Source organism: Shewanella sp. SM71, assembly GCF_025653905.1.
Classification (GTDB): domain Bacteria; phylum Pseudomonadota; class Gammaproteobacteria; order Enterobacterales; family Shewanellaceae; genus Shewanella; species Shewanella oncorhynchi.
The window spans coordinates 57,672-112,545 of record NZ_JAKKRW010000008.1; the positions used below are offsets into that span (position 1 = coordinate 57,672).

The following is a 54,874-nucleotide window of genomic DNA, read 5'->3' on the forward strand; positions in this document are numbered from 1 at the left end:
CTGTCACTTGAGCCCGATAACAGGGTGTCACCTGCAGCGTTGCTAATGGTGACATAAAAGGTGTCATAAATTGGGCTGTCGGTGGCGAGCGCAAAGCTGACGGTATTGGCTGAGGAAGTCGATTCCTCAATCAGACAGTCATAATGCACAGTGAAGTCACCACGGGCATCAAGGAACTTAGTGACTGCGCCAGTATGGTAATCAAGCTGTGCCAAACGCACACCACCGCTGACAAAGTTGCCGCTAGATGTTTCTGTCATGCTGACACTGCCATGGGCAGTATTTAAAAATGTCAGCACCATTTTAGTGGTACCGAGTGATATCTTTTTAAAATCAGGGAATGTGGTGGCACTGCTATATAAGCCATATTTTGCAGCGGAGACGTATTCAATTGTCAGCGTGTCTAAACCAGGTATAAGGCTAGAGGTATTCGCTGTGATAGTTGTGCCTGTGACGCTGATATTCCAATAGGAAAAGTTTGAGGCCGTCAGGCGCGGCTTAAAACCCAGTACCTCATTAACAAAGTCATTATTTAAAATATCAGATACTTCAAAAATATAGGTAAATTGACCATAGATATAAGGCTGTGAAACGTTATTTTTGATAACGGTACTTGGCACATCACCACTGCCGCCCTCAACAATACTTTTACCTGTCAGTGGATTAATCGTTTTTACTTTTGGCAGCAATTCCGTTTGAGTCGATTCAACAGCTAAAGTATTGGTTGCTGAGGCGGCAGTAAGTTTGGTTACGCCATGATATTTAATCCCGTCATTATCACTGGTGTAGCGTAACTTAGTGCAGCCCGACTCACCGTTGATTGTTATATCGTAGTTAGGTGTGATAAACGGAATGGCAGGTTTAAACTTCACTATGCCTGTGGGACCACCAGTAACCGTTTCTTGAATTTGGCAGAAATGCTCAAACCGTGGGTAAAGTGCACTTTCGGCGCCAGGATACTCAACAGAAATAACAACGGTTTGTCCCTGCAGTAATGTGACGTTCGACCAATACTCAGTACCATTAAATAGATAACTAGATTGCAGATACGACTTAGGAAAGGAATCTTGCCCTTCCAGAAAACCAATTAAGCGATTGCGGATCAACTGGCCAGCACGAACGGATGATTCCAGAATCTCAACCATATCGGTCATGCGGTCGGCATCATCAAGCGTAGCGGCCTCGGCAATCAATAAACTGACTAGATTATCGGTTGGCTTTTGGCTCATGAACACATGACCATCGAGCAAAATTGATGTGTCAGGGGTATCGAGTGCAGGGTAACACTTCACAATATCAACCGCTGATTGCGCGTGATCTATGTCTGAAATGGCGCGAAATAGTTCGTTTAGCTTGCCAGACTCCACCGCCAGCTTGGTACGTTGTCCACCCGCATCATCGCTTGAGCCCAATTGCTCGGGTTTGAATACTTTTAAATCTGCGCGAGAGATTGCCATAGATAGCCTATAAAGTCATAAACTTAAGAACCACGTTAGTGAGCTTTTCAAACCCGCCAACTTCGTCAAATAAATCCTCACCCGTTATAGGCGAGCCTGCAGTGTTATCCCAAACCACGTTGTAACTGGTGCCTTCATAGGCCAACGTGAAGGCGGTTAACGTGATGGCGGCATGGGCTTTTAATTGTTCAAACTCAGTGCGCAGCATCCATCCAGATTTGGTGCCTAACTCCATGGCAATACCCGCTGGGATAATGGTTTGCTGCACCAATGGTGCGCCGTTTAAGGCGCGCTTCATGTTGGCCGCAACGCGGGGCGTGTTGTCGCGGTTTAGCCACAGCAAATCCACCGCGATATCGTTCTCATCGATGGTTGTCATAAGGACCTTTGATTAAATGGGGCGAATAACAGGATTGGCTAACCGCCAACAGATTGCAGACGTTTGATCTCGTTCATCAATTCAGTGACGAGGCTGCGCTTCATTTGAGCGTTAAAGGTGCTATTGCCAACCTGCAGTTGCAGCACTTGCATATCTGAAGTGTTAGCCACAGATTGCGTGCTGGTTTGGGTATTGGCTTGCGTGTTAACGGTAGCGGTTGCTTGATTTTGAGCGGTAGTTTTAGCAGCCGCGGCACTGGCTTCGGCTTGCTTCTTCGCCTCGGCAGCGCTTTGCTTATCGGTTGCTTGCTGGGCCTGCAGGGCCTTACGTTCTAAGTCTTGTGCCTGCTTAAGATCACTAAGACTTTTTTGCAGTTTATTGATGAGCTGACTATCACCGTATGCTTGAGCTGTGGTGATTAAATCGTTCACTTCCTTTAGCTCACTAGCAAACTTACGCTCAGCAATATCCTTCTGGTTGCCCAAAGCGGTATCGAGCCGGTCTTGAATATCCATTGTGGTTTTATTAATTTCATCAGCCAATTCTCTAAAGCGTGAACGGGCTTCATCGATCGCTTTGTTGAGCGGAACAAGCTGATTGTCAGAAAGCCTTACAACAGAGTTATTAGCGAGATCAGCAAGTTCACCTAGCTCTTGCAAGCTGAGTGAGCCGCTCTCGATTTGAGTGACCCAATCACGCATCCGAATGGCATTATTGATTTCACGTCGTTCGCGTTTTTGATCAGCACCCGCAATTTGATTATCCAATTGCGCTAACCTTTCGGTCATTGCTTGGATAGTGGCATTTGAGTAATCGTATTCGGTATTCAGCGAAACAATCACATCACGAGTGGCGGCAGCACTTCCCCTAAAGTCATCAATCGTACTTAATTGTTCCGCGATAACTTTAGCATTTTCAATACCAGCGGCAGTATTATCCTTAGTGGCCTTAGTGTTTTCCTTCGTTGCCTCGGTATTTTCATCTGTCTTTTTACTGCTTTCACCCACCACTTTATTGACTTCACTCAACGTCCCTTTGAGTATTTGTGATTGAGCATCGTACTCTTGCTTAGTTAATAAACCCGCCCTGAAATTTCGATCCAATGCTTCAAGCTGCGCTTCATAGTCACGCTGCAATATCAACAGTTCAACATAGGTCGCGTTCTCTATCTTGGATAGCTCAACAGACTCGCGCTTCAGATCAGCAAGGTTGGCTTCTTCCTTTGCCAACTTAGCTTTTATAAGGGTGAGTTCAGCCGTGGCTTTGTTCTCATCTTTTAAGGCGGCTTCAAGATCACGAACCTCTTTCTCGGTCCTTAATATTTTTTCTTGCAAGTCTAACTGGGCATCAGACAACAACCCTGTCGCAGCAATGGATTTGTTCGACTGATCAACGGCTTTAGTGTGTGATGCAGCTAACTCTTGCAGTGATATATTGAGTTCTTTTTCAGTCAGCAAACCCTTTTCGTACTGAGTTTGTAACTCTTTACGCTTACTGATAAATGCAGATGTTAATTCCGTTTGCGTGAGGGTTTTAGTATTACTGTTATCAACAGCTATGCTGTAATTATTGACCGATGCATAAAGCAGCGCAGTCATGTTATTCAATGTTTCAGTTGAAAGAATCCCTTTCTCGTGTAACTGATTTAACTCAGCTTGACGAGCCATAGCCTCCTTCACTGTGATGGAATACTGGCCTGTGGATATGTTTATCTCGGACTGACTAGCGGCAAGCGCACTCGCAGCATCAGCACCTTGCTTATCTGCCTCGGCTTTTTTCTTACTCGCCTCAGCAGCTTTGTTTTTAAACTCGGCCTCAAGTTCAAGCTCACGATTGGCAAGTACAATAGCTGAAGTTAAGTCACGGTATATTTTTTCAGAATCAGCATTATATTTATTACCATCAATGATATTTTTTAAACTAGCTTGCTGCTCTGTACTTAATTTATTAATTGCACCTTTATATTTATCTGATGCATCTAGCAGTTTTTCATACGCAATTGAAGATTCACCCGCCATACGGGCAGCAGCATTAGCCATATCCTTATAATTATTTTCAAGATTTTGCTCAAGCTCCCTCATCTTTATTTGAAGCTTATCGATGAATGTGGTGTCTACTTTTAAACCGAAAAATTCAGCAGCTTTATTTTTAAGCTTTGTAAAATCCAATGCTGCTTGCTGCGCACTAAGCGTTATGAAGCTAAGCGGTAAAGCCAGTGAATTAACACCGAGCTTTATTCTATCGAATGCTTTTTCAAATAGGCCTACCTTGTCGTCAGAGAACGTCTCGACAAAATCATTGGCTGCCTTCGCGAGCTCCACAAAACCGCTAACTAATTCTGGTAGTCTTTCTACCAAATTAACAACATCCTCCCGCACCTTATCGATGGCATCACCTGCACCACGAATTGCAAGATCAGTATCATACGAAAACGCTTGCCCAATATCGGTAGTTAAGGTGTGGAATTTGTTAGATAGACGACCTAATGCTGACTCTTGTGTTGCATAAGCTTTAATCGCTTCCTTCATGTGGTAATCGCCAGCGGCATAGGCTTTATTACTTAGCTCTAATGCAACTTTTAGACGATCTGTACCATCCGCTAATACACTGAGTACACCTGTCGCCTCAGTGCCATCAATGCCCATCGATTTAAGGGCATCAGAGACTAATCCGCCTTCGGCCTTAACCTTTTGTAACCCTTCAAGGAATTTAACTAACACCTTTTCAGGCGCATCACCAAGATCTTGTTCAATTTGCTTGGCAGTTAACCCCGTGATCTTCATTAAGGTTTCAAGTGAGTCACCACCCTTTTTACTGGCGCTATTAATCTCAGCACCAAGGCGTTGTATTGCCGTGCGCGAACGTTCTGCAGGCTGGCCTAATTCGGCTAAGGTCGCACCAAAGGCCGCTGCTGCCGCACTGCCTAAGTTAATCTCGCGGGTGCCAGAGACTAATTCTTTAGTCATTTGTACGATATCGGCTTCGGTCACGGCAAAATCGTTACCGAGCGCCACCACTGAAGACGATAAATTTTGAATTTGCGGAATGCCTTCATTGGTCATCCCTAGAATGCGCGCCAACATAGTGGCCGCTTCGTCACCGGCTAAGTTCGTCGATAACCCCAACGCATCGGCAGCCGCAACTAAATTAAGAATATCCTCTGTGGACTTAGTACCCAATTGCCCAGCCACTTCGGCCATGCGTAGCAATTCATTGGTACTGGTTGGAGTAACCTTTTCGCCAAGCTCCTTAAGCTCAGCGGCCATTTTCACCACAGTTTCACGGGCGTTACCTGTGGTTTTTTCCACCTTGGTAATAGCGGCCTCTAACTCACCGTAGTTTTCAACGCCACTTTTAACCGCGGTCACGGCTTGCTGAGCGGTAAGTAATGCCGCATAAGCCTTAGCTAAGGTTTGCACCGCTTTGGTGGTTAATGCCGTTTGAGTGTTAGCGGCTACTGCCACTGTTTTATTGTTTTGCAGCAAGGCATTATGCACAGTTAGCTTTTCATTCACGCCTTTAAGTGCTTGTTCTGCTGCCGCTTGCTTTAGTTTTAACTCTTTACTGGCATCGCCAAGGCGTTCCATATCCACGCCAGCTTTTTGCAACACGGCTTGCTGCTTACCGAGCTCTTGCTTATTGCGATTGACAGAGGTGCCAAGTTGAGTCAGTTCACTACTGGCAGTTTTCACCTTAAGTGCGTAGTCAGCCTTTTTACGGCTGGCCTCATCAACAGCGGTGTTTAATTGATTAAGGCCGCGGCGCTCCTGTTCGAGTTCTTGGCTAAGCTTTTCAGCGCTAGCAGCCGTACTGCGTTGTGTGGTTTCAAGCTGTTGTAAATCAGCCTTAGCCTTTGACAGTGCCTGCGCTTGGGCTGCCGTGGCCTGTGCGCCTTTGCCTTGGGTAGCGCTTAGGCGCTCAACTTCCGCGCGGGTAGCCGCCACTTGGCTATCATATTGCGCCAACTGAGCAGCCGTTTGTTGATACTCAGTTTCAACTTTAGCGGTAGAAGCCGCCGCTTCACGCTGGGCGGTTTCAAGGGTTTTTACCTCAGTCGCCGCTTGTTTTTGCTCGCGCTTTAATTGATCAAGGGCAACGCTGTTGTCGCTAAATGCTTGTTCGTTGCGACTAATAGAATCAGTTAGCTCGTCAATGGCACGGATGGCTTCTTGTTGTTGTTTTAAATCATCCAATTGCTCATTGAGTCTTTCGCTTTCGCGCCCCAACTCTTGTAATGCCTGTTCAGACTTTTTGGCCTCAGCAGAAAACAGATCCTTACCTTGGATGGTTAGATTGACTTCTTGATCATTAAAGCTCATTGGTTGGCCTCATATAAATGCAGCAAAACGGCTGTGATCGAAAACACTCGACCACAGCAAAATAGGTTGTAAACTCATGGGAATTGGATGGGTTGCGTCAGCCCATTTTTTTGGCTAACGTGAAAAATCAATACGTTATCTTGTTTATGTGTCAGGTTAAGTACATGCGCGCATTTTTGCGCTTATGCTCAAAATCAGTTAACTGATAAGTAAATTGACAAATGCGCCTAGGCGGGGCGATACTATTCGGGCATTGGCAAAATCCAATGCCGGGATTAGACCCCCGCAGTTAACCAAGGCGCAATCATGTCGCCAGCCTAGTGCTGGTTTTTTATTGCGTGACTCGGCGCACCACTTCTATGGTGAGCTGGGTGAGGCCGCCATTTGGCGGGCCGCGTCCTTGGTGCGGTAGGTCTAACCTTGCTCAGCTCATCACCAATTCAGTTTAGACCCTGACGGTGATGATTACTCTCGAACCAAGGAGTGTCACCCATGAACCTACAACAGTCTAAAAACTACCCTGCACAACTGGTTTTTATTAACGGCCAACAAACCATTACCAACTCACTGATCGTTGCCGATTATTTTGGCAAACGGCACAGCCATGTTTTGCGCAAAATTGACGAGATCATTGTCGAAGCTCCCAGTGAATTTACGTCAGCCCATTTTTGGGCTAACGTGCAAAATCAACAAGTTGGCACTGCAACACGCGATTTAAAGTGTTACCACCTGACCAAAGACGGCTTTATGTTTTTGGTGATGGGCTTTACAGGTACTAAAGCCGCGCAATTGAAGATCAACTTTATTAATGCCTTTAACGAAGCCCAAGCCAGATTAAGCCGTACTCAAAGCCCGTTTGAACGCCAACGCATGCTGTTTACATGGGACGGCGGTAAAATCGTGTCGTCTATGCCGTTAGATGATGATCACTTTGTCACCAAGCGCGAAAAGTTGGTTAACTATATTCGCGAACCACGGTTTTTATCGCTTGAGCAGTTAATCGAGATCCAACAAGCCGCAGGTGAGCAGATCGCCCAAATCGCGCTGATTGGTCGCCAAAGTGCTAAGTTAGTTAGACAATCCTGAGTTGAAAGGCAACTATCCGGAATTTCCGGATAGTTGCTCATTCTTATTGCTAGCTTGGATTAAGCGGCGCTACGGACGAAGAACTTCGACTTGCCAGTCGCAACAATAGAGCTATTAGCCAATACCGCACCTTCAATATCGAAGCTGCCGTAGTCAGTGCCGACCAGATCTAAACCTGAGGTTGGCGTTGGCTTCCATTTATAAAACTTCAACATCCAAGGTTTGCCGGTTGAGTCGTTAATACCGTCAATCACTACGCTAACGGTTTTACCTGACTCCGTTAATGCCTGCAACGCATTACCCGCTTGGCTGGTGTAGCCAATGGTTAATGCTTGGCCTGCGGTAATAGCGCCAGTCGATAACGCGCGGATACCCGCGGCACTGACAACATAATCTTCATCAAGCACATAGGTAGTCGTGCCCGCTTCATTTTTAACAACGGGGGCGATACTGGTATCAATCATTTTTGCGGTTTGCGCTAAGCCATCGAGCACAGCGATAATTTCTTCATCTGCAACGGGTGTTGCAGTTAATACATCAATCTTACCGCGCATAGCTAGCGCTAAGTTTTCGTTGTTAAAGTCATAAAAGGTGGCGCTTAATTTTACCGCTTTAATCAGCGTGACTTCGTCGGCATAGCCACCACCGCCACGGTAGTTGGGTAGGGATTTGGTTTCTTGCTCAATCGCGAGCTTTACGCCGCTCACGTTGCCACAATCACGGCCATCGATATAGACGATCGCTGAGCCGATATAACTTTCGGTTACGATTTCACTCATAGTGAGTCTCCAAATTTAACGGTATTAACAAGGGATAGGGTGATAACCGCTAGGCCATGTTTTTCATGGGCTTCGGGCATGATGTACTTGCAGGGTTCTAGCTCTTTAAAGGAGATCACCGAGGGCAACCAGCTGAGCTTTTCGACATTGCGCTCATCTTTGTAAAACGCGCTGCGAATGGCGCGAACAAGGTTAATAAGATCAGCGGTGGGTGTTGGGGTTTTATCCACCGTGATACCCGCCACCACTTGCAGCACCAGATCATCACGATATGAATTGATCCCGTTTATGGCTTTAAAATCGTCGGTAAACGGCTGCAGAAAGATAAATTGTTTATCCTTAGCCACACCTTGGGCGTAAAAACCTTCGCGCACGGTCGCGCCTTCAACCGTTTTTAAACGGTCGATGATTGCTTGGATCATGGGCATTCCTTACGATTTCTAGGCTAAGTGCCGCTGTACTGGCCGTAACGTTCACGCAGAAAACGGATAACGGGCGGTTCAATCTCTTTTTGTATTGACCTAAAACTACCTGCGACTGACGGACCGTACATGGATTTATTGCCCGCTTCTTTGGCTTGTTTAAATGTGCGCCACTTTTGACCGGGGAAGCGCTGATACATCAAGAAATTTCCGTTTTTACCAATGAAGGTAAAAGTACCTTTAAACCAATGCGGTTCATTGCGTATTGGGTTGATCATGTGCCCGTCAGAACGTGACGCAACGCGCCTACCTGTACGGGTTAATGGCCGCGCAAACCGAGTTAAGGTACTCGGCCGAAATCTTGCGGTAACATGACCTTTTAGGTTGCGTGGGTCGATACTGTAGGTAAACAGATTTTCTACATAGCTTTTTGATACGTATCCATATTTATTAAAGATGGCGTCAATAGCTGTTTGTTTACCAAACTGCACCGTATCAATAATGGCTTTGGTGATCGCAGGTGCTTGGGCGGCACGGATGCGGTTCAGCTCCTTTGTTACCGCCTCCATGCCTTCAATCTTTATCCGCGCCATGAGCTAGTCCTCAATCGTGATATAAATAAACGCCACGCAAACGCTATCCATGCTCACGCGCTGGGTCAGCCGCCCTTGTTGGCCGTTGGGGATAAACGCCCCACTGTCATCAATACTGCCTAGGGCAAAGGTATCATCCACATTGACCGCGCCCTCACTGAGTAAGAACTCAGCGCGGGTGACGATATCAGGAATGTATTCTGTTATTGATGAAAGATCGGTGCGGTTATCATCTAAGCTCACTAGGCGAACAAATGGCGCGGTGCCATCCACTGGGGTAAATTGGCACGGGTCAGCTAAGCGCTGAAACACCCGTGCCATTTTACCGTTCACACGGTCGGCAAAGTTTTTGCCCACGTTAGGCATTGATCTTCACCCAAACCGTGGTGGATGGGTTGCCCGCCGCCACCCATGCTTTACCGACTTTGGTATTGTCGGTGGCGGTGGTGGTGAGTTCGTTAGCCGTATCGTCCCAATACAGATCAACACCTTGGGCTACCACATCGGTGGACTTTTTAGGCAGTTCAAATACGCCTTCGGTGAGTGCTTCGCCTTGTGTATTTGCGGCAATAGCGGCAATAGCTACCACTAACAACATACCGAGCAATACGGCTTCACCGCTGGCAACTGCGGCGGTGGGAGTAAAGCTGATGGTCTTGCCATCTTTAATGTAATTTTTCATGGGGTTTCCTTGAGATAAAGAAGGGACCAGACTCTAGAATCTAGAATCTAGAATCTATAAGGGCGCCGCCCGTTCTAGCAGCGAAGCGCCCTGCTTTATTAATTCACGCCGGTTGATTTCGCCAAGCCGCGGTAATCAAGCGGAGCAACGCCAGCATCGATACGCACCTTAGTGGCCACACCGTCAATGGTGAAACCTTGTTGCTGTTCGATGTAAGGCGTGTCGATACCATCGAGGTACGCGACCTCAATCGTGTCGCGGCCTTTACCTGCGGCCAAGAACCATTGCACTGCGCTGCTATCGTCTAAGCGTGGCTCGGCGATCACTTCGGCAAAGTTTTGGATGGGGTTAGCAATACCCGCGTTAACATCGGCGCCTTTGACTGAACTGGACTTGATGATCTGGTTCATGGTGGTTTCAAGCGCGACTGGGCACAACACAAATTCAGGGCGAATATTGAGACTGCGATTACCCGATTTTTGCTTACGCATTAACATGCGGTTGGCATCAAGTGCAGCGACACTAGGTACGCCTGCACCTAAGTTGCCGTGATCAGCGTGGAATAATGCTTTACCATCGCTCATTTTCGGGTTTTGCGTTAATACGGCATACACTAAGTCGCCAATAGTGCCTTTAGCGGCAAAGCCCATCTTCATTGGGATATCAGTCAACATGCTCATATCATCGTTGATAATGGCTTGGCGTGTAATGCTGAACAACTCGCCATAGGTTGCCAGCGCGATTTGTTGCGCGTGGTCGCCCACAGTGACGTATTTATATTCAGCACCTTCACGCACTTGTCGCAGGCTATTAAAGTCGCCAAGGCCAACACGCTGGGCGATCTTAAAGTCACCTAACTGGCCTTTCTTGGTCCAGCGCTCAAATGTTTCTTCGGCGGTTTCCCAGCCCATTAATACAGACTTGTTCGCCACATCTAACAGGATGTTGCCAAAGTCGCTTGAACTGTGAGTAAAGGCTAAGCCTACCATTTGCATTGGGTTCATGCTGGCGATACCAATGCCACGGTCTACTAACGACGCACGCGCCAGTTCGCGAAGGTTATAGCTGGAATAACCATTATCGGCTTCGACTTTGGCGTGGCCTGAACGTGCCATTAAATGTGCGCGAATCGAGTCGCCAACGATATTGCCGTTACCTGAGTGGATAATAGTACGGTTTGGCATGGTAGCTGCTGGCGTGGTGTTTTCGCCAAGCTTAGCCAAGATCATGTCCTTGGCTTTATCGGCATCAATGGTCGCATCAGCGATACACTGATTTTTTAACTCTGCAAGTTGCGGGAATGCCGCAAACGCCGTGTTAATGCCATTCATGCGCGCAGTGTTTAACGCAATCGCCGCCGCTTGAATAGTCGCGGCGTCGGGTTGGGCTGCTGGCGCAGGTTGATTTGAGGGAGCAGGAACCTGAGCACTTGGCGCAGGAGCGGGTTGTGGTGCTGGTGCAGTCGAAGGAATGTTTCCCTTGGGTGCAAACAGGTTTTTTAGATGTTCAGGCATATTGGTAAAATCCTTAAGACGTTTTGAATTAAGTGATGCCGCCATTTGCAGCGGATCGGTTAGTGTGTTGGCAAAACCTTTTTCCACTGCTTCGCGGCCTGTTAACCATGTTTCATCGGCTAATAAGGCGTGAAGTTCATCTTCGGGTAAGCCTGTTTTTTGTTGATAAGCCCCGACTAAGTTACCTTCCACTTTGTCGAGTAAATCGGCGTATTTGCGCATATCATCCGCATCACCGAGGGTTCCGCCCCAAGGTTTATGGATCATCATCATGGCGTTTTCAGGAATGATGATTTCATCAAAGGCCATGGCAATCACACTAGCCATCGAAGCAGCAAGGCCATCGATGTAGCAAACCTTGTGCGCAGGATGGCCCTTGATCATGTTGTAAATCGCCATGCCTTCGAATACATCGCCGCCAGGCGAATGAATACGGGCAGTAATGGTGCCCACTTTGCCTAGCGCTTGCAGATCACGGGCAAACTGTTTGGCTGTAATACCCCAGCCGCCAATCTCGTCGTAAATCATCAACTCGGCATTGCCGTTTTGCGCCTTGAGGCTATACCAGCTTTTGCTTGGGTGAGACTCGTTGTTAATCTGGCTCAGCGTTGCGGCGGGCGCGGTCAGCGCTCCGCTTGGCAGCATTGCGCTTAGCGCTGCTGCCGCTATTGCTATCTTGGTTTTCTTCACTGGTTTGTTCTCCAAGTGTCGGGTCGGGGTCATTGGCCGTGACCATTTGGTTTTCGCGGTTGTATTCCACCTCGCGTTTACGCTGGCGTTTCACTTCCGCAGGATTACGGCCACGGGCTCGCGCCCACTCGGCCTCGGTAGCAGCGTTGCCGGCTATCATCATTTCCCAGCCTTCGGCCTCTTTGCGTGGGTCAATCCATGGCATGGTGGGGCCGTAGTACACGGCATCAAACAAGGTGCGGATGTCGAGATCAGGCGGCAACACTAATGGGTCCTGCTTGTTGAGCATTTCCATTTTTAAGAAGTTGCGGAACACAGGCCGCGACCAGCCAGCACAAAACCATTGCTGCATAATGCGGTTGGATTCGTCTTGCTCAACTAGCTCTTGGCGCTGGCTTGAATAACTGCCTTTGTAGTCGCGGGCAATGCTGGAATAACTGCCACGGCTACCCGCTGCAACGGCCTTCATTTGGCCGTTGCGAAATTCCACCATATGGACGTTGGGTCTATTACTCTCAATCATCCCAACATCTTCACCGGGCTTGAGATCATCGAAGGTCATGCCTGGGGCGATAGGGATTTCGCGGCTTGACGATTCACCACTTTGGTCTGGTTGAAACATGCTGGCATCGCCACGCTTGATGTAAAACGCCAGCGCAGCGGCAATCCGTGCAGCCACGCGCTCGGATTCTTCATAGTCTTTAATGTCGGCTAGGCGGGTTAAAATGCCGTGGAATATCGACACGCCGCGCAGCTGGTGCAAACGTTTGAACAAGCCCAAGTGCATCATGCTCGATGCGGGTACCGCTTTGGTTTTGTAACGAAAGCCGACTTGATCCGCTGGGTGATCGAGCAATACGTGATAGTTAACCACTTGGCCCCAGCCGTTCACCTCAAGCCCTTGGCGTACCCGCTTTGCGGGTTCGTTTAACTCGTAGGGGATAAAGTCGGCCTCTAACGCTTCAATGCTGTATTGAGTGCCCTGCTCGTTTGGGTGGCCAAACTTAGGCACTTTACCCATAACATGCTGTCCGAACACATCACCATCACGCAGGGCGCTACGGAGCACTAAGCGCTCAAGCTCAGGGCGACTATAGCGGCCAGTAACATCACATTTAAGTGACCATGCACCGAAACGGCGTTGAATATCGTTGGCTAATTCATCAATGATTTCACCGCTCATGCTGCGCGGCTGGGGTTCAACCACAATCCCCTGGGCACCGATAACCCTTTCTTCCATCCGGTCGAGAATGCCGATACTGAGGTCGTGGTTTTCGTCTAACCAACGGGCTTGTTCGCGCAGGCTTTTACCCGCAGCAAATACCGCTTGGTTTGCCCCGCGACTTTCCTTTTTAGCGCGATGCGTGCGGCTTGGGCTGGCGGCTTCATACCCTTTCAGGTTGCGGTAGCTCATCGCGGCCGCTTCACGCTGTAATGCTAAACGCGGGGCAAATATCGCCAGCGCATCATTGATAATGCTCATGTGTTGCTCCGACTTATATTTTTAGAAGTGCCCTATTAATGCGGCCTTAGTTATTGTTGAAACTGGCGTACTTAACCCCACCCTGTGGCCGACTAAAGCCATTTAAACGGCGCTCCCATTCAAGCCGACCTTGACGGATTTCGCCTAGGTCCTCTGTGGTCATCGTCTTGCCGTTGATCGTGGTTTGCTTGCCTGCCAACACATCAAGCTCAGCCTGAAAGTACGCATCGATCATCTGTTGGCATTGGGTTTTGGTCATGCTGTTATCCTTGGCTTTATTGGCATTAACTACAGCCAACCGCCAGAACTGCCACCACCGCCACCGTTTAGGTAAGCAGCATTCGCATTGGCCTGTTTTGCGGCTTTGGGTTTAGGTTCTTTGGGTTGGTCGCTTGATATGGCGATCGGGGTAACTTTTGAAAGCTTGTCGAGGTTGATGCCGAATTTCTCTATCGCGATATACAGCGCGGCCAAGGCGTAAACAAAACAATCTAGTGCCTCGTTGCGGCGCTTGCCTGCAGACCATTTATAGATAACGCGCCCTTTGTCGCGCACTGGCACCTTGCGTTCACTGGTGAGCTGTTGCAGTTCAACGTCATCACATACCGCTTCGTTTAGCGGGAAGTGAATCGCACCAGGCTTGCGCACATCAACATCAGGGGCAATTCGCAACATCGACATCAACAACTCTTTGGCGTTGTCAGTACCGACCTCCGTTAAGTAAACGCCTTTGGCGGTTCGCTTACGGGGGAAATTGGCGATCGGCTTGCCGTAAACGTTGGCGCCTTTAAGCGGGATCACCCGCATTAGCCCAAGCTTTTTACTCATGGCATAAACGTCATCGGTGTAGTGACCACCAGAGTCCCAACCAGCGACGCCGATATTCAGCACAACGCCATCGGCACGGGCATAACTTTTGGCGATACGCTCGGCCACTTTGTCTTTTAATACTTGGCTTGCTGGGTCGCCATATAAAATAAAGCGGTCGATTAATGCCGCCTCTTTACCTGCGCCCCAACCCCAAATGCGGCCCTCATAACGGTCGTCTTGGGTGTCGATACCTGCCGTTAAATACACCACCCAGTTAGGCACTTTGCCACTCGGGTACATTTCGCGACGCTTAGCTAAATCTTCCCACTCTAAGCGCTCGCCGTTGTCGTTATCCCACGGTTGGCCTAACTTAGTGTTGACGAAGGTTTGCAGCTTTTCTTTATCGCCTTTGGCTTTAAAGAACTCAGTAACCAGTTTCGCCCAGCTGTTGAGCGAGTTATAGGCCGACCAGATATGAATCGAGATATTGGGCGGCGTGGTGATGTCGTTTCCGTCGGCATCATAAAAGTCTAAAAAGTCTTTAGTGCGGATGCCAGTGTTTTCGCATATCCAAACTGCGCTTGGATGCAGCTCCATATCGTCAAGCTGATTGTTTTCGATACAGCAACCACAGTGCTCACACAGATAATAGGCTGTGCTTGGATCGTGCTCGCCCTTGGCATTTTTATGCCACTTAATCCCAAAGGCTTCTTCAGGGCCACCCCACTTTAAATCCTGCAGTTCGTCACAGTGTGGGCAAGGCAAGCTGAACTTAAAATAGTGCGGTGATTCGCTGCAGGCTTTTTCAATCTGGCAGGTACCGAGCACTTTAGGCGTTGAACCGCGAATCGACTTAGGAAACATCGACAGTTCGATACGAGTATCACCGAGCGATGTGGCGTTACCTTCGTGCTCGATGGATTCATCAAAACCCGCTAACTCATCGTAGATCACATCATCAGTGGATATTTCGCGATAGTTAGCCGCAGCGGTACCTCCACGCACCATCAGCGTTTTGCCATTGGTGAAAATCTTATCTTCTAGCGTGCTGTCTTTATGCTTACGGCCCATCCAAGGTGCAAGCGCGCGCCAAACAGGGATGTCACGAATCGCCGTTTCAACGTGCTTTTTCATGAAGGTTTTGGCTTGACCATCACGAGGTTGATAGATCAACACGTTGCGCTTTTTGTGCTCAATCTTGTAAGCAGCGTTAGCCATCAGCATTTTGGTGTAACCGACACGCGCTGACTTCATTAAGTTAAGCGTGCTGATTTGGTCGTTACCCATGGCATTAAGAATGCCAATTTGAAACGGTAAACTTTCCCACTTGCCCTCGGTGTAAGAGGACTCAGACGACATGTAAAAGTGCTCGTCGGCGTATTGTGAACAGGTGAGCATGGGTGGGCGATAGAACGAACGCAGCCCAGCAGACACGGCGGCTTTCAGATTTTTAATCTGCGCTGCCGATATACTCATCTAATAAACCCTCTATGCCCTCCGCAAGATCGGCGGCGGTGTTTTGGCTTTTAATCACCTCCGCTTTGATAGCGTCGATTGTGCGTTCTGGAATGTCGGGGAATTTTCGTTTTACCCGTATATGTATTTGATCAAGCACTGGGGCAATTTGCGCAGCAATGCGATTTAGCACAAAGGTAGCAAAACTAACTTCGACCACTTCTTTGAGGTCTTTTTCGTTTTTAATCTCCTGCCCAACTGCTTGGGCTCGGATTAAGCGCCAGCGTTCGTAGTCCATATCTGGCTTATCGGGATCATCTTCATCGGGTTTAGTGATGGTTTTTTTGCGCTCGTTGGCAAGTCTGTTACCCACCACATCGGCCATTTTGTATAAACACACGCGACCGCGCTTGCTGTGCACTGGCACGTCCCACTTATCAAACGCTTGAGTGCTGATCTCAAGGCTTTTGCATAAGTCGGTTTTACTCAGTAGAACAGGCTCGGGTGGTGATGGTTGAATGCGGGCCATTAGGATGCTCCACTTGTTTTAGCAGGGCGGCTTTCAGTTGCATGTCGGCGGCGTGAAGTTCTTGTTTGCGCTTTTCGTCTTTTAGTTCTTGGCGACACTCGCGGCGACGACGGGATTCTTGATAAGCCATGTTCCCCAAATACGTGAGGAAGGCGAGCAATACGCCAACGAGGATCGCCACATCATTCATAGTAAAAGCACCTCCCAATGTGCTCATTAGTGACGATATATACGCGCTGAACGTGAGCCCTTTTTGGGTGGCAACATCATTAATGTATGGATTGTTCATGCTGTTTTTCCGTTCGCCATGTTTCGATGTTATGCAAATCGGTATCGCATTTGGTGATCACGGCTAAGAGTTGAATGATGCAATCGGGCAGATCGGCATTAGCATCTGAACTACATTCGGCTGGCAGGCACTGGCTCATTAATGATTGCGGCGGTAGTACATATTGGGTCTGCTTGGTGACTACGGTGCGCGCAATAGGCGGCGTGCTTGAGCAGCCGCTTAACATCATCAGGCACAGCAGTATTAGCCCAACTTCGGGTTTGTTCATTGGCTGAGGTCCTTAGTTTTTTAATGGCTTCTCGCTGATCAGCAAGTTGGCGATCAATCTCGGCCTTGGCTTTAGCGGCTTTGTCATTGAGTGCTAAGGCAAAGGCGTGATCCTTAGCAAGCCTGTCACGCTCGATGGCCTGCGCTTGCAGTTCATCGGTTACAGCCGTTAGATCATCTTGCAGCATTCGCTGGTTAACGGCGGCCGTTTCAATCTGCGAGTTTTTTAACGCGAGATCAGCTTTAACGGCGGTAAGGCTAAGGCCAAGTAGCGTTATCACTATGATGAGCGCTGCGATTAAATACAGGTGCAGCGAGCCAGTGGCATTAATGATTTTGTTCCACATATAAATCCTTTAAGCAGATTTTACGTTCTTCTTTGCGGCGTTCGACTAAGCCAGGCAGCTTGATGTCAGCGGCATAGACAAAACCATTACAGCCGTGTTTACCGCATGCATCGGTGAGCTGGTGACAAGCGGCCACCCTTTCTCCGCGCAGTAACAGCTTGCGCAAGGTGGAGGTTTGAAAGTTACCCGCACCAAAGTTGTAAATCAGACTGAGGTAAGCAGCGTGTTCACCTTCAGTAAGTTGCACCGGATACGTTAGCCGCCGCAGCTGGCGATCAGCTTTGCCTAAATCCTTGGCGTACATTTCAATGCATTGCTGCTCGCTAAAAAACTGGTTGAGCTCAAGCTCAGGACCAGTGTGCCCAAAGCAAGCGGTAATAATATCCACAGGATCAAGATAGGTGTGCAAAATGGGCTCGCCGTTCGGCGCTTCGGCGGGAGCAATCAAATTAGCCCCCGCCAGCGCGACAGCAGAAGAAAGCCCCAGTGCCATGAGCTTTTGCTTTAATGACATGGGTCAGTCTCCTTTAAAATGAGGTTAGCCTTAGCGCGGCCAACGGTTAGGTCAACGGTGAGGTAGCCGCCTCTAACAGCTGATGTTTTTAGTGTCTTTCAACGTCCGTAGCGGCAATGTCGAACACCACGGCAACACATACCCACCACGACCACCATTGCAGCGGCCGCTTTTTTTCAGCAGGGGTTGGCTAGAATTTATTGATTATTCATCGGTTCATTAAGCCAAACCCAGTCGTTAGCTAACATATCTGTTTGTGATGCTAGCCAACCAACAACCATTGTTCCATCAGAGGCTTTCATATCAATATGACCAGCAATGGTAACAGGAGCTTCAAACCCACACTTGTCATAAAAACTATTAGGCTCTAGGTTTTCAACTATCCTTCCAGGAGTAAGAATTAACCACATGCCTTTTCCGTTCCATCCTTTACGCGCAACGCGATAGCCTTTCTTTAAAAGCTCAAGCGCTTCACCAAAGGTAAGCTTTTCTGTATCAAGTGATGTTTGATTCATTGTAGAAGTCCTCGTAACTTAAAATAAAAAGCTCAAGCCAATGCTAGAGTCTGTAAACCTTATTAATTCATGCGCTACTGATGCACTAACGGGGCGCGAACCCGACCTGCGTCATGCCGTTATCTTTTCAAGATCGGCCACCTTTCGCTGACTGCGTTGCAATGCGAACTCTCTTTTGCGGTTACACCTGTGAGAAATCAGGCGGCTTAGTAATGGTCCTCGCCATTACCACGCAAACCAATCAGCGCTACTTCATGATCAATCCCCTCTTGAAAGACAATCTCTAAGCTCAGTTTTTTAGCTAACGCATACTCCGCTTTGGCACCGTCAGAACTAGCCCAGTTGTCGAGCAAATAGATTCGGTCGCAACACATCAACATCGGCAAACAAATCGACATGTATTCGGGCTCGGTTAAACCTTCAGGCAAAGTTGCTGGATTTAACACCACATGCCCAAGCGCCCGTTGAACATCGGCAGCCAAATGAAACTCAGGGCGATTGCGATCAATCAACCCAGACATAGGGCCAGCGATATAAACCTTTTTGCGCAAAGAGACACGAGCCATAAATACACCAAATAAAAAGGGCTCCAAACGGAGCCCTTTGAGCGGGAGAGAGTGCGACCTAGAAACGAAGCTTTACCAAGCGTATACAAATGTACTCGATTTTAAGGGCCTTGAAAGCGCCAAAAGTGTCGCTAAAAGCGACAAAAGTGTCGCTGACAAATTTGTAAAGGTGTGATAAGTGAAAACTTAATCACATGACTTTTATTGGTTTACTTATCACTTAACTGATTTGAGTGATAAAAGCATTTAGCCTGAATTTATATTTTACTTATCACTTAACTGATTTAGCTATTTACAGCGGTAGGCAACACGAACCATGAGAACCATATTCCCAACGCCAAGAAAATGGTCATCACGTAAAAATTCAGATAAGGGGAAACTGGATGATCTGAAGATCAAAAAACGATCTGACAAAGTTGTTATATTCGGTGGCAAAAATGACGATCAAAAATCACTAAACACTAACTTAATAAAATTAATATAAATCAAAATGATAGGTTAATATTTTGTTGCTTAAAATTCTTTGTGTTTTAGGTGGCTCATAAAACAACAACCAACCACCCCAAAATTCTCATATGTAGTGAAGCACTGCGCGTCACTGCCCCCGCAGTGAAGGCGCCCGGAAGGACCCGCGATGATAACAGGTCGCATCTAGCCGCGATGGCAATCGTTATCACTTGGGATGAGTCACAGCCAACCGCTCGACGAGGCTGATGGTTTACAAGCAAACAGCTCATCGCGATAGTACTTGAGTTCTACTATCGACTCTCGAATATCAGCAAGAGCTTCATGCTGATACTGCTTAGCCTCAACAGCCTTACGCTCTACCTCAGGCGCCCAAGCTCTGGCTGCGAGCCCTAGAGCCGATATGTCTAACTGTCTGTAATGCATATACTCATGAAGCTCAGGCATTTGGCACATGATAAACGAACGATCAAACATGATTGAGTTACCCGCAAACACCACACCAGTCTTAGCTTTGCGATCATGCTTAGGTATTCCTAGTGCTTTCAGGTGTTCGATAACCATCTGCTCAGCCTGTACTAAGGATACTGATGAGGCACGAACAGCATCTAATAACCCACTCTTGGTATGCACATCAAGCGCCCACTCATGTGACCTTGCAATGCTCTCATCGTCTTGATGTATAACAATGTGCAGTGCTTCACCTACTTGGTTTAACTCAGTGTCAGTCACGATGAAAGCCACCTCAAAGATAGGGTAATACTCCATGCCAAGCTGCCCATTGTCTAAGCGGCCGTTAAGCCCACCCGTTTCGAGATCACCAAATATAAAATACATGCTCATCTTACTAACCTCTGCTCACTAAATATTTATCTAAAAGAAGCCTTTGAACTTGAGCTAACTTACTGTCAAAGTCATCGATTTTTATTGATAGACAGCGGCTATTCTCCGATCCTGTTGGCACTCCTAAATCTAACCAAGCCTTTCTAGCATCATTGAATAAAGAGACCACCTTGTGCTTATCAGCAATTGAGAATGTTAGTTCGTGATACAACCACATTAATTTTTTATTCTCGACTAGCTCGCGAATGCGTTTAAGCATTTGCTGCTTGCCAATTTTACATGTAATTTGATGACGTTCTGCAATATGAATATCAACGGCAAACTTCATGAAATCATTGTCATTGTTAATGACTCCATAAGTACCACCAACATATCGTTCCAAAACACCGCTAGCAGTTTTCTTTATCTGCAACTGCCATATTTTTTGCATCAAATCATCATCATTTATCTTCAACATACTCACCTCACTTTGCTAATTGGATTTCTGCTCGTCTAAGCCAGTAGATATAAGACTTCTTGCTGTCGAACCCCATCAATGCCCACTGGCCTTTGCACACGTAACAGGTGCGGATTGCGCGCTTGCAGTCACTGGATAACACATTGATGATTAAATCAAACTGTGCCACATGCTTAGGTACATCAGGCTCATGAACAACTGAACAGCCATACACTTGGACCTCACCGAACTTATCGCAGGCACTACGAGTGGCGAAGCCCTTACCGAGTTCTTGGAACGCCCAATAACGCCCCCAGGCATTGAGCCCAGCACGAAGGGCTTTCATGTTAATAACCTGCTCTTGCGCATCACATACTCGCATTAGCCACCTCCGTGATCTGGTCTATCGATAAATGAAATACATCATCCACAATTGAGCGAAGGTGGTTATAAGGCACGTTACTCTTGCCATTCTCCCAACGCTGATACGTTCGGCGGCTTATCCCGTAAAACTCAGCCACCTCATCCTGAGAAAGCCCCTTAATCGCCCTACCTGTTTTTAGAATTTGTGAAGCTGGATGACTCATAAAACCACCTTAATTTGTGCCATTGCATACTCTTGTAAGGCTGATGCAACGATCATCACAGCCACCCACTCACACCAAGGGTTTGAACACTCCCAACATCCACAGGCGATCTAGGGATTATCTCGGGCGCAACCTCACTAAAACCGAGCGAAATTAAATGAGCGTGATATGCATCAAGCGCACTCAACATGCCCTTATCCAACGTCGAATGAACATAGGTACGCAAAAGCACAGGCAGGGCATGATTAAGCAACCGCTCACCGACCATAGTATCGACACCCATATCCTGAATAATCGTGCGGCAAAGCTTACGCAGATCATGCGAGGTAAACTCCTTAAACCGAATCGTCTCACTCCAATAATGCGCAGTGCGCTGGCTAATAGCGCCAACATCACCCGCAAACAAAAACGCCCGCTTACCCACATTTTTAAGCTGCCACTGCAAATAATGCTGGATCAGCGCCTTAGCCGTAGGCGTTAACGGTAGCCGGTGCTCTTGGCGGTTCTTGGCGTTCGCCGCAGGAATAAACCAATACTCACCCGCAAAATGCTCCCATCGTGCCAAACGGGTTTCACCAATGCGGGTACCGAACATCAGCATCAGCATAAACAGCATCGCAACAGGCATCAGCGCATCACGCAAAGCGATAAACAACGGGCCTAAGTCAGACTCCATCAAGCGCGTATCAGGCTTAGGTGATATGGTTAAACTCATCGTCACTCGATACCCCATCAACGGATTAAGTAATAACAACCTAAAATCAGCAGCCAAACTCAAGGCCCGCTTAAGCACATTCACACACAAACGAATGTAATGCGGGGCATAACCCTCATTCAGCATCACCTTCACCAACGCACTATCGACCAGCAAAAACGACAACTCAGCCAAGGCCAGATCACCCAATTTAGGCAGCAGCTGCTTACTCATAATCGACTTACAGTTATCGCGCCAGCTCTGGCTTAAGGTCGTATTACCCTCCAAATGATTGCGATACCAAACCAGCAAATCAGTCACAGTCGCAAACTCACCGCGCAACACATCAGCGCCCGCACTGCGCTTAGCCAACATCACAGGTAAATCCGCTAAAAACGTCTTAATGCACATACTCGGCCACACGCCTTGCTTCTTCCAAACCGTTTTATCGCCCTCATTGATCACCAAATGCACACTCGCCTTAGACCTATCAGCCGTTGCCCGTAAACGCAGCTCAGGAAACTGTGGATCACGAAAATCCCGCGTCAAACCGCCACGTAACCAACGGCGCAGCGATGCCTCGTTCAACTTACCCACCTCAACCCCGCTCGCTGGCTTAACCATAATCACGCCTCCAACCGATATTCAAACGTATGCCTAGTGCCGTCACGCAGCCGCTTACAGCGCTTATCCAGCGGCATATCCCTAAAACGCGCACTTAACGCAGTTTCGCTATCAAACTTACCAAAGCGGGTTAAACACTCCTGCTGGATTTCAAACAAGGTCCAATAACGATTACCCGTGATGATCTTCTGCAACCGTTGCAACTGAGTTAATGGTTTAGTTGACATAATTAAGCCCCCTTGCCGCGAAAACTCGGCCAATCAAACTTAACGGCCACAGTAGCCGCATCAAGCAGACGCTCATAAGCCCGCTCACCCAACACCTTTTGCAACTCAGCAGTATCCAGATTAGTGATAAACCCTGTCGATTTAAGGCCGTATAAGCGCTTATCGATGATCCGCGTTAACCACAGCATTTCGTCAACACTGCCGCGCTGTAATCCAATCTCATCGATGATCAACAGCTCAGGCCGCATAAATTCAGCAATCAAACGTTCCTCACTCAGTGAACGGTCGTTATAGCTCTCACGTACCCGAGCAAATAAATCCATCACACTCAACAACACAACAGAGTGATGCCTTGCCATCAACGCATTGGCGATCGCCGCAGCCAAATGGTTTTTCCCCGTGCCAGGCGTACCGATAAACAAAAAACCCTTACCCACCGCCGACAACTCAACAAACTTCTCCACAAACCGCTTAGCAACATCAAGCGCCTTACGCTGATCAGCACGTTCAACCTTATAATTTTCAAAGGAACAACTTAAAAAATGCGCATTTAGGCCACTCTTGCCAAACAAAGCGTTATTCAAACGACTACGATGCTCATTCGACTTAATAACCTCATCACGGCGTTGTAACTCGCGGATTTTTTGACGATGAACCTCAGGCGGATCAGGCTGAATATGCTTAGGTGCCCCTAATCTTTTTAATAACTTACTCACTTCGCTGCTCATATCCATCATCGTCACAGCTCCGTATTAAAAAAGTCGCCAATCGAATCAAAACGTCCGCCAGTCTCACTGTGCACCGCAATACCCAAATGCGCACAGGCAGCCTTAGGCAACGGTGTTAGCCAATGGCGTTCGCGGATAAACTTGGTAATACCCAACACAAACTGGCCGTTAGCACTAAAGCCCCAACTCGGTTCAACAGCCGCAGCGTTCTTCAGCCACTCAACCGCCAACACACAATCTTGGTCAGTCAGCTTTTCAGACTTCCACGCTTTCCACGCAGCAGCATCCGAACCGCCTTTGCGGTGGGCTGGATATGCTTTGAAAAACGCATTGAAAACCGACTTAGCACTCGTTGTAGGACAAGAGTCTTTTAAAGGATCAATGATAGATTCAAGATTGATAGATTCTGGGTGAACCTGATTCACTAGGGGTAGTGAATCAGGTTCACTAGCTGGTGAATTTGATTCACTAGGGGGTAGTGAACTAGATTCACCCGATGAACTTAATTCACTCACTGTTTTTAACTGTGGAAAGCTAAAATTAATATGAAAAATATTAGTCGAATTGCCCTTTTCTCCTGCGCGATACTCACGCCGTAAAAATCCATCTTCCTCAAGCTTTTTGACATGAGCCATCACACTGCGACGAGTGATTTCACACTGTTCAGCAATAGATTTATAACTCGGCCAGCACTCGCCCTGATCATTCGCGTTATCCGCCAATTTAATCAGCACCAGCTTACGCAGTGGATTACCTACCTTGGCCTTCATCGCCTTAACCATCAATTCCATGCTCATAAGCCACCACCAAGCATAAAATTGACGAAATCCCCATGTATACGTAACATGTAATCGCCTCTCTTTAGGTATTAAGCCCGCATCCGGTCGCCAAACTTTAGCGGGCTTTCTTAAACTTCAACCTTCGAACTATCAAACCGATAACCCGCAGCGAACATACGCGCAGCAACACCCTCAGCACTCGTAGTCGGTGCCGAACGAATCACATTAGCCATCAATGCAATCTCTTGATTACGCTCAATGCGTTCAAACTCAGCATCTTCTTCAGGTGTATGAGGAATATCAGCACACTTATCAGTTAACTGATTTAACGCATTCCAATTAGGGAACTTTGGTTTAGCACCCACATCAGGAATAGCGGCTTTATCACTCGCGCACTTATCAGTTAACTGATTTGATTTAACCGTTACATGAATAACAGGATCGTGTGCTTTCATCGTTTAGTTCTCCGCTGTTCACGTTCAAAATCATCACGGCAATCGGCATCACAAAACACCACACCATCAACCGGAGCCTCACACCAATGGCACACGCCAGTAACGGCTCTAGGCGCAGGCAAATCACGCTTAGCCAATGCAATATTCAAATGCAAATCGGCCAGCTTATTCGCATCATCAACGTTATCCGACATCAGCCCACCTGCTCGCTTTTGCGCAACTCAATAGAAGATGATTTATCAGCACAACCAGAACGCGCCAAAAACGGATGAGCCAACTCAAGCGCAGCAATACTGCCATTAGTCGTCGCAGCAGACTCTTTAAGCTCGCGATGTGCCTTCAGCAAATCCTCACGTTTTGGAGCATCAGCCAAATGGATTACCGCAATTTGTGCCTCGGAGTTTTCTTTTGTCAGCTGCGCCGCCATATCAGCCACATGCAACACATGCCCATCAGTTACCTGATCAGCAATCACAGTCACACCAGCACAGCCAAACACATCATTCAAATACTGCACCCGCAAATGTTCAGGTAACGCCGCCACTAACGCCTGTTCAACATGAAACAAGCGCTCAGCTTGTGGATGTTGCCCTTCATACTGCCCCAACCAACGGAACAGCTTTTGCGCATTAACCCGGGCATCGTTGTGCACATCTTGAGTGCGCGCAAAGCTAATGCCCTCAGCTGCCAGCACTTCACTAAGCCCAAGGCGATCAACCGCCTCAACAACATCCATCGCCAGCGCAAAGCGCGTCATTTTTGGTAACTCTAAAACCCGATGGATCGTCTTCATCAACAAACTCAAACGTCCAATGTTCATATGTGAATTGGTTTTCATGCTAATAACCCTCTGTTTGCTAATCTAAGCCTAAGCACTAGGCCGCTTGGATGGGATGAGTCAACTGCAACGCAGTCGCCTTAAGCTGACCATCCGTTAAACGCTCAATTTGAAAAGCGCGAAGCTCAGGAACGTCATCACCCCATTGGCTAATAGCTGACTTAGATACGTTCAACGCTTTCGCCAGTTTTAACTTGTTACCAAAGTGCGAAATTGCATCTTTCGTTTTCATCAATTAACTCCGACAAGTGACTTTAGTTGAGGTTAAGAAAACTCAACCATTTTGTCAACAAAAGAAAAGGTAACTTAACCAATGTTAAGTTAAGATAGCTTTACTATGATGAATGAACGCATGAAACAAAGACGCAAAGAGCTAGGTTTAACTCAGCCTGCTGTTGCGAAATCAATTGGCTTAACTAAAGCTACGGTTTCACTTTGGGAATCAGGATCAACTTCCCCTAAAGGTGAGAATTTGCACGCCTTAGCTAAGGTGCTTAATTGCACGCCTGAATATCTTCTTTATGGGGAAACAGCAAAAAAACCTGAGTCAAATGCTGAATGGGCGGGTGGATTTGAAACATGGGACAGTAGTACCCCCTTAGGTGATGATGAAGTGGAGATACCCTTTTACATGGAGGTAGAACTTGCCGCAGGTGCAGGAATAGCAGAAGCAGGTGAATACTTTGGCCCCAAGCTACGGTTTGCCAAATCAACCCTTAGGGGGCAAGGAGTCAGCGCACCTGATGCCGTATGCGTAAAAGTGGCAGGCAACAGCATGGAACCCGTATTACCCCACGGTTCAACCGTTGGAGTAGACACCTCTAAAGTTGATATTATCGACGGCAAAATGTACGCCATTAACCACGACGGCATGTTGCGCGTAAAAATGCTTTATAAATTACCAGGTGGCGGCATTCGCCTACGCAGCTACAACACCGAAGAATGGAAAGATGAAAATATCAGTTTTGAACAACTGAAAAACATCAAGATCATCGGTAAAGTATTTTGGTATTCAGTGTTAATTTAAATGGAAAAATAATGGATTATAGAAGCCTACTTCGCCAAAGCATTCTTAGTAAATATGCAATTTCAGGTTTAGTTATATATGCTATATGGGTTTGTTTTTGGCTGATGTATGCCAACATTTTGCTACCAGATGTAGAGTTTCTTGATACACACTTCCCAAGCAGGTTAAAACCGTCAGACTTTTCTGTTTCATACGCTGCTTCAGCCTTCGATAGTTTAGTTTTTTTTGGTCTTGTAGGTTCTGTATTAACACTTTTGACCACGCGTAGTCCGAAAGATGAGAAGCTGTCTACTAAAGTAGACTACATTTTCCCTGGTTCTGATTCGGACGATAAATTAAGTGGTTACCTTCAAAAATGTATCTCGTCATTAGCATGCATGAGCCCTTTAACAAACCGTACAATCACATTCCAGCATCACCATCTCTTCCATAATGAAGAAAAATTCGCTATAAAAATGTACACAAAAACCAATGCATTAATAAAAAATATTCATAATAATCATGAATATGTTCTTGATGATGCAATTTTCAAGGCTCAAGCTGATCTGATTGATGGCATAGATGTTTTAGGTGAAATTCATGATTTGGCGATCATCAAAAAGTTCAGTGGTTTGGAGCTGCCAGACAAAGAGCAGATATTGAAAGGTTCACATACCTTAACTAACGATGCAAATGAGTTTGAACAGCGCTACCGAATGCAATTAATGCCTAATGAAACTATCCAATTTATGACCAGTGGTTGGATGTGGCAATGCAGTGACAATGTGATGACTTATACAGCAGCAAGATACACAAAAAAACAGCAATTAGATTTTTTTAATGAGCTTAATTTTGATCTTAAACTTGAAATATCATCCCCTGAGAAAGGTGCCGTTGACATCACCATCCATCCAGGAGAAAAAGCAACTGAGATCTTTGATGCACTAATGCCAGGTGGAAAGATTACAGTTAAAATTAAAACTAGTTATGTTGACATCACTGCCGGTGATAACCTAAACTAAAATTAGTTTCAAAAGCCACATTTACCACTTCTACATGGAACGTTAGAAAGGAGGACTATATGTTTAAAGGCGATTACACAGGACCATAGAGGTCTTTTTTTGTCACTATCATTTATTAAATAAAACCCGCTTATGCGGGTTTTTATTTATCTATTCATTTCATCTAATCCTGCCAATTAACCACTTTACCATCACGAACATAAGCATAGCGGTGGCCATACATTCCAACCCTGAATATCCATTGTTCAGGGCTATATGCTGAACGATTGATATCTTGAGGGCTTCCCCAGCTTTGCCTTAGTGCCTCAACGCTCATGCCAACTTCAACCTTGCCAGCCTTGATCAATGTATTTTCCCAATCACTGAATTGGCTTTCATCATAAGCGCGCGGATCAACTTTTTGATGATCATTCTTAATCACCACATCAACGGATGACTGTTCAACACCATCAGGACAAGGCATGTCCTGCATCACTAGCTTACCCTCGATTTCACACTTAAAAATCTCAGCAAAAGCAGATTGAGACAAAGAAAGCACAGCAAAAACCGACAACGTGAGCATAAAAAATATTCTGCCAAAAAAGACCATAAACCCTCCTTAGTTCAACATCTTAATTTATATCACCCCTTGCTGTAAAAATCACCAAATCAAAAATAATCAAAAATAAGTCAAGTTTTTTAAACTTTATCACTTGACCATTTAGTCAAGTTATCTTAACTTTATACCTGTACCCACTACCTAGGAACAGGGAAATGATTCTATCAAAAGTTCAAACATCACCTAAGCAACGCACCGAGTTTCGTCTACTGGTTGCTATTCGCTTTGCTTGCCTCATGGCAATCGCCAAGGGCCACACCAACCCAATGGATTGTCCCCGGGTGCAAGCGCGCTGCGCTGAGTTAGCTAAGCACTTTGCTTACAGCCACCCCAGCCCAACGTTTTACAGCCAATACATCGGCCACGCTGGCGAACTCGGCCCCAGCTTTTGCTTGCGCTTCACCGAACCCAATCAAGGCCTGTACGGCACTGTGATGGTTTGGATCAATGAAACCGCCCCAACCAACGTGCACCAACTCAGTTTGAGCAGAGCATAAATGAACGCGGCCATGGAACATTGCAACAAGCAAATCGCTGAATGTGAACAGTTGCGCAGCATCTATCCACAAGAAACCGCCGTCTTAAATCGACTGATCAACGGCTGGCAGCGCACTCAACAACAACTGCAACAGCGAGCACTAAAGCAAGCAGCAGAGCAAGCCACAGCGGAGCAAATAGCATGAACACAGCATTTTTACTCATGGCCCAGTTCAACAAAGTCATCGTGCCACTGGATCAAATCAGTAAGGAATACTTTGCCCTTGAGCCACGCACCGCCCAGAACTACGCCAAAGCAGGCCGTTTGCCCGTCCCTGCATTTCGTGGCGGCGAAGGTAACAAAGCCCCTTGGCTAGTCAACGTCAACGACCTTGCCGCCTACCTCGACAAGCAACGCGACGCAGCAGCAAAAGACCAAGTAAACAACCGCGCAGCGTAAGCAGCGAACAAAAAGAGGGAGTTCACCATGTTCTTCGTATACGGCGTGTCCATGACCATAGCTAAAAAAGAAGCGGCTAAAAAGTGCAGCCTATACGAAGGCGTACACCCAAACCGTCGCGAACTCAGCCCAGCGGAATACCAAGCCAAGCTGGATGAAATGACAAAGGCCAAGTTTGAAAAAATGATGCCACAAAAGCTGTCGCACTCGCTCTCAACGCCTTCGCTTTGCGCGCAATACATTGAGCTAGCAAAAAAACAGGACCAATGCCGTGGACTGCACGTTCGTTACCGCAAACCCACGGGCAAGGTTAACCCCAAGACCAAAAAAGAGATTATCAGCTGGGTGGTCTACAACGGCGAAATAGCCGCGTAACGCAACCCTAAGTGCAGTAAAAACAGAGCAGAGAGCAGCCATGAAAATCATATTCAACAACAAATATTTAGCCATGTTAGCCGCATTTGTAGCCAAGCAAGATGTGCGCTATTACCTCAACGGCTTTCACGTAAAACCGCACCCTGAAAAGGGCGTTATCCTCACCGCCACCGACGGCCATACACTCGTCACCATTCACGATGCTGATGGCATTAGCGACGGCGAATACATCTTCCCAATCAGCAAAGCACTGTTGTCAGCGGCAAATGGAAAGCAAGTTCCATCACACAGAATGCCGACTAAAAACGTGGTGATCATCGACGGCATCGCCATGGTAACGGGGATTAGTGACATTCAAGATTGGTTAAATGACTTTGACGATATCAATGAGCACGCCGTTAGAGATTTAGTTACATACCTAGAGTTTATCAACCCAATAGACGCCCAATATCCTAATGCTGGTCGCTTATTCGAGCGCCTTAATAAACCTAAGTCTGTTAGTCAAATTGCCATAAATCCTGAGCTTTTTAGCCGTCTAACAAAGCTAAAACACAACCAGTTAGCCGGTGCCAATCTTTGTTTTTATGGTTCTGACTCTGCAGCTGTAGCAGTCATGGGTGCCCAACGTGAAATCGTTGTCATGATGATGCCAATGCGTACCGATCCAGCAGACCGCAGCAAACCACCAGAGTTTGTTCATCATTGCGGCCGTCAGCAACCCGCAAAATCGAAACCATCAAACAACACACCAACCACCGCCGCAGAACAACCAAGCGCCGCGTAAGCACGTTATTCACGAAAGAAGGAATAGAGCATGTCACAACGTATCGAATGCAGTCGCCGCACCTGCCGCTGGACTGGTACAAAATCACAGTTAGAAGAAGTGTATGCAACAAATGGATTATATAACTGCGTTTGCCCTAAATGCGGCTGCGACTCTTATTACCAATTACCAGAGCCGATCATCACCGAGCGCGTAGAACACGCTAACGCCCTCATAAAAGTGATATCCGAGCATGGCCGTAAATTTTTCGACCATAAAGGCGCTTTAGCAACGCTTGAGCTGGATAAAAACGGCAAGGTTTGGGTGGTTGATGAGTATACCAAAGCGCGAATTTACACCCATTCAAGTGGTCGTTGGAGCGGGTTCCACCACGGAGGAACACTGCGTGACTTAGTGTCTCTCATGCGTGACTACATCACCAAAGGTACTTTGATTCACATCGACTGGATAGCGCCTACCCGCCGCAACCCTGATAACGGTGACATTTGGGGATATGGCAAAGAAGCCGCTGCCGCTGTTCGTGCTGCAGCTGCACAACTGCCAATCATCAAGCAAGGAGAGCAAGCATGATCCCATTATTCTACCTGTGCGACTCGCGCTCTAACGTTGGCAGTACTTGCCTGTTTTGGGCTCAAGATGGTTGCGGATATACCAGCGACTTAAACAAGGCCCATGTTTACACGCTTGAAGAAGCGCAGCGCAAATTCAACAGCCGTCACACAGACGTTCCGCTAGAAAAAACGCTGGTTGATGAACTTGCACGCAGCAGGGTTGATTGCCAATACCTGCCAGCAGATGGCGAAAAAGCCGGATGTGGTGAATACGTTATCTCGCCAAAAGGCAAGTGGGACGGTAACGATGTTTATTGGTTAACTTTTGATTTTTTGAGTGTTAACTACAAAGGCGCAGCGGTATTCAGTTACCGCAACGCCATTGCACGTATCGATGAACTTGGCATTGATGCAAACATCTACGCCAAGGCTGATATCGATGCCATCGCTCGCCGTACTTTTCAAGCCGCCAACGTCAACGAACGCCGCATGATCACCGCTGCAGGCATTCGCAAACCCAAACGCCCACGCACTCGCCAAACCACAGGTAAAGCTCGTGGCAATTGCCCACATTGCGGCTGTATCACTTGGGGTTTAAATCCTTACGAAAACTATACCTGCGCTGAGCAATACAGCGAACGCAATGGCCTTAGCTTTGTTGTGTCGGATACCTGCGAAGAATTGAAAGCGAGCAAGGCAAGGAGAAAAGCAGCATGAAACAGCGCCCTATTATCTTCAATACCGAAATGGTGCAAGCCATTGTTGATGGCCGTAAAACGCAAACTCGCCGTCAAATGAATCCACAACCAAAGCCTGACACTGAAACATCTCAGGGCGGTTATTGGTTTCCTTGTGCAGCATTTCAGTCGATGGTCCATGTAGAGGATTTTCAACATCCATTCTCGCGCGGCATGGCTAGTGACGCTTGCCCAATTTGCTCAGTAGGCGATCAGCTTTATGTGCGTGAGACTTTTGCAGATTGTGGCCCAAGGCTTACGTATAAGGCAGATAAGGATGATGGCGCTCACTGCGTTGTTAAACGCTGGACTCCATCAATCCACATGCCACGTTCTTGCGCTCGCATTATCCTCGAAGTAACTAATGTTCGTGTAGAGCGAGTACAACACATAAGCGAGCGTGACGCATGGGCAGAAGGGTTTGAAGGTTACGACGATGATGTGACTGGAGGTAAAAGCGGTTACTCAGAGTTTTGCGAAGCTTGGCAGTCAATCTACGGTGAACAATCTTGGCAATCAAATCCTTGGGTTTGGGTGATTGAGTTCAAGGTGATCAGCACCACAGGCGGTGCAGCATGACTAAAACCGCACCACGCGAAATGCTCTACTTACTCGCTGGCAGTGAGTCAGAGCGCAAACTCGACTTGCTGCTATCGCTAACGCGCATTACATCCGAGCCAACTATTGCAGCCCTAAAGCTGCACTACACCACAGGCTTGGATCCAGAACGCTGCGCCGCTCGCCACTTTATCGAGCTATCAAACCTGATGCGCGCCACAACCACGCTCAACAACACTATGGGCGTGATTGAGGCAATCAAAGAAATCGACTGGGAAAAGCATCTTGCCAAATTAGCCGCGGCGAATGCGCGCATCGCACAGCTCGAAACACAGCTAGAAACACAATTAGCCAGTTATCAGTTAACTGATTCAAAGGAGCATGCTGCATGAGCACCAAAGACAGCTACCGCACCCCGCCAGCGGTATTTAAATACTACCACCGTCAATACCGCTTTAAGCTCGATGCAGCCGCAAGCGATAACAATCACCTGCACCGCAATTACATCACTGAGGAGCAAAATACTCATGAGTCTGACTGGTTCAGTGCAGCATTTGCTATCAAAGGTAAAGCACTGCACATCAATGACCGAAAAGGCTTTACAGGTAATTACGCTTGGATGAACCCTCCTTACTCCGATATCGGCCCTTTTGTTGAAACCGCGATTAAATGGCAAGAACAAGGCTTTGGTTGCGTCATGCTAGTGATGATGGATCAATCCGTTGGCTGGTATAAGCGTGCCGTTCAACACTGCCAAGAGGTGCATTTAGTCATCGGTGGCCGCTTATCCTTTATCGACCCAGTAACAGGCAAACCCGCCAACGGCAATAACAAAGGCTCAATGTTTTTAGTGTTCCAACCCTTCGGCAAGCCATGCATGCCAATTTATAAGCACGTTGAACGCGATCAACTGCTAAAGGGCGCAGAGGGCGACATACCAACAGAGATAGAAAGCCGCGATATTCCATCAACAGTTGAATCCGCTCAGCTCGATATCGAGGAACAGATAGCTCGGGATAGCACAGCAACAAACAGCCTATGGCCGATTGAAGTGCTCGACATAGCTAAAGAAGTATTCGCGCTTTGCGGCATAGAGAAACCCACTGAAATCCAATTCCAAGAAATCTGTGAAGAAGCCAATAGGCAGCGGTTAGAAGGTTATCCAACCGACTTAATCATTGATGACTTAGTAATGAACATGCCAACGGAGACAAAGTCATGCGCGGCTTAATCGTAGAAAACTTCGCTGGGGGTGGCGGTGCTTCCACTGGCATGGGCTGGGCGCTTGGTCGTAGTGTTGATGTTGCTATTAATCATTGCTTTGATGCGCTTGCAATGCACATAGCGAATCACCCGAACACCTTGCACTATTGCGAGTCGGTATTTGATATCGACCCAGTACAAGCGACAGCAGGTAAACCCGTTGATTTGGCGTGGTTCTCACCCGACTGCAAACACTTCAGCAAAGCCAAAGGTAGCAAGCCAGTCAATAAAGAGATTCGCGGCTTAGCGTGGGTAACTGTTAGATGGGCGATGAAAGTACGCCCTCGCGTGATGATGCTCGAAAACGTCGAGGAATTTAAAACGTGGGGGCCGTTAATTCAATGCCCGGTAACTGATGCAATGCACCCATGCCCTGAGCGCAAAGGTCAAACCTTTAACGCCTTTGTCAGCATGTTAAGCACAGGCATAGATGCAGATCACCCCGCACTTGCTGAATGCGTTGAAACCTTAGGCTTGCTCGATACCGCTAAATTGATTAACGGGCTGGGTTATAAGGTCGAGTGGCGCGAGCTACGGGCCTGTGACTATGGCGCCCCAACTATCCGTAAGCGTCTATTCATGATCGCCCGTTGTGATGGTCAGCCCATCGTTTGGCCTGAACCAACCCACGGCGCACCGGATAGCGAAGCGGTTAAATCTGGCAAGCTATTACCGTGGCGCACAGCCTCCGAGTGCATCGACTGGTCACTGCCCTGCAAATCAATATTTGGCCGTAAAAAGCCACTGGCTGAAAACACCATGAAGCGTATTGCTAAAGGCATTCAGCGCTTTGTGATTGATGCCAAAGAGCCGTTTATTGTGCCACAAAACATCACGCTAGCGCCCTTTATCACCGAGCACGCTAACGCCAGCAATCAACGCAATATGGCCGTTAATGAGCCATTGCGCACGATATGCGCCCAAGTCAAAGGCGGTCACTTTGCCGTAGTTCAGCCTGTACTTGCCGCCGCCAATATCTGCAAGCATTACGGCGGCAATTACACGGGACCAGGTGATGACCTAAACAACCCTTTACCAACAGTGACAACGGTTGATCACAATGCGCTGATCACCAGCCACATGATCAAACTGCGCGGAACTAACATCGGCTTTCCGATGGACGAACCCGCACACACGATCACCGCTGGCGGCTTACACCTCGGCGAAGTGCGCGCGTTCTTCATCAAATACTACGGCAACGAGCAAGACGGCGTGGCCTGTAACGAACCACTGCACACCATCACCACCAATGACCGCTTTGGCCTAGTGATGATCAAGGGTGAACCCTATCAAATAATCGATATCGGTATGCGCATGCTCGAACCCCATGAGCTGTTCGCCTGCCAAGGTTTCACCCCTGATTACATCATCAACAACTACAACGGCAAATCGACCAAAAAGCAGCAAGTCGCCCGTGTGGGCAACAGCGTACCGCCGCAATTTTCCGAAGCACTCACCCGCGCAAATCTCCCCGAGCTTTGCACTCAAACCGCCGAAGCGGCATAGGAGTCAGTATGAAATTCAATACAGAAACAGTTGGTCGTGATGGGTATGGTGATTATCAGCACTCACAACTTCCAAATTTTGACGGTGCCGAATGCATTTCTAAGGATGTGATTGAGCAGTGGCAAGCTGAAATGGATTTTCAGTTAGTTATTAACCGCATGGATACCGAAGTCACCGAAGATCATCCGGCATGGATTCATTACTTTGAAGATGGTGATGCTGGTTTTGGTGAGTGGAATCCAGAAGCGCCTAGTGCCGATGCCATTCTTTTATCAATTCACGATACCGAAGATGGCCCTGTTGCTTGGTGGGCTGTAGAACGCACCAAGGAAGCAGCATGAAGCAATCAACCGCAATTCGCGAAGCGCTTAAGAAGTGGTACGCCATGCCACGCGAACAAGCCGGCGGCTGCCAACAGTTTTTAAAACGACTCGCCGAGGAATTGGCAAAGGAAGGTAAGTGATGACAACAAAACGCAGAGTGTTATTAGACTGCAACGGCTCAAGCCAAATCAACGTAGAAGGCCTTGGGGTTTACGTTCCAGCAAGCGAACTGGCGCAACTTAAGCAAAAGCTGGGTATCGAGATTCAGCAATTGAAAGACCAAGTAAACGCAATGAAAGTTGATCTAGAAATTTTAGATCATGGTATGCCAATTAATAGAATTGCCGCGAAACAATTTGATTGGGTTGAGCGAATGGGATGGCATAACAAAACCGTTTTAGAGGCTTTGGCGCTTATCGCCTCAGAAGTTGGTGAGGCGGTAAATGAATGCCGTGGCGATGCTCCATCAGACTGCTTTGGCACCGAACTGGCAGATATCATCCTTAGGGTTGTGGATCTAGCCCAATGGCAAGGAATAGATATCGGCGCCACCATCGCAAATAAAATGGCGATTAATGAACAGCGCGGTACTCGCGGCAGAAGAATCTAATAAGGCAGGTGCATGATGTCTCTGAATGATCGCATGAATTTGCTTATCGAAGAAAACCAGCGGCTAAAAGCCGAGGTTGCAAAACTTAAGGATCAAGTGTCAACCCTCAGCCAGCGCCCTGAGTTTGATCTATCAACTGTCCATGGCCGCGAGCAAGCAGTGGTTGCTCGATTAGATAGAATGTGGATGAAATGAATAGCATATCTGAACTGTATCTATCAGGTTTAACGATTGAAGAAGTGGCCGCCGAAACTGGCATATCGATTTGGACAGTAAGAAGCAGAGTCCGCAAACTCGGCATTAGCCGCCCGCGCAAAGTAGCGATAAAACTATCAAAGCGTAAGCCGAACCGAGAAACGCGCAACGATGGCTATCTGGACAAACTCGAAAAGAAAGAAGCAGCGTTATACATCAAAGCAAACCAACTATTTAAACCAGTTGCCGCAAACTAATAAAAGGGCCAAACGGCCCTTTTATTTTATCTCGTTTTTAAGTTGCTCAATCTGCCGATCAATCGAAGCCACCTGTGTATCTGCCTGTTGCGCTATAGCTGCCATTTCCTGCGCCAAGCTTTGCTGCCAAGTGGCACCTGCTAAGTTGTTATTCGCATACTGTCTGCTTTCGCGGAGGTTACGCAACCGCTGATCACGAGCAGCAATTACCCGCTTACGATTACCCTCAAGCCGAGTGATCTCACGAGTAATACGTTGCTTCTCAATATAGGTACTGATTTCTTTTTTCTTATCAGAAATTGGAACAACTGACGCCGAGTTTGATTGAGTATAAGTATTCCCACTTTTAATGAAGCTACCTACCCCACTTAAATCAACTGGCTTGCTCGTTTCATCACATGGATCGGCTTGATACTTTCCATCAGCACATTTATAGACTTCGGCAAAGGCCGAAAAAGTAGGACAGACCGTTAACATCACCGCAAGTATTATTAAAGTTTTTCTATCCATAGATCACCTCAATGTTTATCACGCAATCATATCACCAGCGGGGAACCACAAAACAACTTTTTAAAATCGGTGATCCTATGGTGAACCACACTTTTTATCACATCATGTAAATCAAACAGTTAAATTAAAATCTTACCAATCCAACATGGGCGCAACGCTAAATGTCCTATCGATTGGAATAGCTGATATAACAGGGGGTTTACTCATTTTAGATTGAATCATTACACTCACATTTTAAGCTGTTTTTACACATTTGTGCATTTGTCTAATTGCCGGGCATCCTGTGAGGTATCCCAAATTATAAGATTGAGCGCTCAAGATGGTGTTCCCAGTAATTGACCTGAAAACACGTACTGAACAACACACTACAAATGCGTCGTTAGGGTGAAGCAAAAAAGTGAGACAGTTTACAGCGAACATCGTACTTTTACAAAGTCAGCTAAGACACTCAAGGCCAAGACACCTTTTTGATAGCACTCCACAATGCCGAAAATAGCCATATAAAATGGGATTACGTAAGACGCGATGGGATAGAGAGTTGAGTAGCAACGCCTTCTCACAAGTTCAAGTGCAAATAAAAGTCGAGTGACTCCATAAAAAGGCTAAAAAACTTTGCAGCATCGGCACTCATGAGCCACTATGAATGGGGCTAATGCAGCCGATATATTGCCATTTTTTGTATGTATGAGACGTAAAACAACGCTATTTGACGATAAGCGTCTTCCAAGCAAACTTATGAACCATCATACAAAACGGTCTAAACAATAAAGGACACGGTTATATGGAGCTTTAACTGCCTATAACTCAGATAAATGATAAGAATATCTTTAAATTAGCCTCACATTTATAGCTGTCTCATCTAAGCTGATAGAGTGTGATCAAGATTGCTGTCGATAAGCAACTTTTCTAATAGCCTTAAGCAATGCCATTACTCCATGGTTTAGGCTCAAAAGAGGACAAACTTAGGCATGAACGTTAATTTTATTAATCCTTTCCTCCAATCTTTGCTCAATGTCATATCTACGATGGCGAGCATGGATTTGACGCCGGGCAAACCCCAAATCAAAGTAGATAACTTAGCAAAGGGTGATGTATCCGGCCTAATCGGTCTTGTAGGACCCCAAACAAAAGGATCACTGTCGATTACCTTCGAACAAAAGCTTGTTTTGCAGATAATGCAGAATATGCTGGGCGAAAATCCGGGTAAAATTAACGAGGAAGTGACTGATTTAGTAGGCGAAATTACGAATATGGTGACTGGTGGCGCAAAAAATCTTTTGGGTCAAAAAGGCTATGAATTTGAAATGGCCACTCCTATGGTCGTATCAGGAAAAGGCCATACTATTTCCCATAAAGCTAATGGCACTAAGATTATCATGCCATTTACAAGCCCGCATGGTACTGCTTATATTGAAATATGTTTTGAAAACTAATAGCTTAAATGCATCAAGCCAGTCAGCTCAAAATACATTAAATATCCTGTCGCTCTGGATCTTATGTTTCATTCGCTTATTTAAAGCCAGATAACAAAGATCAGAACGGCTGGTTTACCGTAACCTGAATTGAGATATTTTTATCGTCTATTTTGCCGCCTAACACCAGTTCAGCACAGCTTCATCCTCAGGTCCAAAACATATTGCGTCGCCAACGGTGAACTGCAAACCACTATTTTGCTTATCTCAGCCCTACTGGTTCGACACTTCTCCCGCTAATAAATACATATAATTCATAGTGTTATTTGCAGTAACCACTCGTGTAGTGACAATTATTCATCCTGACACTTTATATAAAAGAAAACGGTGTTTAATCACCCTTTTCTTACTAAAAAGTGTCCCAGAATAATTCCATCTGTCAGGGTTAAGCTAAGCAAACAGCAACCCTTGGCGTAAGCTTAGTGACTAATTCGTAAGCGATAGTGCCAATATGTTCAGCGACTTCCTCCACGGGTAATGCCTTACCCCACAGCAATGCACTATCCCCAACTTTATCTTGTGCCCCTTGGCCTAAGTCAACAGTCAACATGTCCATAGAAACACGGCCGACTATGGGTACGCGGCGACCATTGACCCACACGGGTGTGCCTTCCGGTGCATTGCGAGGATAACCATCACCATAACCAATCGCCACTACGCCTAAACGAGTATCTTGCTTCGCGGTCCAGAAACAACCATAGCCCACTGGCTGATTGGCTTTATGATCCCGTACCGCAATCAACTGTGATACCAATTCCATCGCAGGAACTAGCCCGTGATTAGCACCGCAATCACCAGTAACAGGAGATACACCATAGAGTGCGATACCAGGACGGATCCAATCGCCTTGGCTCTGAGGCCAATACAAGGCACCAGCAGAGTTTGCTAAGGTTCTAAATCCGGGCAAGCCTGCCGTTAACGTATTAAAAGCCGCCATCTGTACTGAGGTATAGGTGTTTTCAGGCTCGTCCGCACAGGCAAAATGTGTCATCAAATGGATCGGTTTTGCCACATTAGGACAGGCCATTAACCTTGCGTAAACCGTTGAAAATTGTTCGGGCGTAAAACCTAAACGATGCATGCCTGAATCCACTTTAAGCCAGACAGTGACAGGTTTTGACAACACAGTTTGCTCTAACATTTCAAGCTGAGAGCTGTGGTGCACTACAGTGTCGATATCATGCCCGACGAGTAACGGAAGATCGGTGGCACGGAAAAAACCTTCTAGTAATAACAAACGCGCTGTCACGCCGCCCGCTCGTAATTCTAAGGCCTCATCCAATCGTGCTAGGCCAAAGCCATCGGCATTGACTAAACAATTAGCGACATTCAATAATCCATGACCATAACCGTTCGCTTTAACGACGGCCATCACACGACTCGCTGGTGCCTGTTGACGCAACGCAGCGAGATTGGTTTGCAGTGCACTACTGCTAATTTCTGCACGGGGAAAAGGGTTCAAAATTTACCTTGTTTACTCAGGAAATAAAAAGTCACGGATATAAAAAATACATCAATACAGCTCATCTTCTGCAAACGCAAACTGACTGTTTTTAAACGTCAATTAATCTTCTTCAAACTGCGGCCCTGCATAATTATCGAAACGCGAAAATTGCCCTTGGAAAGTGAGTCGCACCCGACCAATGGGGCCGTTACGTTGCTTACCAATGATTATTTCTGCCGTGCCTTTATCTTGAGAATCGTTGTTATACACTTCATCGCGATAAATAAACATGATGAGATCCGCATCTTGCTCGATAGCGCCCGATTCACGTAAATCCGAGTTAACAGGACGTTTATCGGCCCTTTGTTCGAGCGAGCGGTTAAGCTGCGACAGGGCAATAATCGGGATTTCCAACTCTTTGGCTAATGCTTTCAGCGAGCGTGAAATTTCAGAAATTTCTAAGGTACGGTTATCTTTTAAGGCGGGCACCTGCATTAACTGCAGGTAATCTATCATGATCATAGATAAACCACCGTACTCACGGGCGATACGACGCGCGCGGCTGCGAACTTCTGTCGGGGTTAATCCCGAACCATCATCAATATACATTTTACCTTGCTCGAGCATGATCCCCATGGTCGATGAAACCCGCGCCCAATCTTCATCATCGAGCTGACCAGTACGGATTTTGGTTTGATCAACGCGGCCCAAGGAGGCCAGCATACGCATCATAATCTGTTCTGACGGCATCTCGAGACTGAAGATAAGTACGGGTTTATCTTCATTCATTGCGGCCTGTTCGCACAAGTTCATCGCAAAGGTGGTTTTACCCATAGAAGGACGCGCCGCAACAATAATTAAGTCGCCAGACTGAAACCCTGCGGTCATTTTATCCAGATCGTTAAAACCGCTCGATACTCCAGTCACACCGTTGTGGGGGTTGTTATAAAGCTGCTCAATCTTATCGACGGTTTTTTCCAGAATAGTTTTGATACCTTCGGGACCTTCATTAGCATTGGTTCGCATCTCGGCGATCTTAAATACTTTACTCTCAGCAAGGTCGAGTAATTCACCCGAGTCACGACCTTCTGGGTTATAGCCCGCATCGGCAATCTCATGCGCGACGCGGATCATGTCACGCACCACGGCCCGTTCACGGACGATTTCAGCGTAAGATAAAATATTACCCGCACTTGGGGTATTTTTCGCAATCTCACCTAAATAGGCAAAACCACCGGCATCTTCTAATTGATTTTCAACTTCTAACTGTTCAGAAACAGTGATCAAATCGATCGGTTGCCCTAAATCGACCAATCTGTGCATGGCAGAAAAGATCATCTTATGTGAGCGAGAGTAAAAATCCTCTTTTACGACAGCCTCTGCGACCCTGTCCCACGCTTCGGCATCTAACATCAAGCCGCCTAATACCGATTGTTCAGCCTCAATTGAATGCGGTGGCAGCTTGAGTCCATCAAGCTGCAAATCTCTTGGCTTACTTTTAGGCTTAAAAGCACCTTGTTGTGACATTAACGCTCCCGATTTCCAACAACTTAACAAAATATGATATAAAACCCGCGTCAAGCAAACAGGATGTTTACACTCGCCTGTTATTTCATTCCAACGGACACTCTAACAATCAATAAGGAAAGAACATGCGTATTGCATTGGTTGCGGCCTTAGTACTGACATCCGGCATAGCAACTGCCGACGAAGGACAATGGCAACCTTATCAAATGCCTTCAATTGCAGACAAACTCAGTGAACGCGGAATCGATATTCCGGCAGAAAAACTGGCCGATCTGACAAGTTATCCAATGAACGCCGTGGTTGGGCTGGGCTATTGTACCGCCAGTTTTGTCTCCCCCCAAGGGCTAGTTGTGACAAACCACCATTGTGCCTACAAGGCGATACAATATAACACTAAGCAAGAGCATAACTACCTAGAACAAGGCTTTTTAGCAACATCGATGGACAAGGAACCCTCTGCCGGTCCTAACGAACGTTTATACATCACAGAAGCAGTGACCAATGTCACCGCGCAAATCAATAAAGACCTCAGCCAAGACCCGCTAAGTCGTTACGAAGATATTCAAAATCACAGTAAAGCGCTCATCAAAAGCTGTGAAGCCGATGCTAACTATCGTTGTAATGTGCGCAGTTTCCATAACGGCTTAGAATACTACTTAATCAAGCAATTGATGATCCGCGATGTGCGCTTAGTCTACGCACCACCTGAAAGTGTTGGGGGCTATGGTGGCGATATTGATAACTATGAATATCCACGCCATTCGGGTGATTTTGCCTTCCTACGAGCTTACGTCGGAAAAGATGGCAAACCCGCCGCGTATAGCGACAATAACATTCCTTACCAACCAAAGAGCTACCTTAAGGTCAATGCCGATGGCGTAAAAGCCGGTGATGGCGTGTTTGTGGCGGGTTACCCAGGCACGACTAGCCGTTACAACCTGACCAGTGAACTTAAATTTGCCAGTGATTGGTTGTACCCAACCCAAGCTAAGCGTTATCAATTACAGATTGATACTATCGAGGCTATGGGACAAAAAGATGCCGATATCGCTATTAAGTACGCAGGTAATATGGCCTCAATGGCCAACCGGATGAAGAAACTCAACGGCCTATTAGCGGGTTTTAAAGCAACGGATATCATTGGCATTAAGCAAAGCCGTGAAGATAATTTTTTAGCTTGGCTTAAACAAAACCCTAAGCTAAATCAAAATCTCATTGCTGAGTTAGAAGTGTTACTCGCCGAGCAACAACAAGCATTCCAAAGTAATTACTACTTTACCAATGCCCAATCGAGCACATTGTTAACCGCAGCAAACAGCCTCTACCGTCTTGCTAAAGAAAAACAAAAGCCCGATGCCGAGCGTGAGCAAGGCTACCAAGAACGTGATATTGCTATGCTAAGCTCACGTCTTAAACGTATCGATTCAAGTTTTGATGTCACTGTTGATAAGACTTTGTGGCTACAGGATTTAAATGCTTACCTTAGCCAATCAAATCGCGTAGCAGCACTCGATGAAATGCTAAGTGTGAACACTAAAGATGCCGATCTCGCAGCTAAACTCGATGGTTTGTACTCACTCACTACGCTCACAGACCAAGCTAAGCGCCTCGCGTGGATGAATGCCGATGCTAGCGCTTTCGAAACCAGTGCCGATCCCTTTATTCGTTTAGCCGTAGCACTTTACGACACGAATATGGCACAGGAAAAGTCAGAAAAAATCTTAGACGGCAAGCTGTCTAGTGCTCGCCCTGATTATATGGCGGCCGTAATCGAATACTACAAAGCAAACAACTGGCCAGTCTATCCTGACGCCAACGGTACGCTACGGATCAGCTATGGCATGGTTGATGGTTATCAATCACGTGATGCGCTCTATAAACAGCCGTTTACTCGTCTTGATGGCATAGTCGCAAAACACACAGGCGTTGAGCCCTATAATGCGCCGAAAAAACTCCTCGATGCGATTAGCGAACAACGTTTTGGCGATCATCTGGTGAAGTCGGTTTATCAAGATCCCCGCGGCTGGATTTGCCGTCTGTTCTCTTGCTTAGATAAACCAGAAGAATTTAACTCAGTACCGGTTAATTTCTTATCCAGCGTGGACACCACAGGCGGCAACTCCGGCTCACCAGTCTTCAACGGAAAAGGTGAGTTAGTGGGCCTTAACTTCGACTCAACCTATGAAGCTATCACTAAAGATTGGTTCTTCAACCCAACCATCACTCGCGCGGTGCACGTGGATATTCGCTATATCCTGTGGATGATGGATGAAGTCGACCATGCCGATAACTTAATCCAAGAATTGGATTTAGTGAGAAATTAATACCTTGAGCTAAATCCGTTGCTCTAAACAAAAAGCCGCTCACTGTTATGCAGTAAGCGGCTTTTATTTGGGCTCGTATTTTAGCAGCGAATACACTTTGGGATGATGAGATTGAATGAGTAGGCGCGTATCACCTATTGCTTAAATCCATCGCAGAGCCGATATCAAAACCTAAATACACTCAAATCCTAAATTTCAGCCATAAAAAAACACCGCCGAAGCGGTGTTTCTCTTAATACAAGCTAAGATTAAAGCAAGGAGTAATTAAGCTTCTGCAACGATAGAAACTTTAACAACAGCTTTAACTTCAGTGTGTAACTGAACTTCAACTTCGAAGTCGCCAGTAGTACGCAGAGCGCCTAATGGTAAACGAACTTCTGATTTAGCCAGCTCAACACCAGCAGCAGTCACTGCATCAGCGATGTCACGGTTGCCAACTGAACCAAACAGTTTGCCTTCATCACCCGCTTTAGAAGCAATAACAACAGCTTCCAGTGCAGTGATTTTCTCAGCACGTAGGTTAGCAGCAGCTAATTCAGCAGCTAATTTAGCTTCTAATTCAGCGCGACGAGCTTCAAATACTTTAACGTTGCTTTCGTTAGCAACAACAGCTTTACCTTGTGGCAAAAGGTAGTTACGAGCGTAACCAGCTTTAACAGTAACTTGGTCACCCAAGTTGCCTAGGTTAGCGATTTTATCAAGCAGAATAACGTTCATTATCAAATCCTCTATATTCGATTAGGAATACTGCAATTACTGATGTAAATCAGTGTATGGCAGTAGAGAAAGATAACGAGCACGCTTGATAGCGCGAGCTAGTTGGCGCTGATATTTAGCACTAGTACCAGTGATACGGCTAGGAACAATCTTGCCGCTTTCAGTGATGTAGTTCTTTAAAGTAACGATATCTTTGTAATCAATTTCTGCAACACCTTCAGCGGTGAAACGGCAGAACTTGCGACGACGGAAATAACGTGCCATGTTGACAGTCTCCTAAGTTTTCAATTCGACATTTTCGGCATGGATGACTAAGCGGTTCTGACCATTACGCCCCTGTTGAAGCGTCATAAAGCCTTGCACTTGTACTTCCACACCTGCTTTCAGATCTTCTGCGACGCTTTCAAAGCGTGGGCCACTCAATATCACTTGAATTTGTACGTAGACGTTGCGGAGCATTTCGGCTTCATAACGCTGCGATTTGTGTTCCAACATAATTACACTGTGTGCAATACCTGCTGGGCTTTTAAAGCGTCTTGAACGAGTTATCGTTCCTGACAACACCAAGTTATTGGTGGTCACAGATTACCTTACTCAGCGATTTCTTCAGCGTGAGCTTCATCATATGAGCGTTCGCCAGCTGGGCCACGACGTGAATCGCGCTCATCTCTAGCTCTAGCCATTGGAGATGCTTCAGTAACGGCAACTTTAGTACGCATTACCATGTTACGCAGAACTGCGTCGTTGAAACGGAAAGCTGTTTCTAGCTCTTCGATCGTCTCTGCTTTAGCTTCAACGTTCATCAGAACGTAGTGAGCTTTATGCAGGTCAAGGATTGGGTAAGCCAGTTGACGACGGCCCCAATCTTCTAAACGGTGGATTGTGCCGTTAGCTTCGGTGATAACACCTGTGTAACGCTCAATCATACCTGGTACTTGTTCACTTTGATCTGGGTGAACCATAAATACGATTTCGTAATGACGCATTTATTGCTCCTTACGGTTATGTAGCCTCGGTATTGGCTCAGTCAAACCAAATGGAGGCAAGGAACGAAAAATAGTGACTGATTTGAGCGCGAGATAGTACAGAAAGCAAGCCAGAAACTCAAGCAATAACTTTGCCTCGCCAATCAATACAGGTATGATGGCGGTTCGCCTACATTCGGACGTCTGAAATCAGCTAACCAAGAATAAAACATAATGCTAAAAGTTATTGCGCCAATCAGTTTGTTTTTCCTTTCATTTCCAGCACTTGCGCTTGTTCCACCTGATTATCAGGAACCGCCCAGCGATTTTACCGCGGAAATCGAAGCCGGCTTGCAACTGAACACAGGCAATACCGAATCCAGCAGTTTTAATGGTCGAACCCAACTGATTTACGATACAAAGCAAACCAAGCAAGAAGCCACACTAAAAGCCTATTTTGCCTCAGAAAAAAGTCAAACAACCTCCGAAAAATATGAGCTACAGTTACAATCGAACTATAAACTGACTAAGGGTTATGTCTTCGGACGTGGTGATTTTACTTGGGATCAATTCGGTAGTTACACGCAAATATCAACGCTTTCGAGTGGTTACGGTTTCAATGCTATCAGTAGTTATAAAACAAAACTCAGTCTCGAGTTCGGCCCAGGTTATCGATATAACTTACCTGCAGAATCGGTAACCATCCCCAGCCCTGATGCCGAAAAAGATGTCATTCTTCGTACCGCTGCCAAATTCTCTCAAAAACTACAGGAATACAGCAGTCTCAATGCCGATCTCACCGCGGAAGTGGGCGAGAACAACAACACCCTCACCTTAGATATGAACTATAAAAATCTGGTGTTCCAAGATTGGGCATTTAAGATCGGGATGAACGTCAAATACACTGAAGTGGTACCAGAAGGAAGCCAACCTATGGATACCATCACCACCTTCAACTTGCTTTACACTTTTAGATAACTCCTTTTAAAAAATACGACGAAATACATAGACTAACATGACGCTAATAGCCTACTCGGCTGGCGTCTATGTGAATGCTTCACAAGCATCCCCTTGAGTTGTTCCGACATAATTCAGTGATTTTTTGAGCAGAAATGCGCAATTAATCAAGATTTACCAACAATTTGCAACACAACATAAACACTAACCCCTGATATACTCACTCCTCATTATCAATCTAGTTTGTGTTTTCGGAGTTGTATATGACTAATCCGCTGCGCACTTTCGCCTCTTTATATAGCACCACATTATTAATGGTATTAGCCGGCGGCTTGCTTACCACCTATCTTGGGCTCAGGCTCTCAGTAATGAATGTGCCACAAATATGGATTGGCGGCATGATGTCGGCCTACTATGTTGGCCTAGTGGCAGGCTCTAAGATTGGTCATCGACTTATCGCTCAAGTGGGTCATATCCGCGCCTTTGTCGCCAGTGCTGGCATAGTCGCTGCATCGGCATTAGGCCATGCACTCGTAGATGAGCTAGCGGTTTGGCTGCTCCTCAGACTCGTGGTCGGCATGGGGATGATGTGCCAATACATGGTGTTAGAAAGTTGGCTTAACGAACAAGCTGAAAGTAATCAAAGGGGCACAGTGTTTGCGAGTTATATGATCGTATCTTACTTCGGCTTAATCTTGGGCCAAGGTGCGATCAGTATTTTCCCCGAATTAGGACTAGAGCCACTACTGCTTATCGCAATTTGTTTCTCACTCTGTATCGTACCGATTTCACTCACGCGTCGTCTTCACCCTGCGCCCTTAGTCCCTGCCCCACTCAAAATTGCCTATTACTGGAAAAAAGCACCACAAGCACTCACGACAATCGCGATTGGTAGCATGATAGTGGGTTCGTTTTATGGTCTCGCTCCCGCCTACGCCAGTAACTTAGGTTTACCGCCTGAAAAAGTCGCCACGTATATGACGGCAACGATTTTAGCGGGATTACTGGCACAGTGGCCAATGGGAAAATTGTCCGACATTATGTCCCGCAGTCGCCTTATCCGTATCAACTGCATATTGCTCGGTATCTTAGCCTTAGCTATCGCCATAACCCCCTATCATCCGGTGATTTCACTGGTGATGACTTTCCTATTTGGTATTTTAGGTTTCACTTTCTATCCGCTCGCCACAGCGCTTGCCAACTCTCGAGTAGAGCAAAATGAGCGGGTCGGCTTATCAGCAACAATATTATTAACCTTCGGCTTAGGCGCCAGTATCGGTCCGCTTATCGCATCGACATTAATGCAATGGTTTGGCAATAACATGTTATATGGCTTTATGTCAGCCTGTACCTTAATACTCTTTGTGCGTTTACGTTATGTACATTCACAGCAAAAAGTCGAAACTAATGTCACCCAAGACTACATAATGGCGACGGGCGACTTAGTCTCTTCACCACTGGCGGCAGCGCTGGATCCACGAGTTGATGTCGAATCGATTCAAGAACATATGACACCCAGTGCTAACTTAGATGAAGCGGAATATGATTTAGGGGCTGATGGTGTCGATGACGATATTATCGACTCAAATGACAGTGATGAGGAGCAACTCGCCTTCAGTTTCGATATTGAGCAAGCAGAGCCTGAAGCCGCTCAAATAGATGAAACTGATAGCAATCAGGTTAACCTAGACAAAGCGCTGACGTAAAAAAGGCCAATAAAAAACGGATTAACTTTATATCGTTAATCCGCCTTTTTTATTACGACCAGTGGTTACTGCAGGTTGTGACTTAAAGCCTGATACTCCATGTGTGAGATCAGGCAAACGTGAGCATATTAGCTACGACGCTGACGCACTGCTTCAAACAAACAAATACCCGTTGCAACCGATACGTTCAAGCTCGACACGCTACCCGCCATAGGGATAGAGATCAGTGAATCGCAAGACTCACGGCTTAATCGGCGTAAACCTTTATCTTCCGCACCCATGGCAATCGCCAATGGCCCCTTGAGATCGGCTTGATAAAGCTCGCAATCTGCCTCGCCCGCAGTGCCCACAATCCACACACCTTTATCCTGCAGGTGACGCATAGTGCGCGCAAGATTAGTCACTTGAAATAAAGGCACTGTTTCCGCAGCGCCACATGCCACTTTACTCACAGTCGCAGTTAAGCCAACTGAATTGTCTTTAGGCACGATAATACCTTGCACGCCAGCCGCATCAGCATTACGTAGACAAGCGCCTAAGTTATGGGGATCCGTCACACCATCCAAGATCAACAGGAATGCTTGCTCAGTGTTAGCAAGCAGCACATCTAAATCTTGCTCATTCAACACTTTCGCCGCTTTAACGCGCGCGACTATGCCTTGATGTTGACTGCTTTCCGCTTTGTCATCTAAGGCTTTACGAGAAGCGACTTGAATCGTCGTGCCAAAGGCTTTGGCCTGATCGGCCAGCACAGTTAAGCGCTCATCGTCACGACCTTGTAACAGCCACAACTCAATAATGCGCTCAGGGCTGTGTTTTAACAGGGCTTCAACTGCGTGGATCCCAAAAATAATATCTTGTTTTTTCATTTATTTCTTTCTCGTGCTCCGCTTAGCGGCTTTTGGCTTTTTAGCCGGATCTTTTACTGCTGCTTTTTTAGCTTTAGTGCCAGCTTTGGCCTTAGGTTTGGTTTTGCCTGTTTCAGCCTTGGCGCTAGATGCCGCGGTTTTGCCTGCTTTACCTTGCTTAGCGCCTTCACGATTAACGCGCTCACGGGCTGTCATCGGCTTATCACGGCTGGCAGATGCTTTACGCTTACCACCTTTGCCGTCATCACCCAGCATAACCAAATCAATCTGTCTGTCATCTAAGTTGACTGCAGCAACCTTAACCGTCACAGGATCGCCGACTTGATAAACTTGACCTGTGTGCTCACCGATAAGACGTTGACGCATAGGGTCGAATTGGTAGTAATCGCTACCTAGACTTGAGATATGCACTAAGCCATCGATAAACAGTTCATTTAAGCGCACAAACAAACCAAAACTGGTCACTGAGGCAATCACAGCTTCAAAGGTATCGCCGACGTGATCTTGCATAAACTCGCACTTGAGCCAATCGCTAACATCGCGAGTCGCTTCATCGGCACGACGTTCTGTGGTCGAACACTCTTCGCCTAATTGGTCGAGCTCATCGAGCTGATAGTGATAGCCACCATCCTGCGTCCACTTCTCAGTGGCTTCGCCTCTTTCCTTCGCCAGTAAATAACGGATCACACGATGTAACACTAAATCCGGATAGCGGCGAATGGGCGAGGTAAAATGCGCATATTCTTCTAAGGCTAAACCGAAGTGACCTTCGTTATCCGGAGTGTAAATTGCCTGACGCATAGAGCGCAGTAACATCACTTGGATAAGTTCAGCATCAGGGCGGTCGGCAATTTGCAACATCACATTCTGATAATCTGACGGCGTAGGCTCAAGTCCACCGGGCATGCTTAAACCACGCTCAGCAAGGAACTCTTTAAAGTTTGCCAATTTTTGCTCGGATGGCGCTTCATGCACACGATACAAGACTTCGCCTTTGTGTTTCTTCACAAACTTAGCTGCAGAAACGTTGGCTAAAATCATACATTCTTCAATAATTTTATGGGCTTGATTACGGCCACGCGGCACGATTTTATCAATTTTGCGCTGCTCATTGAAAATGAACTGCGTTTCCATGGTTTCAAACGCAATCGCACCACGCTCGGCTCTTTGCTCATCGAGCGCTAAATACAATGACTGTAAACACTGCAAATGCGGAAAAAAAGCCTCATGCTCAGGCGCAATGGGGCCGCCTTCTAACATTGCTGCCACTTGGGTATAAGTGAAACGGGCATGGGAATACATCACAGCCGGATAAAACTTATAACCTGATAACTTACCTTTAGCAGATACGGTCATCTCGGCGACCATACATAAACGGTCGACGTGGGGATTAAGCGAACACAGGCCGTTGGAGATTTTCTCCGGCAGCATAGGGATCACTTGTGATGGGAAATACACTGAGTTACCACGGGCACGTGCTTCGGTATCTAAGGCAGAATCGGTACGCACATAATAACTAACGTCCGCAATCGCAACCCATAAACGCCAGCCGCCACCGGCTTTTTTCTCCGCGTACACGGCATCGTCAAAATCGCGGGCGTCTTCACCGTCTATAGTCACTAATGGCAGATGACGTAAATCCACACGACCGACTTTATCGGCGTCGGTTACTTCATCGGGAATACGGCGCAGTTTCTTCTCGATCACAGGTGACCAAGTATGGGGTAAATCATAATTACGCAGGGCAATTTCAATTTCCATCCCCGGCGCCATTTGCTTGCCGAGCACTTCAGTCACTTTACCCGCAGCCTTAACAAAACGGCCAGGGCGACGCGTTAATTCAACCACAACCACATCGCCTTGGCGGGCGCCGTTGCGATCTTCATTCGCGACTAAAATTTCTTGGGTAATACGCTTATCATCGGCAATGACAAATGCCATACCGCTATCGACATGATAACGGCCAACAATCGCGGCACTTCGCGGCTGGATCAGACGAACCAAACGCGCTTCGCGACGGCCACGACGATCTGTGCCCGCTTTTTGCGCCAGCACTTTATCACCGTGGAAATACATCAGCATGTCGCGGTTCGAAATAAATAAGTCATCACCGCCTTCATCGGGTTTGAAAAAGCCGAAGCCTTCTCTGTGTCCGAGCACAGTGCCGGGGATCAGATCCATTTTCTCGGGTAAGCCATAGCTCTGCCCACGAGTGAACACCAGTTCGCCATCGCGTTCCATCGCACGTAGGCGACGGCGCAAGGCCTCAAGTTGTTCTTCCTCTTGGATGTTTAACGCCGCGGCAATGCTGTCACGAGTGATAGGTGATTTTTGAGAACGTAAGTAATCGAGAATATACTCACGGCTTGGGATAGGGTTTTCGTACTTATCCTGTTCACGCTCAAAATGAGGGTCTTTGATCATTCAATATCCAAATAATGTGTCTCTAGATTAAGAGACCACTTAACGGGTTCGCAACTGTTCTTGCTGGGCCCGCGCCACTGCACTGGGGGGCATTTTAGCTGCTAACACCTGCAGTAAAGACAAGGCTTTATTCTTAGTCGCCTCGTCCGCAAATACATCGTTATATAACCAGTGATAGGCCATCTCGTAATCCCTAGGACTACCATAACCTTCACCGAATAAACGAACTAACATCATACGAGCGGATAAACTGCCACTTGCAGCCGCAGGCAGTAAATAATGCACTGCTCTGTCTTTATTGCGGATGACAAATTTCCCACTCTGATAATACTCGGCAAGCTTTAACATCGCTTCTGAGCTACCTTGTTCGGCCGAGTCACGTAACAAAGCAATACCCTTCACAGGGTTAGCCTTCACACACGTTCCATGATTGAGCATTTCGCCCCAAAGAAATTGATATAAAGGCTGTTTTAAGACTTGGGCTCGCGCCTCAATGTCTTGGACTAACTGGCAATCATCACGTTTCACTTTCGCTAAGTATTGATTACTACGGATCAAATCAAGCAATTGATCTTGACTATAAATATCTACCGCCTGCGTTTCAGCAAAGCACATTGAAGATACTAAAGGCAGTAGCGCAACGAGTGCTGTACGTAGCATAACGACTCTCAATGACAGTAGGATGAATACTTGCATCGGCAGTATAACCTATTTCTTGAGCTTGAGCTGAATTTCTAACCGCAGAATAAAACAGAGAAAGGCATAAAGAAGCAGAGAAAAAGGCCGTGAAACACGGCCTTAACAGATCTTAATTAAACGGATTAACCAAAATCATGGTTTCGTTACGATCAGGACCCGTAGAGATAATGTCGATAGGTGTTTCTAATAACTCTTCAAGACGCTTGATATAATTGATCGCTGCTTGAGGCAGTTGCTCAATTGATGTCGCGCCAAAAGTCGACTCGCTCCAACCCGGCATAGTTTCATAAACCGGCGTAACCAGTTCATAACCTTCAGCGGCCAGCGGAGTGACTTTAGAGATAGTGCCATCAGGATTCTGATAACCGACACAAATCTTCACTTCTTTCAGACCATCAAGTACATCTAACTTAGTCAAGCAGAAGCCGCTAACACTGTTGATTTGAACTGCGCGGCGCATTGCCACAGCATCCAACCAACCTGGACGACGCTTACGACCCGTTGTCGCACCAAACTCATGACCTTTAGTACCTAAATGATCACCGACTTCACATAATAGTTCAGTTGGGAATGGACCTGCACCTACGCGAGTGGTGTAAGCCTTCATGATACCTAAGACATAGTCTAAGTGACGCGGACCAAAACCTGAACCCGTCGCAACACCACCGGCAGTGGTATTTGAAGAAGTTACAAATGGGTATGTTCCGTGGTCAATGTCGAGTAATGTACCTTGAGCGCCTTCGAACAAAATTGGCTCACCGGCTTTACGCGCAGTATCCAATAATTCAGTCACATCAACACACATGCTCTTCAGATAATCGGCCATAGCCAAAGCATCTGCTAGCGTTTGCTCGTAATCAACCGCTTCGACTTGATAGTACTCTGTCAGCATAAAGTTATGATATTTCATAACTTCTTTCAGCTTTTCAGCAAACAGTTCAGCATTGAACAGGTCGCCTACTCGCAGACCGCGACGAGAGATCTTGTCTTCATACGCAGGTCCAATACCACGGCCAGTTGTACCAATAGCTTTATTACCGCGCGCTTTTTCACGGGCAATATCAAGGGCACAATGGAAGGGAAGGATCAGCGGACACGCTTCAGAGATCAACAGACGTTCCTCAACAGGAACTCCACGATCTTTCAGCATGTTGATCTCTTTCATCAGGGCGTCAGGTGCAAGCACCACACCGTTGCCAATAATGCATTTCACATTATCGCGCAGGATACCCGATGGGATCAGATGAAGAACGGTTTTTTCACCGTCGATAACCAAGGTATGACCAGCATTGTGGCCGCCTTGATAGCGAACTACATATTTTGCCTGTTCTGTTAGAAGGTCGACAATCTTACCTTTTCCTTCGTCACCCCATTGGGTGCCGAGAACAACTACGTTTTTGCCCATTATTTGCTGCAAGGTTGCGGTTAAAAAAGAATTTTAACAGATCTTAGTTAATAAGGGCAAGCAGGCTATTTTTCACGCAAAAATAACCCAAATGACGACTCCAGCAGTGACTAATGCCCCACCAAGTCGCTGGATAACTTGCTGATTTTGATGGGAGAGTTCATTTAAATAACGACGCCATTTATTTGGGAATAATAATGGCCCAAGGCCTTCCAAAACCAACACAAGTGCCACTGCTAGCATAAAAATCTGAAAAGTCATGCTTACCTCAAACTCACTCGCTTAATATAAATTTATTGTATATCAGCATACTCCAACCAAAGAGTTTTCTTATACCGTCATTTTTAGCCAATAAAAAACCCAGCATAGGCTGGGTTTTTTGATATTCCAAAAACGAATTAACGCTTAGAGAATTGTGGCTTACGACGTGCTTTACGTAGACCCACTTTCTTACGCTCAACTTTACGAGCGTCACGGGTAACGAAACCAGCAGAACGAAGTGATGGACGCAGTGCTTCATCTAATTGCATCAGAGCACGGGTAATACCGTGACGGATTGCGCCTGCTTGGCCAGTGATACCACCGCCTTTAACAGTTACATAGATGTCCAGCTTGTCAGTCATTTCAACTAACTCTAAAGGTTGACGAACAACCATACGAGCAGTTTCACGACCAAAATACTGATCCAAAGGACGTTGATTTACAACGATGTTGCCACTACCTGCTTTAGCGAAAACGCGAGCTGTAGAGGTTTTGCGACGGCCAGTGCCGTAGTACTGAGTTGCAGCCATTTGCTTAATCCCGTTTAGATATCAAGAACTTGAGGTTGTTGTGCAGTGTGGTTATGTTCTGCGCCAGCGTAAACTTTCAGTTTACGGAACATGGCACGGCCCAGAGGACCTTTTGGTAACATACCCTTAACTGCTTTCTCGATGATCATTTCTGGCTTTTGCGCTTGCAGCTTTTCAAAGCTGATTTGCTTAATGCCACCAGGGAAGCCTGAATGCGAGTAGTACGTTTTGCCTTTCGCTTTGTTACCAGTAACAGTCACTTTTTCAGCATTAACAACGATGATGTAATCACCAGTATCAACGTGTGGAGTGTATTCTGGCTTATGCTTACCGCGTAAACGGACAGCGATTTCAGTAGCGATACGACCTAAAGTTTTGCCGTCTGCGTCGACGACGAACCAGTCACGAGTTACAGTTTCTGGTGTAGCAGTAAAAGTCTTCATTATTACAAAAACCCAAAGTTAATTTTCTGTCTCACATGTTGTCTGCATTTGCAAACAACACAAAATTGCCTTTTAGTACCCCTTCGAGCACCGACTTCGGCTTACAACTTCCGCCCAATTGGCGGAGTAACGTGGGCAGGTGGCGGAGTATAGACAAAGCTGAGTTAAAAATCACCTGATATTTTGATAAAAATTATAAAATATCGACCAATCTGGCTTGTCATCCTAAGGATTAACAAGCCTCTGGTGATTTAAGGCCGCAGCTAATGCAAAACTCTTACACTACTGGGTTACGGCAGGTGTTCGGTTTTTAAATAATCGTGGGATTGCATCTCAATTAAGCGCGAACGGCAACGCCTAAATTCGAAGTTAAGCAAACCATCGGCATAAATATCTTCGAGTGGCACTTGAGCCGATACAATCAGCTTTACATTGCGCTCGTAAAATTCGTCGACCATAGCTAAAAAACGTCTGGCGATGTCATCGCCAGTCAAAAAGGCGCCCATTTGTTCTATGCCACTCACGAG

At 46.7% G+C, this 54,874-nt stretch carries 70 protein-coding genes (2 of these 70 only partly in view); 23 read left to right on the forward strand and 47 right to left on the reverse strand.

Going from position 1 to position 54,874, the window contains the following annotated elements:
- The 3 genes in view from L5L97_RS09675 to L5L97_RS09685 are tightly spaced (at most 38 nt apart) and all read right to left on the reverse strand, a layout consistent with a single transcriptional unit that may run on beyond the window.
- Positions 1-1,457, reverse strand: partial view of a hypothetical protein gene (locus L5L97_RS09675; RefSeq protein ID WP_263181670.1) — the 5' portion only. Its footprint begins 982 nt before the window's first position; 1,457 of the gene's 2,439 nt are visible here — the first part of the coding sequence; it begins with the start codon at positions 1,455-1,457; its stop codon lies beyond the left edge, outside the window.
- Positions 1,458-1,464: 7 nt separating this feature from the next.
- Positions 1,465-1,836, reverse strand: a complete 372-nt coding sequence (locus L5L97_RS09680) for a hypothetical protein (RefSeq protein WP_263181672.1) — start codon at positions 1,834-1,836, stop codon at positions 1,465-1,467.
- A 38-nt stretch (positions 1,837-1,874) separates the two neighbouring features.
- Positions 1,875-6,155 carry a phage tail tape measure protein gene (locus L5L97_RS09685; RefSeq protein ID WP_263181673.1) on the reverse strand — a complete coding sequence of 1,427 codons (4,281 nt, stop codon included), beginning with the start codon at positions 6,153-6,155 and terminating at the stop codon, positions 1,875-1,877.
- 492 nt (positions 6,156-6,647) lie between these two features.
- On the opposite strand from L5L97_RS09685, the gene L5L97_RS09690 reads away from it, so the two are divergent.
- Positions 6,648-7,241, forward strand: a complete 594-nt coding sequence (locus tag L5L97_RS09690) for a Rha family transcriptional regulator (protein ID WP_263181674.1) — start codon at positions 6,648-6,650, stop codon at positions 7,239-7,241.
- A 59-nt stretch (positions 7,242-7,300) separates the two neighbouring features.
- Here the strand turns inward: L5L97_RS09690 and L5L97_RS09695 are convergent, their stop codons facing one another.
- The 28 genes from L5L97_RS09695 to L5L97_RS09825 all read right to left on the reverse strand — a co-directional run bounded on the left by L5L97_RS09695 (position 7,301) and on the right by L5L97_RS09825 (position 25,604).
- Positions 7,301-8,020: a hypothetical protein gene (locus L5L97_RS09695; protein WP_263181676.1), complete on the reverse strand. Its 720-nt coding sequence runs from the start codon at positions 8,018-8,020 to the stop codon at positions 7,301-7,303.
- Positions 8,017-8,442, reverse strand: coding sequence for a hypothetical protein (locus L5L97_RS09700; RefSeq protein WP_263181677.1), 426 nt, complete (start codon positions 8,440-8,442; stop codon positions 8,017-8,019). The genes L5L97_RS09695 and L5L97_RS09700 overlap by 4 nt, the downstream gene beginning before the upstream one ends.
- A gap of 23 nt (positions 8,443-8,465) precedes the next feature.
- Positions 8,466-9,035, reverse strand: coding sequence for a hypothetical protein (locus L5L97_RS09705; protein WP_263181678.1), 570 nt, complete (start codon positions 9,033-9,035; stop codon positions 8,466-8,468).
- 3 nt (positions 9,036-9,038) lie between these two features.
- A complete protein-coding gene (locus tag L5L97_RS09710) occupies positions 9,039-9,401 on the reverse strand; it encodes a hypothetical protein (protein WP_263181679.1) in 363 nt (120 codons plus the stop codon).
- Entirely contained in the window at positions 9,394-9,717 is a 324-nt protein-coding gene (locus L5L97_RS09715; RefSeq protein WP_263181680.1) for a DUF2190 family protein, read from the reverse strand. The genes L5L97_RS09710 and L5L97_RS09715 overlap by 8 nt, the downstream gene beginning before the upstream one ends.
- 98 nt (positions 9,718-9,815) lie before the next feature.
- A complete protein-coding gene (locus tag L5L97_RS09720) occupies positions 9,816-11,921 on the reverse strand; it encodes a ClpP-like prohead protease/major capsid protein fusion protein (RefSeq protein ID WP_263181681.1) in 2,106 nt (701 codons plus the stop codon).
- Positions 11,824-13,404 (reverse strand): phage portal protein, encoded by a 1,581-nt coding sequence (locus L5L97_RS09725; RefSeq protein ID WP_263181682.1) that lies wholly within the window; start codon positions 13,402-13,404, stop codon positions 11,824-11,826. The genes L5L97_RS09720 and L5L97_RS09725 overlap by 98 nt, the downstream gene beginning before the upstream one ends.
- 46 nt (positions 13,405-13,450) lie before the next feature.
- Positions 13,451-13,663: a hypothetical protein gene (locus tag L5L97_RS09730; protein WP_263181683.1), complete on the reverse strand. Its 213-nt coding sequence runs from the start codon at positions 13,661-13,663 to the stop codon at positions 13,451-13,453.
- Between the two features lie 29 nt (positions 13,664-13,692).
- Entirely contained in the window at positions 13,693-15,690 is a 1,998-nt protein-coding gene (locus L5L97_RS09735) for a phage terminase large subunit family protein (protein ID WP_263181684.1), read from the reverse strand.
- Entirely contained in the window at positions 15,665-16,198 is a 534-nt protein-coding gene (locus L5L97_RS09740) for a terminase small subunit (protein WP_263181685.1), read from the reverse strand. Before L5L97_RS09740 ends, L5L97_RS09735 begins: the two co-directional genes overlap by 26 nt.
- Complete coding sequence (locus tag L5L97_RS09745) at positions 16,152-16,487, reverse strand: phage holin family protein (RefSeq protein WP_259213791.1); 336 nt, start codon at positions 16,485-16,487, stop codon at positions 16,152-16,154. The genes L5L97_RS09740 and L5L97_RS09745 overlap by 47 nt, the downstream gene beginning before the upstream one ends.
- Positions 16,468-16,716, reverse strand: a complete 249-nt coding sequence (locus tag L5L97_RS22950) for a hypothetical protein (RefSeq protein ID WP_227257030.1) — start codon at positions 16,714-16,716, stop codon at positions 16,468-16,470. The genes L5L97_RS09745 and L5L97_RS22950 overlap by 20 nt, the downstream gene beginning before the upstream one ends.
- Positions 16,598-17,101, reverse strand: a complete 504-nt coding sequence (locus tag L5L97_RS09750; RefSeq protein ID WP_263181686.1) for a hypothetical protein — start codon at positions 17,099-17,101, stop codon at positions 16,598-16,600. The genes L5L97_RS22950 and L5L97_RS09750 overlap by 119 nt, the downstream gene beginning before the upstream one ends.
- A complete protein-coding gene (locus L5L97_RS09755) occupies positions 17,082-17,615 on the reverse strand; it encodes a lysozyme (protein WP_263181688.1) in 534 nt (177 codons plus the stop codon). Before L5L97_RS09755 ends, L5L97_RS09750 begins: the two co-directional genes overlap by 20 nt.
- A 197-nt stretch (positions 17,616-17,812) precedes the next feature.
- Entirely contained in the window at positions 17,813-18,130 is a 318-nt protein-coding gene (locus L5L97_RS09760) for a DUF2829 domain-containing protein (protein WP_263181689.1), read from the reverse strand.
- Positions 18,131-18,336: 206 nt separating this feature from the next.
- On the reverse strand, positions 18,337-18,696 hold the full coding sequence (locus L5L97_RS09765) for a DUF4406 domain-containing protein (protein ID WP_263181690.1): 360 nt from the start codon (positions 18,694-18,696) through the stop codon (positions 18,337-18,339).
- 687 nt (positions 18,697-19,383) lie between these two features.
- The gene (gene orn / locus L5L97_RS09770) at positions 19,384-20,004 is read right to left on the reverse strand and encodes an oligoribonuclease (RefSeq protein WP_263181691.1); all 621 of its coding nucleotides are present in this window, start codon (positions 20,002-20,004) and stop codon (positions 19,384-19,386) included.
- A gap of 4 nt (positions 20,005-20,008) precedes the next feature.
- Positions 20,009-20,461, reverse strand: a complete 453-nt coding sequence (locus L5L97_RS09775; RefSeq protein WP_259213803.1) for a hypothetical protein — start codon at positions 20,459-20,461, stop codon at positions 20,009-20,011.
- Between the two features lie 7 nt (positions 20,462-20,468).
- A complete protein-coding gene (locus tag L5L97_RS09780; RefSeq protein WP_263181692.1) occupies positions 20,469-20,822 on the reverse strand; it encodes a hypothetical protein in 354 nt (117 codons plus the stop codon).
- The gene (locus L5L97_RS09785; protein WP_263181693.1) at positions 20,809-21,027 is read right to left on the reverse strand and encodes a helix-turn-helix domain-containing protein; all 219 of its coding nucleotides are present in this window, start codon (positions 21,025-21,027) and stop codon (positions 20,809-20,811) included. Before L5L97_RS09785 ends, L5L97_RS09780 begins: the two co-directional genes overlap by 14 nt.
- Positions 21,028-21,082: 55 nt before the next feature.
- Positions 21,083-22,345 (reverse strand): tyrosine-type recombinase/integrase, encoded by a 1,263-nt coding sequence (locus L5L97_RS09790; protein ID WP_263181694.1) that lies wholly within the window; start codon positions 22,343-22,345, stop codon positions 21,083-21,085.
- 2 nt (positions 22,346-22,347) lie between these two features.
- Positions 22,348-22,572 carry a hypothetical protein gene (locus L5L97_RS09795; RefSeq protein WP_263181695.1) on the reverse strand — a complete coding sequence of 75 codons (225 nt, stop codon included), beginning with the start codon at positions 22,570-22,572 and terminating at the stop codon, positions 22,348-22,350.
- 2 nt (positions 22,573-22,574) lie between these two features.
- Positions 22,575-23,309: an ATP-binding protein gene (locus tag L5L97_RS09800; protein WP_263169106.1), complete on the reverse strand. Its 735-nt coding sequence runs from the start codon at positions 23,307-23,309 to the stop codon at positions 22,575-22,577.
- 2 nt (positions 23,310-23,311) lie between these two features.
- Positions 23,312-24,097, reverse strand: coding sequence for a helix-turn-helix domain-containing protein (locus L5L97_RS09805; RefSeq protein ID WP_263181696.1), 786 nt, complete (start codon positions 24,095-24,097; stop codon positions 23,312-23,314).
- Between the two features lie 110 nt (positions 24,098-24,207).
- Positions 24,208-24,534, reverse strand: a complete 327-nt coding sequence (locus L5L97_RS09810; RefSeq protein ID WP_263181697.1) for a hypothetical protein — start codon at positions 24,532-24,534, stop codon at positions 24,208-24,210.
- Positions 24,531-24,728 carry a hypothetical protein gene (locus L5L97_RS09815; RefSeq protein WP_263181698.1) on the reverse strand — a complete coding sequence of 66 codons (198 nt, stop codon included), beginning with the start codon at positions 24,726-24,728 and terminating at the stop codon, positions 24,531-24,533. Before L5L97_RS09815 ends, L5L97_RS09810 begins: the two co-directional genes overlap by 4 nt.
- Complete coding sequence (locus tag L5L97_RS09820) at positions 24,728-25,372, reverse strand: hypothetical protein (RefSeq protein WP_263181699.1); 645 nt, start codon at positions 25,370-25,372, stop codon at positions 24,728-24,730. Before L5L97_RS09820 ends, L5L97_RS09815 begins: the two co-directional genes overlap by 1 nt.
- Before the next feature lie 37 nt (positions 25,373-25,409).
- Positions 25,410-25,604 carry a Cro/CI family transcriptional regulator gene (locus L5L97_RS09825; protein WP_263181701.1) on the reverse strand — a complete coding sequence of 65 codons (195 nt, stop codon included), beginning with the start codon at positions 25,602-25,604 and terminating at the stop codon, positions 25,410-25,412.
- 105 nt (positions 25,605-25,709) lie between these two features.
- On the opposite strand from L5L97_RS09825, the gene L5L97_RS09830 reads away from it, so the two are divergent.
- Together L5L97_RS09830 and L5L97_RS09835 are read left to right on the forward strand one after the other, a co-directional pair.
- Positions 25,710-26,399: a helix-turn-helix transcriptional regulator gene (locus L5L97_RS09830; RefSeq protein ID WP_263181703.1), complete on the forward strand. Its 690-nt coding sequence runs from the start codon at positions 25,710-25,712 to the stop codon at positions 26,397-26,399.
- An 11-nt stretch (positions 26,400-26,410) separates the two neighbouring features.
- Complete coding sequence (locus L5L97_RS09835; RefSeq protein WP_259213824.1) at positions 26,411-27,400, forward strand: hypothetical protein; 990 nt, start codon at positions 26,411-26,413, stop codon at positions 27,398-27,400.
- Between the two features lie 163 nt (positions 27,401-27,563).
- Here L5L97_RS09835 and L5L97_RS09840 read toward each other — a convergent pair whose 3' ends face one another.
- Positions 27,564-27,989 carry a hypothetical protein gene (locus L5L97_RS09840; RefSeq protein WP_263181704.1) on the reverse strand — a complete coding sequence of 142 codons (426 nt, stop codon included), beginning with the start codon at positions 27,987-27,989 and terminating at the stop codon, positions 27,564-27,566.
- Positions 27,990-28,153: 164 nt separating this feature from the next.
- Between L5L97_RS09840 and L5L97_RS09845 the strand changes: the two genes are divergently transcribed.
- The 16 genes from L5L97_RS09845 to L5L97_RS09920 are packed head-to-tail and all read left to right on the forward strand — an operon-like array spanning position 28,154 to position 36,094.
- Entirely contained in the window at positions 28,154-28,495 is a 342-nt protein-coding gene (locus L5L97_RS09845) for a hypothetical protein (RefSeq protein WP_263181705.1), read from the forward strand.
- Positions 28,496-28,507: 12 nt separating this feature from the next.
- Entirely contained in the window at positions 28,508-28,681 is a 174-nt protein-coding gene (locus tag L5L97_RS09850; RefSeq protein WP_263181706.1) for a hypothetical protein, read from the forward strand.
- Complete coding sequence (locus L5L97_RS09855; protein WP_259213832.1) at positions 28,678-28,935, forward strand: pyocin activator PrtN family protein; 258 nt, start codon at positions 28,678-28,680, stop codon at positions 28,933-28,935. The genes L5L97_RS09850 and L5L97_RS09855 overlap by 4 nt, the downstream gene beginning before the upstream one ends.
- Positions 28,936-28,962: 27 nt before the next feature.
- Positions 28,963-29,310, forward strand: a complete 348-nt coding sequence (locus L5L97_RS09860; RefSeq protein ID WP_263181708.1) for a hypothetical protein — start codon at positions 28,963-28,965, stop codon at positions 29,308-29,310.
- Positions 29,311-29,350: 40 nt separating this feature from the next.
- Positions 29,351-30,094 (forward strand): hypothetical protein, encoded by a 744-nt coding sequence (locus L5L97_RS09865; RefSeq protein ID WP_263187166.1) that lies wholly within the window; start codon positions 29,351-29,353, stop codon positions 30,092-30,094.
- A 30-nt stretch (positions 30,095-30,124) separates the two neighbouring features.
- Positions 30,125-30,664, forward strand: a complete 540-nt coding sequence (locus L5L97_RS09870; RefSeq protein ID WP_263181710.1) for a hypothetical protein — start codon at positions 30,125-30,127, stop codon at positions 30,662-30,664.
- Positions 30,661-31,362: a hypothetical protein gene (locus L5L97_RS09875; protein WP_263181711.1), complete on the forward strand. Its 702-nt coding sequence runs from the start codon at positions 30,661-30,663 to the stop codon at positions 31,360-31,362. Before L5L97_RS09870 ends, L5L97_RS09875 begins: the two co-directional genes overlap by 4 nt.
- Entirely contained in the window at positions 31,359-31,961 is a 603-nt protein-coding gene (locus tag L5L97_RS09880; protein WP_263181712.1) for an ASCH domain-containing protein, read from the forward strand. The genes L5L97_RS09875 and L5L97_RS09880 overlap by 4 nt, the downstream gene beginning before the upstream one ends.
- Positions 31,958-32,332: a hypothetical protein gene (locus tag L5L97_RS09885; protein WP_263181713.1), complete on the forward strand. Its 375-nt coding sequence runs from the start codon at positions 31,958-31,960 to the stop codon at positions 32,330-32,332. Before L5L97_RS09880 ends, L5L97_RS09885 begins: the two co-directional genes overlap by 4 nt.
- The gene (locus tag L5L97_RS09890; RefSeq protein ID WP_263181714.1) at positions 32,329-33,171 is read left to right on the forward strand and encodes a phage N-6-adenine-methyltransferase; all 843 of its coding nucleotides are present in this window, start codon (positions 32,329-32,331) and stop codon (positions 33,169-33,171) included. The genes L5L97_RS09885 and L5L97_RS09890 overlap by 4 nt, the downstream gene beginning before the upstream one ends.
- A complete protein-coding gene (locus tag L5L97_RS09895; protein ID WP_263181715.1) occupies positions 33,159-34,709 on the forward strand; it encodes a DNA cytosine methyltransferase in 1,551 nt (516 codons plus the stop codon). The genes L5L97_RS09890 and L5L97_RS09895 overlap by 13 nt, the downstream gene beginning before the upstream one ends.
- Positions 34,710-34,717: 8 nt before the next feature.
- Complete coding sequence (locus L5L97_RS09900) at positions 34,718-35,050, forward strand: hypothetical protein (protein ID WP_115334963.1); 333 nt, start codon at positions 34,718-34,720, stop codon at positions 35,048-35,050.
- Complete coding sequence (locus tag L5L97_RS09905; RefSeq protein ID WP_263181716.1) at positions 35,047-35,172, forward strand: hypothetical protein; 126 nt, start codon at positions 35,047-35,049, stop codon at positions 35,170-35,172. Before L5L97_RS09900 ends, L5L97_RS09905 begins: the two co-directional genes overlap by 4 nt.
- Positions 35,172-35,642: a hypothetical protein gene (locus L5L97_RS09910; RefSeq protein WP_263181718.1), complete on the forward strand. Its 471-nt coding sequence runs from the start codon at positions 35,172-35,174 to the stop codon at positions 35,640-35,642. The genes L5L97_RS09905 and L5L97_RS09910 overlap by 1 nt, the downstream gene beginning before the upstream one ends.
- A gap of 12 nt (positions 35,643-35,654) precedes the next feature.
- Positions 35,655-35,837 carry a hypothetical protein gene (locus L5L97_RS09915; RefSeq protein WP_263181719.1) on the forward strand — a complete coding sequence of 61 codons (183 nt, stop codon included), beginning with the start codon at positions 35,655-35,657 and terminating at the stop codon, positions 35,835-35,837.
- Complete coding sequence (locus L5L97_RS09920; RefSeq protein WP_263181720.1) at positions 35,834-36,094, forward strand: hypothetical protein; 261 nt, start codon at positions 35,834-35,836, stop codon at positions 36,092-36,094. Before L5L97_RS09915 ends, L5L97_RS09920 begins: the two co-directional genes overlap by 4 nt.
- 21 nt (positions 36,095-36,115) lie before the next feature.
- Here L5L97_RS09920 and L5L97_RS09925 read toward each other — a convergent pair whose 3' ends face one another.
- Positions 36,116-36,604, reverse strand: a complete 489-nt coding sequence (locus tag L5L97_RS09925; protein WP_263181721.1) for a hypothetical protein — start codon at positions 36,602-36,604, stop codon at positions 36,116-36,118.
- Between the two features lie 968 nt (positions 36,605-37,572).
- On the opposite strand from L5L97_RS09925, the gene L5L97_RS09930 reads away from it, so the two are divergent.
- Positions 37,573-38,037, forward strand: coding sequence for a chemotaxis protein CheX (locus L5L97_RS09930; RefSeq protein WP_105251417.1), 465 nt, complete (start codon positions 37,573-37,575; stop codon positions 38,035-38,037).
- Positions 38,038-38,461: 424 nt separating this feature from the next.
- On the opposite strand, the gene alr is transcribed toward L5L97_RS09930, so the two are convergent.
- Both alr and dnaB read right to left on the reverse strand, forming a co-directional pair.
- Positions 38,462-39,538, reverse strand: a complete 1,077-nt coding sequence (gene alr, locus L5L97_RS09935) for an alanine racemase (protein WP_219250590.1) — start codon at positions 39,536-39,538, stop codon at positions 38,462-38,464.
- Positions 39,539-39,640: 102 nt separating this feature from the next.
- A complete protein-coding gene (gene dnaB / locus L5L97_RS09940; RefSeq protein WP_105251415.1) occupies positions 39,641-41,047 on the reverse strand; it encodes a replicative DNA helicase in 1,407 nt (468 codons plus the stop codon).
- Positions 41,048-41,172: 125 nt separating this feature from the next.
- On the opposite strand from dnaB, the gene L5L97_RS09945 reads away from it, so the two are divergent.
- Complete coding sequence (locus tag L5L97_RS09945; RefSeq protein WP_263181722.1) at positions 41,173-43,371, forward strand: S46 family peptidase; 2,199 nt, start codon at positions 41,173-41,175, stop codon at positions 43,369-43,371.
- A gap of 264 nt (positions 43,372-43,635) precedes the next feature.
- Here L5L97_RS09945 and rplI read toward each other — a convergent pair whose 3' ends face one another.
- Genes rplI through rpsF form a run of 4 tightly spaced genes read right to left on the reverse strand, consistent with a single transcriptional unit; the run spans position 43,636 to position 45,074 of the window.
- Positions 43,636-44,088 (reverse strand): 50S ribosomal protein L9, encoded by a 453-nt coding sequence (gene rplI, locus L5L97_RS09950; protein WP_113939970.1) that lies wholly within the window; start codon positions 44,086-44,088, stop codon positions 43,636-43,638.
- A 36-nt stretch (positions 44,089-44,124) separates the two neighbouring features.
- Positions 44,125-44,352: a 30S ribosomal protein S18 gene (gene rpsR, locus L5L97_RS09955; protein WP_006083042.1), complete on the reverse strand. Its 228-nt coding sequence runs from the start codon at positions 44,350-44,352 to the stop codon at positions 44,125-44,127.
- Between the two features lie 12 nt (positions 44,353-44,364).
- Positions 44,365-44,670, reverse strand: coding sequence for a primosomal replication protein N (gene priB, locus L5L97_RS09960; RefSeq protein ID WP_105251411.1), 306 nt, complete (start codon positions 44,668-44,670; stop codon positions 44,365-44,367).
- Between the two features lie 8 nt (positions 44,671-44,678).
- Complete coding sequence (rpsF, locus tag L5L97_RS09965) at positions 44,679-45,074, reverse strand: 30S ribosomal protein S6 (protein WP_105251410.1); 396 nt, start codon at positions 45,072-45,074, stop codon at positions 44,679-44,681.
- 213 nt (positions 45,075-45,287) lie between these two features.
- On the opposite strand from rpsF, the gene L5L97_RS09970 reads away from it, so the two are divergent.
- Together L5L97_RS09970 and L5L97_RS09975 are read left to right on the forward strand one after the other, a co-directional pair.
- Positions 45,288-46,031, forward strand: coding sequence for a YdiY family protein (locus L5L97_RS09970; RefSeq protein WP_263181724.1), 744 nt, complete (start codon positions 45,288-45,290; stop codon positions 46,029-46,031).
- Positions 46,032-46,273: 242 nt separating this feature from the next.
- Positions 46,274-47,716: an MFS transporter gene (locus tag L5L97_RS09975; protein WP_263181725.1), complete on the forward strand. Its 1,443-nt coding sequence runs from the start codon at positions 46,274-46,276 to the stop codon at positions 47,714-47,716.
- Positions 47,717-47,844: 128 nt separating this feature from the next.
- Here the strand turns inward: L5L97_RS09975 and rlmB are convergent, their stop codons facing one another.
- The 8 genes from rlmB to zapE all read right to left on the reverse strand — a co-directional run.
- On the reverse strand, positions 47,845-48,585 hold the full coding sequence (rlmB, locus tag L5L97_RS09980; RefSeq protein WP_263164665.1) for a 23S rRNA (guanosine(2251)-2'-O)-methyltransferase RlmB: 741 nt from the start codon (positions 48,583-48,585) through the stop codon (positions 47,845-47,847).
- Positions 48,586-51,009, reverse strand: a complete 2,424-nt coding sequence (rnr, locus tag L5L97_RS09985; protein ID WP_263181726.1) for a ribonuclease R — start codon at positions 51,007-51,009, stop codon at positions 48,586-48,588.
- 39 nt (positions 51,010-51,048) lie between these two features.
- Positions 51,049-51,705, reverse strand: a complete 657-nt coding sequence (gene motX, locus L5L97_RS09990) for a flagellar protein MotX (RefSeq protein WP_113939975.1) — start codon at positions 51,703-51,705, stop codon at positions 51,049-51,051.
- 112 nt (positions 51,706-51,817) lie between these two features.
- Positions 51,818-53,113, reverse strand: a complete 1,296-nt coding sequence (locus L5L97_RS09995) for an adenylosuccinate synthase (protein ID WP_028759421.1) — start codon at positions 53,111-53,113, stop codon at positions 51,818-51,820.
- A 72-nt stretch (positions 53,114-53,185) separates the two neighbouring features.
- On the reverse strand, positions 53,186-53,374 hold the full coding sequence (locus L5L97_RS10000; RefSeq protein ID WP_105251404.1) for a DUF2065 domain-containing protein: 189 nt from the start codon (positions 53,372-53,374) through the stop codon (positions 53,186-53,188).
- A gap of 137 nt (positions 53,375-53,511) precedes the next feature.
- A complete protein-coding gene (rpsI, locus tag L5L97_RS10005) occupies positions 53,512-53,904 on the reverse strand; it encodes a 30S ribosomal protein S9 (RefSeq protein ID WP_006083052.1) in 393 nt (130 codons plus the stop codon).
- Positions 53,905-53,918: 14 nt separating this feature from the next.
- Positions 53,919-54,347: a 50S ribosomal protein L13 gene (rplM, locus tag L5L97_RS10010; protein WP_105251403.1), complete on the reverse strand. Its 429-nt coding sequence runs from the start codon at positions 54,345-54,347 to the stop codon at positions 53,919-53,921.
- Positions 54,348-54,637: 290 nt separating this feature from the next.
- Positions 54,638-54,874 carry the end of a cell division protein ZapE gene (zapE, locus tag L5L97_RS10015; RefSeq protein ID WP_263142838.1) on the reverse strand. Its footprint extends 876 nt past the window's final position, so only the last 237 of its 1,113 coding nucleotides appear in the window; the start codon falls outside the window, past its right edge; the stop codon is at positions 54,638-54,640.

What these genes read in the sequence shown, in the direction of transcription:
- L5L97_RS09945 (WP_263181722.1), top strand. Translation starts at nt 41,173, where the DNA reads ATGCGTATTGCATTGGTTGCGGCCTTAGTACTGACATCCGGCATAGCA.
- L5L97_RS09815 (WP_263181698.1), bottom strand. Translation starts at nt 24,728, where the DNA reads ATGTCGGATAACGTTGATGATGCGAATAAGCTGGCCGATTTGCATTTG.
- rlmB (WP_263164665.1), bottom strand. Translation starts at nt 48,585, where the DNA reads ATGAAAAAACAAGATATTATTTTTGGGATCCACGCAGTTGAAGCCCTG.
- rpsF (WP_105251410.1), bottom strand. Translation starts at nt 45,074, where the DNA reads ATGCGTCATTACGAAATCGTATTTATGGTTCACCCAGATCAAAGTGAA.
- L5L97_RS09690 (WP_263181674.1), top strand. Translation starts at nt 6,648, where the DNA reads ATGAACCTACAACAGTCTAAAAACTACCCTGCACAACTGGTTTTTATT.
- L5L97_RS09845 (WP_263181705.1), top strand. Translation starts at nt 28,154, where the DNA reads ATGATTCTATCAAAAGTTCAAACATCACCTAAGCAACGCACCGAGTTT.
- L5L97_RS09700 (WP_263181677.1), bottom strand. Translation starts at nt 8,442, where the DNA reads ATGATCCAAGCAATCATCGACCGTTTAAAAACGGTTGAAGGCGCGACC.
- L5L97_RS09695 (WP_263181676.1), bottom strand. Translation starts at nt 8,020, where the DNA reads ATGAGTGAAATCGTAACCGAAAGTTATATCGGCTCAGCGATCGTCTAT.
- L5L97_RS09970 (WP_263181724.1), top strand. Translation starts at nt 45,288, where the DNA reads ATGCTAAAAGTTATTGCGCCAATCAGTTTGTTTTTCCTTTCATTTCCA.
- L5L97_RS09740 (WP_263181685.1), bottom strand. Translation starts at nt 16,198, where the DNA reads ATGGCCCGCATTCAACCATCACCACCCGAGCCTGTTCTACTGAGTAAA.
- L5L97_RS10000 (WP_105251404.1), bottom strand. Translation starts at nt 53,374, where the DNA reads ATGACTTTTCAGATTTTTATGCTAGCAGTGGCACTTGTGTTGGTTTTG.
- L5L97_RS09870 (WP_263181710.1), top strand. Translation starts at nt 30,125, where the DNA reads ATGTCACAACGTATCGAATGCAGTCGCCGCACCTGCCGCTGGACTGGT.
- L5L97_RS09760 (WP_263181689.1), bottom strand. Translation starts at nt 18,130, where the DNA reads ATGAATCAAACATCACTTGATACAGAAAAGCTTACCTTTGGTGAAGCG.
- L5L97_RS09725 (WP_263181682.1), bottom strand. Translation starts at nt 13,404, where the DNA reads ATGAGCATTATCAATGATGCGCTGGCGATATTTGCCCCGCGTTTAGCA.
- L5L97_RS09750 (WP_263181686.1), bottom strand. Translation starts at nt 17,101, where the DNA reads ATGTGGAACAAAATCATTAATGCCACTGGCTCGCTGCACCTGTATTTA.
- L5L97_RS09875 (WP_263181711.1), top strand. Translation starts at nt 30,661, where the DNA reads ATGATCCCATTATTCTACCTGTGCGACTCGCGCTCTAACGTTGGCAGT.
- L5L97_RS09705 (WP_263181678.1), bottom strand. Translation starts at nt 9,035, where the DNA reads ATGGCGCGGATAAAGATTGAAGGCATGGAGGCGGTAACAAAGGAGCTG.
- L5L97_RS22950 (WP_227257030.1), bottom strand. Translation starts at nt 16,716, where the DNA reads ATGATGTTAAGCGGCTGCTCAAGCACGCCGCCTATTGCGCGCACCGTA.
- L5L97_RS09735 (WP_263181684.1), bottom strand. Translation starts at nt 15,690, where the DNA reads ATGAGTATATCGGCAGCGCAGATTAAAAATCTGAAAGCCGCCGTGTCT.
- L5L97_RS09930 (WP_105251417.1), top strand. Translation starts at nt 37,573, where the DNA reads ATGAACGTTAATTTTATTAATCCTTTCCTCCAATCTTTGCTCAATGTC.
- L5L97_RS09995 (WP_028759421.1), bottom strand. Translation starts at nt 53,113, where the DNA reads ATGGGCAAAAACGTAGTTGTTCTCGGCACCCAATGGGGTGACGAAGGA.
- L5L97_RS09805 (WP_263181696.1), bottom strand. Translation starts at nt 24,097, where the DNA reads ATGAGCATGGAATTGATGGTTAAGGCGATGAAGGCCAAGGTAGGTAAT.
- L5L97_RS09795 (WP_263181695.1), bottom strand. Translation starts at nt 22,572, where the DNA reads ATGTCAACTAAACCATTAACTCAGTTGCAACGGTTGCAGAAGATCATC.
- L5L97_RS09865 (WP_263187166.1), top strand. Translation starts at nt 29,351, where the DNA reads ATGAAAATCATATTCAACAACAAATATTTAGCCATGTTAGCCGCATTT.
- L5L97_RS09925 (WP_263181721.1), bottom strand. Translation starts at nt 36,604, where the DNA reads ATGGATAGAAAAACTTTAATAATACTTGCGGTGATGTTAACGGTCTGT.
- L5L97_RS09685 (WP_263181673.1), bottom strand. Translation starts at nt 6,155, where the DNA reads ATGAGCTTTAATGATCAAGAAGTCAATCTAACCATCCAAGGTAAGGAT.
- rplM (WP_105251403.1), bottom strand. Translation starts at nt 54,347, where the DNA reads ATGAAGACTTTTACTGCTACACCAGAAACTGTAACTCGTGACTGGTTC.
- L5L97_RS09880 (WP_263181712.1), top strand. Translation starts at nt 31,359, where the DNA reads ATGAAACAGCGCCCTATTATCTTCAATACCGAAATGGTGCAAGCCATT.
- L5L97_RS09810 (WP_263181697.1), bottom strand. Translation starts at nt 24,534, where the DNA reads ATGAAAGCACACGATCCTGTTATTCATGTAACGGTTAAATCAAATCAG.
- orn (WP_263181691.1), bottom strand. Translation starts at nt 20,004, where the DNA reads ATGAGCATGTATTTTATATTTGGTGATCTCGAAACGGGTGGGCTTAAC.
- motX (WP_113939975.1), bottom strand. Translation starts at nt 51,705, where the DNA reads ATGCAAGTATTCATCCTACTGTCATTGAGAGTCGTTATGCTACGTACA.
- L5L97_RS09745 (WP_259213791.1), bottom strand. Translation starts at nt 16,487, where the DNA reads ATGAACAATCCATACATTAATGATGTTGCCACCCAAAAAGGGCTCACG.
- L5L97_RS09855 (WP_259213832.1), top strand. Translation starts at nt 28,678, where the DNA reads ATGAACACAGCATTTTTACTCATGGCCCAGTTCAACAAAGTCATCGTG.
- L5L97_RS09790 (WP_263181694.1), bottom strand. Translation starts at nt 22,345, where the DNA reads ATGGTTAAGCCAGCGAGCGGGGTTGAGGTGGGTAAGTTGAACGAGGCA.
- L5L97_RS09850 (WP_263181706.1), top strand. Translation starts at nt 28,508, where the DNA reads ATGGAACATTGCAACAAGCAAATCGCTGAATGTGAACAGTTGCGCAGC.
- L5L97_RS09775 (WP_259213803.1), bottom strand. Translation starts at nt 20,461, where the DNA reads ATGTTGAAGATAAATGATGATGATTTGATGCAAAAAATATGGCAGTTG.
- L5L97_RS09895 (WP_263181715.1), top strand. Translation starts at nt 33,159, where the DNA reads ATGCGCGGCTTAATCGTAGAAAACTTCGCTGGGGGTGGCGGTGCTTCC.
- rnr (WP_263181726.1), bottom strand. Translation starts at nt 51,009, where the DNA reads ATGATCAAAGACCCTCATTTTGAGCGTGAACAGGATAAGTACGAAAAC.
- rpsI (WP_006083052.1), bottom strand. Translation starts at nt 53,904, where the DNA reads ATGGCTGCAACTCAGTACTACGGCACTGGCCGTCGCAAAACCTCTACA.
- L5L97_RS09820 (WP_263181699.1), bottom strand. Translation starts at nt 25,372, where the DNA reads ATGAAAACCAATTCACATATGAACATTGGACGTTTGAGTTTGTTGATG.
- L5L97_RS09825 (WP_263181701.1), bottom strand. Translation starts at nt 25,604, where the DNA reads ATGAAAACGAAAGATGCAATTTCGCACTTTGGTAACAAGTTAAAACTG.
- L5L97_RS09975 (WP_263181725.1), top strand. Translation starts at nt 46,274, where the DNA reads ATGACTAATCCGCTGCGCACTTTCGCCTCTTTATATAGCACCACATTA.
- L5L97_RS09755 (WP_263181688.1), bottom strand. Translation starts at nt 17,615, where the DNA reads ATGTCATTAAAGCAAAAGCTCATGGCACTGGGGCTTTCTTCTGCTGTC.
- L5L97_RS09840 (WP_263181704.1), bottom strand. Translation starts at nt 27,989, where the DNA reads ATGGTCTTTTTTGGCAGAATATTTTTTATGCTCACGTTGTCGGTTTTT.
- L5L97_RS09730 (WP_263181683.1), bottom strand. Translation starts at nt 13,663, where the DNA reads ATGACCAAAACCCAATGCCAACAGATGATCGATGCGTACTTTCAGGCT.
- rplI (WP_113939970.1), bottom strand. Translation starts at nt 44,088, where the DNA reads ATGAACGTTATTCTGCTTGATAAAATCGCTAACCTAGGCAACTTGGGT.
- L5L97_RS09835 (WP_259213824.1), top strand. Translation starts at nt 26,411, where the DNA reads ATGGATTATAGAAGCCTACTTCGCCAAAGCATTCTTAGTAAATATGCA.
- L5L97_RS09910 (WP_263181718.1), top strand. Translation starts at nt 35,172, where the DNA reads ATGACAACAAAACGCAGAGTGTTATTAGACTGCAACGGCTCAAGCCAA.
- L5L97_RS09765 (WP_263181690.1), bottom strand. Translation starts at nt 18,696, where the DNA reads ATGGCTCGTGTCTCTTTGCGCAAAAAGGTTTATATCGCTGGCCCTATG.
- L5L97_RS09785 (WP_263181693.1), bottom strand. Translation starts at nt 21,027, where the DNA reads ATGAGTCATCCAGCTTCACAAATTCTAAAAACAGGTAGGGCGATTAAG.
- L5L97_RS09920 (WP_263181720.1), top strand. Translation starts at nt 35,834, where the DNA reads ATGAATAGCATATCTGAACTGTATCTATCAGGTTTAACGATTGAAGAA.
- L5L97_RS09680 (WP_263181672.1), bottom strand. Translation starts at nt 1,836, where the DNA reads ATGACAACCATCGATGAGAACGATATCGCGGTGGATTTGCTGTGGCTA.
- L5L97_RS09900 (WP_115334963.1), top strand. Translation starts at nt 34,718, where the DNA reads ATGAAATTCAATACAGAAACAGTTGGTCGTGATGGGTATGGTGATTAT.
- L5L97_RS09710 (WP_263181679.1), bottom strand. Translation starts at nt 9,401, where the DNA reads ATGCCTAACGTGGGCAAAAACTTTGCCGACCGTGTGAACGGTAAAATG.
- L5L97_RS09715 (WP_263181680.1), bottom strand. Translation starts at nt 9,717, where the DNA reads ATGAAAAATTACATTAAAGATGGCAAGACCATCAGCTTTACTCCCACC.
- L5L97_RS09890 (WP_263181714.1), top strand. Translation starts at nt 32,329, where the DNA reads ATGAGCACCAAAGACAGCTACCGCACCCCGCCAGCGGTATTTAAATAC.
- L5L97_RS09915 (WP_263181719.1), top strand. Translation starts at nt 35,655, where the DNA reads ATGATGTCTCTGAATGATCGCATGAATTTGCTTATCGAAGAAAACCAG.
- dnaB (WP_105251415.1), bottom strand. Translation starts at nt 41,047, where the DNA reads ATGTCACAACAAGGTGCTTTTAAGCCTAAAAGTAAGCCAAGAGATTTG.
- L5L97_RS09800 (WP_263169106.1), bottom strand. Translation starts at nt 23,309, where the DNA reads ATGATGGATATGAGCAGCGAAGTGAGTAAGTTATTAAAAAGATTAGGG.
- L5L97_RS09860 (WP_263181708.1), top strand. Translation starts at nt 28,963, where the DNA reads ATGTTCTTCGTATACGGCGTGTCCATGACCATAGCTAAAAAAGAAGCG.
- L5L97_RS09830 (WP_263181703.1), top strand. Translation starts at nt 25,710, where the DNA reads ATGATGAATGAACGCATGAAACAAAGACGCAAAGAGCTAGGTTTAACT.
- L5L97_RS09905 (WP_263181716.1), top strand. Translation starts at nt 35,047, where the DNA reads ATGAAGCAATCAACCGCAATTCGCGAAGCGCTTAAGAAGTGGTACGCC.
- L5L97_RS09885 (WP_263181713.1), top strand. Translation starts at nt 31,958, where the DNA reads ATGACTAAAACCGCACCACGCGAAATGCTCTACTTACTCGCTGGCAGT.
- rpsR (WP_006083042.1), bottom strand. Translation starts at nt 44,352, where the DNA reads ATGGCACGTTATTTCCGTCGTCGCAAGTTCTGCCGTTTCACCGCTGAA.
- L5L97_RS09780 (WP_263181692.1), bottom strand. Translation starts at nt 20,822, where the DNA reads ATGCGAGTATGTGATGCGCAAGAGCAGGTTATTAACATGAAAGCCCTT.